The organism is Streptomyces sp. NPDC001828 (assembly GCF_042892175.1).
In the GTDB taxonomy this organism is placed as follows: Bacteria; Actinomycetota; Actinomycetes; order Streptomycetales; family Streptomycetaceae; genus Streptomyces.
In genome coordinates this window covers 687,693-743,461 of the sequence record NZ_JBIATV010000002.1, presented here as the reverse complement: position 1 = coordinate 743,461, position 55,769 = coordinate 687,693, and the positions used below count along the sequence as shown (strand labels likewise).

General features: G+C 73.1%; 49 protein-coding genes, 1 other RNA gene, 1 pseudogene and 1 riboswitch (2 of these 52 cut by a window edge). Of the genes and pseudogenes, 25 read left to right on the top strand and 26 right to left on the bottom strand.

Translation table 11 applies throughout. The features are described 5' to 3' along the window. The 4 genes from ACFYZA_RS10330 to rnpB all read right to left on the bottom strand — a co-directional run. A protein-coding gene (locus tag ACFYZA_RS10330) for a sensor histidine kinase (protein WP_388489095.1) crosses the window boundary here: on the bottom strand, positions 1-1,229 show its 5' portion. It extends 31 nt beyond the left edge of the window; 1,229 of the gene's 1,260 nt are visible here — the first part of the coding sequence; the start codon lies at positions 1,227-1,229; its stop codon lies beyond the left edge, outside the window. After that, positions 1,226-1,954 (bottom strand): hypothetical protein, encoded by a 729-nt coding sequence (locus tag ACFYZA_RS10325; RefSeq protein ID WP_382597942.1) that lies wholly within the window; start codon positions 1,952-1,954, stop codon positions 1,226-1,228. Before ACFYZA_RS10325 ends, ACFYZA_RS10330 begins: the two co-directional genes overlap by 4 nt. Then, positions 1,947-2,117: a hypothetical protein gene (locus ACFYZA_RS10320; protein ID WP_388489092.1), complete on the bottom strand. Its 171-nt coding sequence runs from the start codon at positions 2,115-2,117 to the stop codon at positions 1,947-1,949. Before ACFYZA_RS10320 ends, ACFYZA_RS10325 begins: the two co-directional genes overlap by 8 nt. Positions 2,118-2,533: 416 nt before the next feature. After that, positions 2,534-2,931: RNase P RNA component class A (gene rnpB / locus ACFYZA_RS10315), an RNA gene on the bottom strand. A 108-nt stretch (positions 2,932-3,039) separates the two neighbouring features. Here rnpB and ACFYZA_RS10310 point away from each other — a divergent pair. Both ACFYZA_RS10310 and ACFYZA_RS10305 read left to right on the top strand, forming a co-directional pair. Continuing rightward, a complete protein-coding gene (locus ACFYZA_RS10310) occupies positions 3,040-3,807 on the top strand; it encodes a MerR family transcriptional regulator (protein ID WP_388489090.1) in 768 nt (255 codons plus the stop codon). Continuing rightward, entirely contained in the window at positions 3,804-4,445 is a 642-nt protein-coding gene (locus ACFYZA_RS10305) for a hypothetical protein (RefSeq protein WP_388489087.1), read from the top strand. Before ACFYZA_RS10310 ends, ACFYZA_RS10305 begins: the two co-directional genes overlap by 4 nt. On the opposite strand, the gene ACFYZA_RS10300 is transcribed toward ACFYZA_RS10305, so the two are convergent. Further along, positions 4,432-5,874, bottom strand: a complete 1,443-nt coding sequence (locus ACFYZA_RS10300) for an RNB domain-containing ribonuclease (protein WP_388489085.1) — start codon at positions 5,872-5,874, stop codon at positions 4,432-4,434. The genes ACFYZA_RS10305 and ACFYZA_RS10300 overlap by 14 nt on opposite strands. A gap of 385 nt (positions 5,875-6,259) precedes the next feature. Here ACFYZA_RS10300 and yaaA point away from each other — a divergent pair, with 385 nt between their 5' ends. Together yaaA and eda are read left to right on the top strand one after the other, a co-directional pair. After that, positions 6,260-7,060, top strand: a complete 801-nt coding sequence (gene yaaA, locus ACFYZA_RS10295; RefSeq protein WP_388489082.1) for a peroxide stress protein YaaA — start codon at positions 6,260-6,262, stop codon at positions 7,058-7,060. A 71-nt stretch (positions 7,061-7,131) separates the two neighbouring features. Continuing rightward, complete coding sequence (gene eda, locus ACFYZA_RS10290; RefSeq protein ID WP_388489079.1) at positions 7,132-7,782, top strand: bifunctional 4-hydroxy-2-oxoglutarate aldolase/2-dehydro-3-deoxy-phosphogluconate aldolase; 651 nt, start codon at positions 7,132-7,134, stop codon at positions 7,780-7,782. A 151-nt stretch (positions 7,783-7,933) separates the two neighbouring features. On the opposite strand, the gene ACFYZA_RS10285 is transcribed toward eda, so the two are convergent. The 4 genes from ACFYZA_RS10285 to ACFYZA_RS10270 all read right to left on the bottom strand — a co-directional run bounded on the left by ACFYZA_RS10285 (position 7,934) and on the right by ACFYZA_RS10270 (position 12,017). Then, entirely contained in the window at positions 7,934-9,250 is a 1,317-nt protein-coding gene (locus tag ACFYZA_RS10285) for a bifunctional RNase H/acid phosphatase (protein WP_388489076.1), read from the bottom strand. 9 nt (positions 9,251-9,259) lie between these two features. Continuing rightward, a complete protein-coding gene (locus ACFYZA_RS10280; RefSeq protein WP_388489426.1) occupies positions 9,260-10,003 on the bottom strand; it encodes a zinc ribbon domain-containing protein in 744 nt (247 codons plus the stop codon). Beyond that, positions 10,000-10,848, bottom strand: a complete 849-nt coding sequence (locus tag ACFYZA_RS10275) for a Nif3-like dinuclear metal center hexameric protein (protein ID WP_382597957.1) — start codon at positions 10,846-10,848, stop codon at positions 10,000-10,002. Before ACFYZA_RS10275 ends, ACFYZA_RS10280 begins: the two co-directional genes overlap by 4 nt. 116 nt (positions 10,849-10,964) lie before the next feature. After that, positions 10,965-12,017, bottom strand: coding sequence for an ABC transporter substrate-binding protein (locus tag ACFYZA_RS10270; protein WP_388489072.1), 1,053 nt, complete (start codon positions 12,015-12,017; stop codon positions 10,965-10,967). Between the two features lie 226 nt (positions 12,018-12,243). Here ACFYZA_RS10270 and ACFYZA_RS10265 point away from each other — a divergent pair, with 226 nt between their 5' ends. After that, entirely contained in the window at positions 12,244-13,377 is a 1,134-nt protein-coding gene (locus ACFYZA_RS10265; RefSeq protein ID WP_388489069.1) for a hypothetical protein, read from the top strand. 55 nt (positions 13,378-13,432) lie between these two features. Then, on the top strand, positions 13,433-13,579 hold the full coding sequence (locus ACFYZA_RS10260; RefSeq protein WP_382597963.1) for a hypothetical protein: 147 nt from the start codon (positions 13,433-13,435) through the stop codon (positions 13,577-13,579). Between the two features lie 66 nt (positions 13,580-13,645). Here ACFYZA_RS10260 and ACFYZA_RS10255 read toward each other — a convergent pair whose 3' ends face one another. From ACFYZA_RS10255 to ACFYZA_RS10245, 3 genes are all read right to left on the bottom strand, one after another. After that, the gene (locus tag ACFYZA_RS10255; protein WP_388489066.1) at positions 13,646-14,590 is read right to left on the bottom strand and encodes a 3-oxoacyl-ACP reductase; all 945 of its coding nucleotides are present in this window, start codon (positions 14,588-14,590) and stop codon (positions 13,646-13,648) included. 35 nt (positions 14,591-14,625) lie between these two features. Then, positions 14,626-15,702, bottom strand: coding sequence for a Zn-dependent alcohol dehydrogenase (locus ACFYZA_RS10250; protein ID WP_382591400.1), 1,077 nt, complete (start codon positions 15,700-15,702; stop codon positions 14,626-14,628). 98 nt (positions 15,703-15,800) lie between these two features. Continuing rightward, positions 15,801-16,655, bottom strand: a complete 855-nt coding sequence (locus tag ACFYZA_RS10245; protein ID WP_382591403.1) for a MaoC/PaaZ C-terminal domain-containing protein — start codon at positions 16,653-16,655, stop codon at positions 15,801-15,803. Positions 16,656-16,969: 314 nt separating this feature from the next. On the opposite strand from ACFYZA_RS10245, the gene ACFYZA_RS10240 reads away from it, so the two are divergent. The 4 genes from ACFYZA_RS10240 to ACFYZA_RS10225 are packed head-to-tail and all read left to right on the top strand — an operon-like array spanning position 16,970 to position 20,550. Further along, a complete protein-coding gene (locus tag ACFYZA_RS10240; protein ID WP_388489062.1) occupies positions 16,970-17,905 on the top strand; it encodes an ATP-binding cassette domain-containing protein in 936 nt (311 codons plus the stop codon). Then, positions 17,902-18,627: an ABC transporter permease gene (locus tag ACFYZA_RS10235; protein ID WP_382591410.1), complete on the top strand. Its 726-nt coding sequence runs from the start codon at positions 17,902-17,904 to the stop codon at positions 18,625-18,627. The genes ACFYZA_RS10240 and ACFYZA_RS10235 overlap by 4 nt, the downstream gene beginning before the upstream one ends. Positions 18,628-18,680: 53 nt before the next feature. Continuing rightward, positions 18,681-19,883, top strand: coding sequence for a histidine kinase (locus tag ACFYZA_RS10230; protein ID WP_388489059.1), 1,203 nt, complete (start codon positions 18,681-18,683; stop codon positions 19,881-19,883). 34 nt (positions 19,884-19,917) lie between these two features. Further along, a complete protein-coding gene (locus ACFYZA_RS10225) occupies positions 19,918-20,550 on the top strand; it encodes a response regulator (protein WP_382591686.1) in 633 nt (210 codons plus the stop codon). A gap of 16 nt (positions 20,551-20,566) precedes the next feature. On the opposite strand, the gene ACFYZA_RS10220 is transcribed toward ACFYZA_RS10225, so the two are convergent. The 3 genes from ACFYZA_RS10220 to ACFYZA_RS10210 all read right to left on the bottom strand — a co-directional run bounded on the left by ACFYZA_RS10220 (position 20,567) and on the right by ACFYZA_RS10210 (position 25,724). Then, positions 20,567-22,006, bottom strand: a complete 1,440-nt coding sequence (locus ACFYZA_RS10220; protein WP_388489056.1) for an MFS transporter — start codon at positions 22,004-22,006, stop codon at positions 20,567-20,569. A 344-nt stretch (positions 22,007-22,350) separates the two neighbouring features. After that, positions 22,351-23,538, bottom strand: a complete 1,188-nt coding sequence (locus ACFYZA_RS10215; RefSeq protein ID WP_382591689.1) for a beta-ketoacyl synthase N-terminal-like domain-containing protein — start codon at positions 23,536-23,538, stop codon at positions 22,351-22,353. A 26-nt stretch (positions 23,539-23,564) separates the two neighbouring features. Beyond that, positions 23,565-25,724: an acyl-CoA dehydrogenase gene (locus ACFYZA_RS10210; protein WP_388489054.1), complete on the bottom strand. Its 2,160-nt coding sequence runs from the start codon at positions 25,722-25,724 to the stop codon at positions 23,565-23,567. Positions 25,725-25,962: 238 nt separating this feature from the next. Here ACFYZA_RS10210 and ACFYZA_RS10205 point away from each other — a divergent pair, with 238 nt between their 5' ends. From ACFYZA_RS10205 to ACFYZA_RS10190, 4 genes are all read left to right on the top strand, one after another. Then, positions 25,963-26,556: a class I SAM-dependent methyltransferase gene (locus tag ACFYZA_RS10205; RefSeq protein WP_382591692.1), complete on the top strand. Its 594-nt coding sequence runs from the start codon at positions 25,963-25,965 to the stop codon at positions 26,554-26,556. A gap of 56 nt (positions 26,557-26,612) precedes the next feature. Then, positions 26,613-27,569: an N-acetylmuramoyl-L-alanine amidase gene (locus ACFYZA_RS10200; RefSeq protein ID WP_388489051.1), complete on the top strand. Its 957-nt coding sequence runs from the start codon at positions 26,613-26,615 to the stop codon at positions 27,567-27,569. A gap of 144 nt (positions 27,570-27,713) precedes the next feature. Beyond that, positions 27,714-28,586 (top strand): hypothetical protein, encoded by an 873-nt coding sequence (locus ACFYZA_RS10195; protein ID WP_388489048.1) that lies wholly within the window; start codon positions 27,714-27,716, stop codon positions 28,584-28,586. A gap of 101 nt (positions 28,587-28,687) precedes the next feature. Beyond that, positions 28,688-29,698, top strand: a complete 1,011-nt coding sequence (locus tag ACFYZA_RS10190) for an LLM class F420-dependent oxidoreductase (RefSeq protein ID WP_388489045.1) — start codon at positions 28,688-28,690, stop codon at positions 29,696-29,698. A gap of 7 nt (positions 29,699-29,705) precedes the next feature. Here the strand turns inward: ACFYZA_RS10190 and ACFYZA_RS10185 are convergent, their stop codons facing one another. The 4 genes from ACFYZA_RS10185 to ACFYZA_RS10170 all read right to left on the bottom strand — a co-directional run bounded on the left by ACFYZA_RS10185 (position 29,706) and on the right by ACFYZA_RS10170 (position 33,642). Continuing rightward, positions 29,706-30,275 carry a hypothetical protein gene (locus tag ACFYZA_RS10185; RefSeq protein ID WP_382591430.1) on the bottom strand — a complete coding sequence of 190 codons (570 nt, stop codon included), beginning with the start codon at positions 30,273-30,275 and terminating at the stop codon, positions 29,706-29,708. Between the two features lie 154 nt (positions 30,276-30,429). Next, entirely contained in the window at positions 30,430-31,506 is a 1,077-nt protein-coding gene (locus ACFYZA_RS10180; RefSeq protein ID WP_382591434.1) for a prenyltransferase, read from the bottom strand. Beyond that, positions 31,503-32,246 carry a class I SAM-dependent methyltransferase gene (locus ACFYZA_RS10175; protein ID WP_382591437.1) on the bottom strand — a complete coding sequence of 248 codons (744 nt, stop codon included), beginning with the start codon at positions 32,244-32,246 and terminating at the stop codon, positions 31,503-31,505. Before ACFYZA_RS10175 ends, ACFYZA_RS10180 begins: the two co-directional genes overlap by 4 nt. Before the next feature lie 73 nt (positions 32,247-32,319). Then, on the bottom strand, positions 32,320-33,642 hold the full coding sequence (locus ACFYZA_RS10170; protein WP_382591440.1) for a glycosyltransferase family 4 protein: 1,323 nt from the start codon (positions 33,640-33,642) through the stop codon (positions 32,320-32,322). Between the two features lie 235 nt (positions 33,643-33,877). Here ACFYZA_RS10170 and ACFYZA_RS10165 point away from each other — a divergent pair, with 235 nt between their 5' ends. Continuing rightward, entirely contained in the window at positions 33,878-34,504 is a 627-nt protein-coding gene (locus ACFYZA_RS10165) for a TetR family transcriptional regulator (protein WP_382591443.1), read from the top strand. A 543-nt stretch (positions 34,505-35,047) separates the two neighbouring features. Beyond that, the gene (locus ACFYZA_RS10160; protein WP_382591446.1) at positions 35,048-35,656 is read left to right on the top strand and encodes a LuxR C-terminal-related transcriptional regulator; all 609 of its coding nucleotides are present in this window, start codon (positions 35,048-35,050) and stop codon (positions 35,654-35,656) included. Positions 35,657-35,875: 219 nt separating this feature from the next. Here ACFYZA_RS10160 and ACFYZA_RS10155 read toward each other — a convergent pair. From ACFYZA_RS10155 to ACFYZA_RS10130, 6 genes and pseudogenes are all read right to left on the bottom strand, one after another. Beyond that, a pseudogene (locus ACFYZA_RS10155) lies at positions 35,876-36,586 on the bottom strand (ATP-binding cassette domain-containing protein); the annotation flags it as partial. A 671-nt stretch (positions 36,587-37,257) separates the two neighbouring features. After that, positions 37,258-38,907 (bottom strand): ABC transporter transmembrane domain-containing protein, encoded by a 1,650-nt coding sequence (locus ACFYZA_RS10150; RefSeq protein ID WP_388489040.1) that lies wholly within the window; start codon positions 38,905-38,907, stop codon positions 37,258-37,260. A 107-nt stretch (positions 38,908-39,014) separates the two neighbouring features. Then, complete coding sequence (locus ACFYZA_RS10145) at positions 39,015-39,161, bottom strand: SapB/AmfS family lanthipeptide (protein WP_382591452.1); 147 nt, start codon at positions 39,159-39,161, stop codon at positions 39,015-39,017. Positions 39,162-39,214: 53 nt separating this feature from the next. Further along, positions 39,215-41,770, bottom strand: coding sequence for a class III lanthionine synthetase LanKC (gene lanKC, locus ACFYZA_RS10140; RefSeq protein WP_388489037.1), 2,556 nt, complete (start codon positions 41,768-41,770; stop codon positions 39,215-39,217). 202 nt (positions 41,771-41,972) lie between these two features. After that, complete coding sequence (locus ACFYZA_RS10135) at positions 41,973-42,206, bottom strand: ferredoxin (protein WP_382591457.1); 234 nt, start codon at positions 42,204-42,206, stop codon at positions 41,973-41,975. Continuing rightward, positions 42,206-43,666, bottom strand: a complete 1,461-nt coding sequence (locus ACFYZA_RS10130) for an aldehyde dehydrogenase (protein WP_382591460.1) — start codon at positions 43,664-43,666, stop codon at positions 42,206-42,208. The genes ACFYZA_RS10135 and ACFYZA_RS10130 overlap by 1 nt, the downstream gene beginning before the upstream one ends. 308 nt (positions 43,667-43,974) lie before the next feature. On the opposite strand from ACFYZA_RS10130, the gene ACFYZA_RS10125 reads away from it, so the two are divergent. The 7 genes from ACFYZA_RS10125 (at position 43,975) to ACFYZA_RS10095 (ending at position 52,100) form a co-directional block, all read left to right on the top strand. Then, positions 43,975-45,117: an MBL fold metallo-hydrolase gene (locus ACFYZA_RS10125; protein ID WP_388489033.1), complete on the top strand. Its 1,143-nt coding sequence runs from the start codon at positions 43,975-43,977 to the stop codon at positions 45,115-45,117. 376 nt (positions 45,118-45,493) lie between these two features. After that, positions 45,494-45,565: riboswitch (cobalamin riboswitch) on the top strand. Positions 45,566-45,696: 131 nt separating this feature from the next. Further along, on the top strand, positions 45,697-46,941 hold the full coding sequence (locus tag ACFYZA_RS10120) for a prenyltransferase/squalene oxidase repeat-containing protein (RefSeq protein WP_388489030.1): 1,245 nt from the start codon (positions 45,697-45,699) through the stop codon (positions 46,939-46,941). Next, positions 46,941-47,585, top strand: a complete 645-nt coding sequence (locus tag ACFYZA_RS10115) for an SCO2322 family protein (protein ID WP_382591468.1) — start codon at positions 46,941-46,943, stop codon at positions 47,583-47,585. The genes ACFYZA_RS10120 and ACFYZA_RS10115 overlap by 1 nt, the downstream gene beginning before the upstream one ends. A 7-nt stretch (positions 47,586-47,592) precedes the next feature. After that, positions 47,593-48,840 (top strand): energy-coupling factor transporter transmembrane component T, encoded by a 1,248-nt coding sequence (locus ACFYZA_RS10110; RefSeq protein WP_382591471.1) that lies wholly within the window; start codon positions 47,593-47,595, stop codon positions 48,838-48,840. Then, positions 48,837-50,555 (top strand): ABC transporter ATP-binding protein, encoded by a 1,719-nt coding sequence (locus tag ACFYZA_RS10105; RefSeq protein ID WP_388489027.1) that lies wholly within the window; start codon positions 48,837-48,839, stop codon positions 50,553-50,555. Before ACFYZA_RS10110 ends, ACFYZA_RS10105 begins: the two co-directional genes overlap by 4 nt. Further along, a complete protein-coding gene (locus ACFYZA_RS10100) occupies positions 50,552-51,370 on the top strand; it encodes an ECF transporter S component (RefSeq protein WP_382591477.1) in 819 nt (272 codons plus the stop codon). Before ACFYZA_RS10105 ends, ACFYZA_RS10100 begins: the two co-directional genes overlap by 4 nt. A gap of 307 nt (positions 51,371-51,677) precedes the next feature. Continuing rightward, positions 51,678-52,100 carry a lytic transglycosylase domain-containing protein gene (locus ACFYZA_RS10095; RefSeq protein WP_382591480.1) on the top strand — a complete coding sequence of 141 codons (423 nt, stop codon included), beginning with the start codon at positions 51,678-51,680 and terminating at the stop codon, positions 52,098-52,100. A gap of 331 nt (positions 52,101-52,431) precedes the next feature. Here the strand turns inward: ACFYZA_RS10095 and ACFYZA_RS10090 are convergent, their stop codons facing one another. Continuing rightward, complete coding sequence (locus ACFYZA_RS10090; protein WP_382591483.1) at positions 52,432-53,601, bottom strand: steroid 3-ketoacyl-CoA thiolase; 1,170 nt, start codon at positions 53,599-53,601, stop codon at positions 52,432-52,434. 237 nt (positions 53,602-53,838) lie between these two features. On the opposite strand from ACFYZA_RS10090, the gene ACFYZA_RS10085 reads away from it, so the two are divergent. Continuing rightward, the gene (locus tag ACFYZA_RS10085) at positions 53,839-55,086 is read left to right on the top strand and encodes a cytochrome P450 (RefSeq protein ID WP_388489023.1); all 1,248 of its coding nucleotides are present in this window, start codon (positions 53,839-53,841) and stop codon (positions 55,084-55,086) included. A gap of 262 nt (positions 55,087-55,348) precedes the next feature. Continuing rightward, a protein-coding gene (locus tag ACFYZA_RS10080; protein ID WP_388489021.1) for a pyridoxamine 5'-phosphate oxidase family protein crosses the window boundary here: on the top strand, positions 55,349-55,769 show its 5' portion. Its footprint extends 308 nt past the window's final position; the window shows 421 of its 729 coding nt (coding positions 1-421); it begins with the start codon at positions 55,349-55,351; its stop codon lies off the right edge, out of view.

The window sequence follows — 55,769 nt, the reverse complement described above, 5'->3', positions numbered from 1 at the left end:
GCTCCCCCGGCCGGGGCGTTGGCGAAGCTCAGGCCGATGCCGAGCACCTCCGCCTGGCCCGCGACGATCGTGAGGCCGAGCCCGTGGCCCTTGCCGCGGCCCGGGTCGCCGGTGCGAAAGCGCTGGGGTCCGCGGTCGATGAGCTCGGCGGGGTAGCCGGGGCCTTGGTCGCGGATCTCGACGACGGGCCCGTCCACGGTGAGGCGCACCGGCGGAGCGCCGTGCCGGTGCGCGTTGACGACGAGATTGGCGATGATCCGGTCCAGTCGGCGCCGGTCGGTGCGCACGGCCGCGTCCCGGACGACGCGCACCTCGCAGTCGAGGCCGGTGGCCCGCACCGCGCGTTCGGCGAGCGGCCCCAGCTCGTGCTCGGCGAAGTCGGGTCGCTCGGCGCCCGCGTCCAGGCGGGAGATCTCCAGGAGGTCCTCGGTGAGGGTGTGCAGCGCCCTGAGCCGGTCGTTGATCATCTCCTTGGGGCGCCCGTCGGGCAGCAGCCCGGCCGCGGCCAGCATCCCGGTGAGCGGCGTACGCAGTTCATGGGCGACGTCGGCGGTGAACCGCTTCTCGGACTCCAGGCGGCGTTGCAGGGACGCGGCCATCGAGTCCAGGGCGACGGCGACCGCGGTCACCGCGTCGTGTTCGGCGGCCTTGCCGCCGGAGGGGATGCCGGTGCGCACATCGAGGTCGCCGTCGGTGATCTTGCGCGCGACGGTCGCCGTCCGGCGCAGCCTCCTGCTGATCCGCCCGGCGAAATAGCTTCCGGCCAGTGTCACACTGCCCGCCGCGAGCAGCGCCGAGCCGAGGATCGCGGTGTCCATCTGGCGCAGGTGGTCCCGGGTGCTCGCGTACGGGACGGACACGGCGAGCACCCGCCCGCCGGCCGGGGCCGCCGCCCACATGACCGCCTTGCCGCCCTGCTGGCCGACCATCAGACCGCGCCCGCCGCCGAGCGCCAACTGCCTGAGCGGGGAGGGGAGTTCGGCCGGGTCCACGAGGGCGCCGTGCCCGTCGGTGGTCTCGGTTCCGTACGCGTACTCCTTGAGCGCGGCGTCCAGGTTCTGCCGCGCCTCCTTGCGGACCTCGTCCACCCGCTGCCGGGTCAGCACGTTGTGCACGAGCACGCCGAGGATGGCGGCCACCGCGCAGGCCACCCCCGCGACGGTGAGCATGATCTTCCAGCGCAGCCCGTACGTCCAGCCCGGCCGCACCCGCTCGGCCCAGGACGTCACGAGGGGCCTCCGGGCGTCGGCGACGGCGTGACGCAGGGGACGCCGGTGGTCTGCTTGAGGGCGCGGCAGGTGTCGAGCTTGAGCTCGGTGAGGGCCATCATCGTGCCGTCCCAGCCGTAGTGCGAGACGTACACGAACCGGTCGTTGGAGGTGGGTTCGCGGATCGCGAGGTGCCCGGCCGCGAGTTCGACGCCCTCGAGGACGGCCCGCCGCGAGAACACCCGCGTCACCCGGCCGTCCACCGCGTGGTAGACCCGCATCTCACTGGCCCGCCCGTCGATGTCGACGGCGGTGATCAGTTCGGCACGCCCGTCCCCGGTCAGGTCCCGCAGGACCGGCTCGCGCACCCCGCAGTCCACGGCCCGCGCACAGTTCGCGACGCGCTCGGCGGCCCGGCGGTCCACCAGGCGGCCGGTGCCCTGGTCCTCGCGCCCGGTGGCGGCGAGGTCGGCCTTGACCACGGCGAGCGGGTCGGCGTCGCGCAGGTCCCCCGAGGCCACCCGCGCGACCCCGGGCACGACGAAGGGCCGGCCCCTTTGCTGCTCGGGGCCGGGCGGGTCGGGAACGGACCGCGGCCACAGCGGTTCCGGCGGAGAGACGCTCGCCGCCGCCCCGTCACGGTGCAGCCCCTCCGTGTCCGCACAGCCCGCCAGTACGGCGACGAGCACGACGGCCGGAAGGAACCACCGGGCGGAGCGGCGTCGGGCGTCGGCCCGCTCAGCCAAGTTGTCCGAGCATGCCGGTGACGGAGTTGAGCGCGGTGTGCAGCGAGGGGGCGACCGCCGTATCGGCGAGATAGAAGCCGAACCCGGCGCAGATGAGCGCGTGGGACAGCTTGGTGCCGCCTTTGCGGAGGAGGAAGAAGGCGCCGGCTGCGAGCGCCAGCATCACTGGAAAGTGCAGGGAAGGCACGGCGTTTCACCTCGTGTCCCCGAGTCGACGTGTGCGGCACCCCCGCCCCCTCGTCGGAGTGCGGGCTTCCGGTACCGGGAATCACGCTACGGCGACGGCGGAGGTTGCGCCACACGGAGGATGAGCGGGCGATTACGAGGGGTTATCGGGGCTGGTGAGGGCGGCGGTATGCGCGAGGCCACGGCCGCCGTCTGCCCCCCCCCTCGACCTCATGGGGTCGCCGCTCACCCCCGCCACAATGGCCCCCGGCCGCCGCTCGCCCCCTCGACGACAGCGGCCACAGGCGTCCGCGCTCGCCCCCTCGACGACAACGGCCGCAGGCGCCACTCGGCCCCCCGGACCACAACGGCCCCGCCCGGGGAAACCCTGGGCGGGGCCGTGCGAGCGGAGGGCAGACGAGCCGGGCTGTACGCCGGGTTCTGTACCCCGGGACCTCGCGGTCGTCGGGGCGACGGCCATCCATCTAGGACCGGCGTTGCCACCGGCCTCGTGCGGTCTACCCGCGGACTCGGGCAGGCTGCCCTCGAACGTCCGCGCAGGAGCACCGGGGTGCTCCCTCTTGACCTTGCTCCGGGTGGGGTTTACCTAGCCGCCTGAGTCACCTCAGGCGCTGGTGGTCTCTTACACCACCGTTTCACCCTTACCCGGGACCGAAGTCCCGGGCGGTCTGTTTTCTGTGGCACTGTCCCGCGGGTCACCCCGGGTGGCCGTTAGCCACCACCCTGCCTTGTGGAGCCCGGACGTTCCTCGGGAAGATCGAAGATCTTCACGCGGCCGCCCGCCCGGCTCGTCTGCCGTGCCGACCATGCTACCCGGCACCGGGCACCGCCCCGGCCGCGGACCGGGGCGGCCGGGCACGCTTGACCCTGCCGCAGCGTCAACGTTTCTAATGGAGGGCATGCGGATCTCGGAGATCGCCGCGCTGGTGGGGGTGACCACGCGGGCCGTGCGGCACTACCACCACCTCGGCCTGCTGCCCGAGCCGGCCCGGCTCGCCAACGGCTACCGGCAGTACTCGGTGCGGGACGCCGTCGCGCTCGCCCGCATCCGGCGGCTGACCGAGCTGGGCCTCGGCCTCGACGAGGTGCGGGACGTCATCGCCGACGACGCGGGCCATGAACTGGCCGATGTGCTGGCCGAGTTGGACGCCGACCTCGCGCGCCAGGAGGCGGAGATCCGCGCCCGGCGCACCCGCCTGGCCACGCTGCTCGACCGGGCCCGAGCCGGACGCCTGACCTCCGACGACGAGCTCTCCCCCGAACTGGCCGACTTCTTCGCCGAGTTGGGCCCCGAGCACGACGACTCCCCCATGGCCGCCAAGGACCGCGAGCTGCTCGCCCTCCTGGAGACCGCCGCGGCCCCCGAGGACCGGGACCGGCTGCTGGCCGCGGTGCGCGCGGCGGCCTCGGCGCCCGGGGCCGCCGAGCGGGCGCGGCGGGTGTACGCGCTGCTCGACGAGCTGGCCGACGCCGACCCGTCGGACCCCCGGGTGGAGGAGGCGGCCCGGGCGCTCGCCGAATGCCTGCCGCCCGAACTCGTGAAAGAGCCCGCCGCCGCCGACCAGGGCTTCCTCAAGGCCTTCCTCGCCGACTTCGCGCCCGCCCAGGCCGAGGCGGTCCGGCGGGCGATGCGCGGGACGGCGACGACGGAGGGAGAACCCCGATGACGGGGACGACACCCGGAGTGTTGCGGCGGCTGGTCGCGCACGAGGGACGGGTGCTGCACAGCTTCGGCCTGTGGATCGGTCGCCGGCGCCACCAAGTGGGGCCGCGCGACCGGGCGTTCGGGTACGCGAGCCCGCAGGCGGCGACGGTGTACGGGCTTGCGTTCGTCTGCGTCGTCGAGACGGTGGGGGTGTCCTTCCTGGTACGGCAGTGGCCGGCGGTGCACGCGGTGCTGCTCGTCCTGGACCTCTACACGGTGGTCCTGGTGCTCGGCATGCAGGCCGCGGCCGTGACCCGGCCGCATGTCCTGACCCCGGACGCCCTGCGGCTGCGCGCGGGCGCCCGGGTCGACCTGGTCGTCCCGCTCACCCATATAGACCGTATCCGCAGGGAGTTGAGGTTCCAGGGTGCGGGTGGCGAGGTGCCGGACGGCCTCCTGGAGCTCACCGTCGGCTCCCAGACCTCCCTCACCGTGGAGCTGAGCGAGCCCGTCACGCATGTGGAACTCCTGGGCCGACAAAGGAAGTTGACGTCCGTGCGCTTCCACGCGGACGAGTCGGGGGAGCTGGCGAAGGCGCTGACCGCGGCCGTCGCCCGGGCTCGGCCGCCGCACGGGGACGACGCGTTCACGCCGGGGTGAAGAGGACCTTCGCGGTACCGGGGTCGGCCTGGGTGAGGCGGACGCGCAGGCGCTCGCCGAGCGGGAGGCTGCCGCCGCCCTCGATGCGGGCGATGACGGCGGGGTCGGTCAAGTGGACGGTGCCGACGGTCGGTTGCTGGTCCTTCACATCGACGACCGTCGCGTCAAACAGCTCGCCCACCCGGTCCTTGAGCAGCGCGGCCTCCACGATGTCCACGCACTCGCGCTCCGCGGTGTTGGCCCGGCTCGTGCCCCGCGCCATCTCCTTGGGCAGCTCGTCGAGCGCGGCCGCGACCCAGTCCGGCGGGTCCTGCCCGGCGACCGCGGCCAGGCACAGCTCACCGGCGTACCGGTCCACCAGGCGGCGCAGCGGGGCGGTGCAGTGCGTGTACGGGGCGGCCACCGCGGCGTGCACGGCGAGCTCGGGCGCGCCGCCGCCGGTGAACACGGTGTACCCGGCGCCGCGCAGCAGCGAGGTGCACTCCTGGAGGAACGCGGCGTGGTTGGGCTCGCGCGGGTCGAGGGAGCGGACGACCGCCGCGTAAGGGACGTGGTGGGGCCAGTCGATGCCCAGCGCCCGCGCCGAACGGCGCAGCCGGGCGACCGCGCCGTCCGGGGCGCTGGGCAGGGTGCGCAGGATCCCGGTCCCGTACGCCAGCATCAGCTGGGCGCCGGCGATGCCGGTGAGCAGGGAGATCTGGGCGTTCCAGCCGTCGGCGGGCAGCGGGACGCGATAGGTGAGGCCGTAGCGGTGGTCGCGCTCGACGATCTCCTGCTCGGGGACGTTGAGCGAGATGCCGCCGCGGGCGACCTCCTGCTGTTCGCGCAGGGTGCCGATGTCGCGCAGGAGCGCGAGGGACTCGGGCGCGGTGCCGGTGTCGATCTGCTTCTGGACGCCCTCGTAGTCGAGTTTGGCGCGGCTGCGCACCAGCGCGCGGCGCACGTCGGTGCTGGTGGTCGCGCCGTCCGCGTCCAGGTCGATCCGCCACAGCAGCGCGGGCCGGTCCCCGCCGGGCAGCAGGCTCGCGGCGCCCTCGGAGAGCAGGGTGGGGTGCAGCGGGGTCTTCTCGTCCGGGAAGTAGAGCGTGGTCACCCGGCGGTGCGCCTCGGCGTCCAGGGCGCCGCCCGGCGTGACGAACGCGGCGACGTCGGCGATCGCGTAGTACACCCGGTACCCGCCGCCCGCCCTGCGCTCCAGACACATGGCCTGGTCGAGGTCGGTCGAGGTGGGCGGGTCGATGGTGAACAGCTCGATGCCGGTCGCGTCGTGGGCCGGAAGCCGTGGCGCGGCGGCGGCCCGCCGCGCCTCGGCGAGGACGTCGGCCGGAAAGTCCGCGGCCACGTCGAGCGAGGCGCGCAGCGCGCTGAACGCGCCGCAGAGGGGAGCGTCGGCGGCGGCGCCCTGGACGCGGAGGTGACGGCTGGGCATGTGTCCGAGCGTAGGGCTGGGCGGCGAGTGCGGCACGTCGTGCCCTCCGGCGGAGCTCAAGGAGCGGGCGGGGAAGCAAAATCAGCCCCTCCGGCGCTTGAGGAGCGGGGTCCGGGGCGGGGAAGCAAAACCAGCCCCTCCGGCGTTTGAGGAGCGGGGTCCGGGGCGGAGCCCCGTGCGACCCCGGGTACGCGCCCGGTGCGGGGGAAGCAAAACCAGCCCCTCCGGCGTTTGAGGAGCGGGGTCCGGGGCGGAGCCCCGTGCGACCCCGGGTACGCGCCCGGTGCGGGCAGGCTCGGGCCTGGTCCAGCACAGCGCAGCGCCCCCGTACCCTGGCGCGAGGGGCCGCACCCCCTCCCCCGTACGTACATGAAGGAGAATCGCCGTGCTGGTGCTGTTGCCGCCCTCGGAAGGCAAGGCCGCTTCGGGGCGCGGGGTGCCCCTGAAGGCGGAGTCGCTGTCCCTGCCGGGGCTCGCCGAGGCCCGTGCGGCCGTCCTGGACGAGCTCGTCGAGCTGTGCGCCGGGGACGAGGAGAAGGCCCGCGAGGTGCTCGGGCTCAGCGAGGGCCTGCGTGGCGAGGTCGCCAAGAACGTCGAGCTGCGCACCGCGGGCACCCGCCCGGCCGGGGAGATCTACACCGGTGTCCTGTACGACGCCCTCGACCTCTCCTCCCTGGACGCCGCCGCCAAGCGCCGGGCCGCGAAGTCGCTGCTCGTCTTCTCGGGGCTCTGGGGCGCGGTGCACACCGGCGACCGGATCCCCTCCTACCGCTGCTCGATGGGCGTGAAGCTGCCGGGCCTCGGCGCGCTCGGGGCGTACTGGCGCGGCGTGATGGACCCGGTCCTGACGGAGGCCGCGGGCACCGGGCTCGTCCTGGACCTGCGCTCCTCCGCGTACGCCGCCGCCTGGAAGCCGAAGGGCGCCGTCGCGGGCCGTACGGCCACGGTGCGGGTGCTGCACTCCCAGCTCGTCGACGGCGTCGAGAAGCGCTCGGTCGTCAGCCACTTCAACAAGGCGACCAAGGGCCGGATCGTCCGCGACCTGCTCACCGCCGGCGCCGACCCCGCCGGCCCGGCCGAACTCGTCGAGACCCTGCGCGGCCTCGGATACGTCGTCGAGGCCGAGGCCCCCGCCAAGCCGGGCCGCGCCTGGTCCCTGGACGTGGTCGTGACGCAAATCCACTAGTCCACCCGACGCCCGTTGCAACATGCGCAACGGGCGTTGCACGCATCGCAGGGCACCGGCAGGATGGGCGCATGACGTCCCCCGCCGTGCCCTCCGCCGCCCCCGTCTCCGTCCTGGATCTCGCGCCCGTCGTCCCCGTCGTGGTGATCGACGACGCCGCCGACGCCGTACCGCTCGCACGGGCGCTGGTGGCGGGCGGGCTCCCGGCGATCGAGGTGACCCTGCGCACCCCGGCGGCCCTGGACGCGATCCGGGCCATCGCCGCCGAGGTGCCGGACGCGGTGGTCGGGGCGGGCACGGTGATATCGCCCGGCGGGGTCGCGGACGCGGCGGCCGCCGGGGCCCGCTTCCTGGTGAGCCCCGGCTGGACGCCAGGACTGCTGGACGCGATGAAGGGCTCGGGGCTGCCGTTCCTGCCCGGCGTCTCGACGACGTCCGAGGTCGTGGCGCTGCTGGAACAGGGCGTGCGCGAGATGAAGTTCTTCCCGGCGGAGGCGGCCGGCGGCACGGCGTACCTGAAGTCCCTCGCGGGCCCCCTCCCCCAGGCCCGCTTCTGCCCCACCGGCGGCATCTCCCTCACCTCGGCCCCCACATACCTGGCCCTGCCCAACGTGGCCTGCGTGGGCGGCACATGGATGCTCCCCCCGGACGCCCTGGCGACGGCCGACTGGCCCCGCGTGGAAACCCTGGCCCGCGAGGCAGCAGCACTCCAGCGCTCTTGAGGGGAGCGCGCCTGCGACACCCCGCGGCTCCACCGAGCATGCGCGATCAGCCACCGCAGCCACGAGCCCGAAAGCGGGTGAAGGGGCGCGGGGAACTGCGCGAGCAACCACACACGACCCGCACCCGAAGGCGCCCCACCCCCGCCAAGCCCTACCGCAGGTGCCCCGTATCGTTCAGCCCCCGCACCGACGCATTGCCATCCGCGTAGTACGCGACCGCCGAGATCGAGGCCGCCGAGAGTTCCATGCGGAACAGGGACTCCGGGGGTGCCCCCAGGGCCAGCCTGACCAGCGTCTTGATCGGGGTCACATGGGTCACCGCGAGGACCGTGCGCCGGGGGTACGCGGCGATCAGCCGGTCACGGGCGGCCGAGACCCGCCGGGCCACCGTCGCGAAGCTCTCGCCGCCGCCCGTGGGGGCGGCCTTGGCGGAGCCGAGCCAGGCGTCGAGGTCGTCCGGGTAACGCTCGCGGACCTCGGCGAAGGTGAGCCCCTCCCACGCCCCGAAGTCCGTTTCGCGCAGGCCCTCTTCGATGTGGACGTCGAGCCCGAGGCGGGCCGCGACCGCCGCCGCGGTCTCGCGGCAGCGCCGCAGCGGCGAGGAGACGATCGCCTCGATCGTGCCGCGCTCGGCGAAGGCCGCGGCGGCCCGCTCGGCCTGGCCGCGCCCGACGGCCGAGAGCTCGGGGTCGGTGCCGCCACTGCCGGAGAACCGCTTCGAGGGCGTGAGCGCCGTCTCGCCGTGCCGCAGCAGGACGAACGTGGCGGGCGCCCCCAGATCGGCGGACGTCCCCCAGCCGACGGTCGGCGCCGCCTCAACGGGCTTGCCCGGCAGGGCAGTTGAGCCAGACACCCCGGCGGCGACAGGAACCCCCGCCGAAGCCACCGCGCCCGGGAGCGCGCTCGCACCCGCACCGGAACCCGCGCCCGCGAGCGCCGCCCGCGCCCGCGCCGCACCGGCCGCCGCGTCCCCGACCACCCGGGCCGCGCTCGCGTCGGCGGCGGACGCGAAGTCGGCAGTGGAGCGCGACGGCGACCACCGCTCACCCCGCTTGCCCGCGTCCATCGCCTCGTTGGCGAGCCGGTCGGCGTGCTTGTTCCGCTCGCGCGGGATCCACTCGTACGACACCTGCGAGGGCGGCAGCACCCGCGCCGCCTCGGCGGCGAGCGGCCGCATGTCGGGGTGCTTGATCTTCCAGCGGCCCGACATCTGCTCGACGACCAGCTTGGAGTCCATGCGGACCCGCACGTTCGCCGCCGGGTCGAGTTCCCGCGCGGCGCGCAGGCCCGCGATCAGACCCTTGTACTCGGCGACGTTGTTCGTGGCGACGCCGATGAACTCGGCGGCCTCCGCGAGCGTCTCGCCGGTCGCCGGGTCGAGGACGACCGCGCCGTACCCGGCGGGACCCGGGTTGCCCCGGGAGCCGCCGTCGGCCTCGACGACGAACTGCCGGCCCGCAACAGGCACGGAAGGCACTTACAGACCCGATTCCGAGGTGCGCACCAGGATGCGGCGGCAGTTCTCGCAGCGGAGCACCGCGTCCGGAGCGGCCGCCTTGACCTCGTTGACCTCGGTGATGTTGAGCTCCAGACGGCAGCCCTCGCAGCGGTGCTGGTAGAGGCGGGCGGCGCCGACGCCACCCTGCTGCTCGCGGAGCTTGTCGTACAGCTTGAGGAGGTCGGCCGGGACGGAACCGGCGACGATCTCGCGCTCCTTGGTCACGGAGGCGGCCTCGGAGTCGAGCTCGGCGAGCGCGGCGTCGCGGCGGGCGGTCGCGTCGTCGGCCTTGGCCTGGACGGAGGAGACCCGCTCGGTGAGCTCGGCGTTGCGCTCCTGGGCGGCCTCGCGGCGCTCCATCACTTCGAGGACGACGTCCTCCAGGTCGCCCTGGCGCTTGGCGAGCGAGGCGATCTCGCGCTGGAGGCTCTCCAGGTCCTTGGGCGAGGAGACGGCACCGGAGTCGAGGCGCTGCTGGTCGCGGGTGGCGCGCTGGCGCACCTGGTCCACGTCCTGCTCGGCCTTGGTCTGCTCGCGGGCGGTGTCGCTCTCCTCGGTCTGCGAGGCGACGAGCAGGTCACGCAGCTGCGTGAGGTCCTTGGTCAGCGATTCGATCTCGGCGTGCTCGGGCAGCGACTTCCGCTTGTGGGCGAGCTGCGACAGGCGTACGTCCAGCGCCTGTACGTCGAGGAGGCGGATCTGGTCGGCGGGCGCGGCGTTCAGTTGGGGGCTCCATCAATAGAAGGGGAGGTGTGGTGGGCGGACCACGGATCCGTGACCGTCTTCGAGACGTGGACCCGCAGGTCCCAGCCGTGACGGTCGGAAATCTCGTCGAGCTGGGCGGCGGCCTGCTCGCACCAGGGCCACTCGGTGGCCCAGTGCGCGGCGTCGACCAGGCCGAGCGGTCCGTGCTGTACGACCTCGGACACCGGATGGTGGCGCAGGTCGGCGGTGAGGAAGGCGTCGGCTCCCGAGGCGCGTACGGCGTCGAAGAGGCTGTCGCCGGAGCCGCCGCTGACCGCGACCGTACGCACCGGCGCCTCCGGGTCGCCGGCCACGCGGATGCCCTGCGCGGTGGCGGGCAGCGCGGCGGCGGCCCGGGCGGCGAACTCCCGGAGCGTGGTCGGGTGGTCCAGCTCGCAGACGCGGCCGAGGCCCCGGCGGCCCGAGGGGTCGCTGGGGTCGGGCACGAGGGGCCGTACGACGCGCAGGTCGAGGGCGCCGGCGAGGGCGTCGCTCACGCCCGGGTCCGCGGTGTCGGCGTTGGTGTGCGCGACGTGCAGGGCGATGTCGTGCTTGATCAGGGTGTGCACCACGCGGCCCTTGAAGTGGCCGGCGGCGACCGTGGTGGTGCCGCGCAGATAGAGCGGGTGGTGGGTGACGATGAGGTCGGCGCCCAGTTTCAGCGCCTCGTCGGCGATCTCCTGGACGGGGTCGACCGCGAACAGGACCCGGCGCACCTCGGCGTCGGGGTCGCCGCAGACGGTGCCGACGGCGTCCCACCCCTCGGCCCGCTCGGGCGGCCAGAGGGCGTCGAGCGCGGCGATGACTTCAGACAGACGGGGCACGGAGACAGGTTACCCGCGCTCCGCACCCCACCGGTCGGCCGCCGGGGTGCGAGGGGCCGGGGCCGTGGCCCGGGCCCGCCGGACACCCCCTCGGCCGCACTCGGCGAGGGACGCGGCTACTTCTTGACGAGGAAGCCGCGCAGGTCGTCCAGGACGGAGTCGGCGGCGGTGACGCCGAGCCCGAGGTACCAGGTCTCGTCCTTGACGTCCTTGGCGTGCCCGGCCTTGACGGCCTTCAGGTTCTTCCACAGCGGGTTCGACTCGGCGCTGTCCCGCTTGGACTTCTTCGGGTCGCCGTAGACGCCGGTGAAGATCCAGTCGGCGTCGGCCTGGTCGATGGTCTCCGGGCCGACCTCGGTGGCGAGATCGACGGCCTGCTGGTTCTTGGGGCGCGGGATGCCGGCGTCGTCGAGGATCGTGCCGATGAAGGAGGCCTTCGCGTACAGGCGGACCTTGCCCGGCATGTAGCGGAGCATCGTGACGGTCGGCTTGTCCGGGCCGAGGTCGGCGCCGAGCCGCTCGGCCTTGGTCTCGTACGCGGCGAGCTTGGCCTTCGCGTCCGCGGCCTTGTCCAGGGCGGCGGCGTTCAGGAGGTAGTTCTGCTTCCAGGGGAAGCCGGGGCGGATCGAGAAGACCGTCGGCGCGATCTTGGAGAGTTCCTTGTACTTGTCGGCCGCGCGCAGCTGGCTGCCGAGGATGAGGTCGGGCTTGAGCGCGGCGATGGCCTCCAGGTTGAGGCTGTTGATCGTGCCGACGTTCTTCGGGTCGCCCGCGCCCTTCCTCAGGTAGCTGGGGATGCCCTCGTCGCCCTCGGTCGGCGCGTAGCCGACGGGCTGGACGCCCAGCGAGACGACGTTGTCGAACTCGCCGACGTCGAGGACGACGACGCGCTTGGGCCGCGCCTCGATCCGGGTGCTGCCCATGGCGTGGTCGATCGTGCGCGGGAACGTGCCGGGCGCCGCGTCGGTGCCCATCTTGGCCGTCTTGTCGGCTGCGGCGGCGAAGTCCTTGCCGCCCTGCGCGACCGACTTCTTGCCGCCCGGGTCCGCCTTGCCGGACGCCGACGCGGACGCCTTGTCCCCGCCGTCGCCGCTTCCGCAGGCCGCGAGCGAGAGGCCGGCGGCCACGGCGAGGGCTACGGCGGCGGTGCCGCGGCGGCGTAGGGACATCTCAGGCTCCTGTACGACGGGGGATCGGGCACCACCTGGGCGACCGCAAGGATCCGGCCAATGTGGCTTAGGTTCGCCTAACCTTACATAAATCGTTCCTGCACATCCGCCGCCCCCCACACAGGCGAATCGTCCGGCCGCCACCCTTTGGTGTGAAGCGAGTGGTCTCGTGTTGTCCGTCCGGAAGTGCGAAAACTAGCTTCGGTGGCCGGAGGTGAGCCATCAGATGACGGCTTTGGCCATCGAGACCGCTGCCGAGGGCGGCGCGGTCGGAAGTACGGGATTCGCGATCACCGCCAACGGCGCGTACGCCGCGCGGCTGGTGCGCGACGAGGGCGGCACCGCGGCCTGGTTCCCCGAGCGCTGGACGCTCGACGGCCCCGAGCCGTACGCGGTGCCGCTCCCCGGCAACCAGCCGGAGGAGCCCGACGCCGGGGTGCTGCCCATGGCGGACGGCCGGGTGCTCATCCACCGCAGGGTCGCCGACCGGCACTCCTTCGCCCTGCTCTACCCGACCGGACCGGCCACCGGCGAGCTGCCGCTCGGCGCGGTCGACGCCGGGGCGGACGAGCTGACGCTGCTCCCGCCGTCCCCGGACGGCAGCTGCGCCTACGCCCTCGCGGTGGGCCCCGACTCCACCGCGCTGTGGCTGGTGGCGGGCGGGGCGTTCGGCCCCGAGCTGGTGGCCCGGCTCAAGGGGCGCTGCTCGGGCGGGGTGTGGCTGGACCGCACCGGCCGGATGCTGGCCCTCGACCGTGAGCTGGACGGCCGCACCAAGGCGGTCGCCGTCGACCTGGAGCGCGCCGGCGAGGTCACCGAGCTGCTCCAGATCACCGAGGACAGCGACGACCGGCTGCTGCTCGCGGACGCCGACAGCGGGCTGCTCCTGATCCGCTCGGACGCCCCGGGCCACGACCGGCTCGGCTGGGGCGTGCTCGGCTCCGCGCTCCCGGTGCGCTTTCCGGAGTGCCTGCGCCTGGCGGACGCGGCGGTGACGCCGTTCGCCATACAGCCCGGCCAGGTCCTGATGCCGGAGTCGTGCGCGGTGGCGCTGCGCATCGACGGGGCGGGCGGCAGCTGGCTCGGCATCTGGCGCCCGGCGGGCCGCCATCTGCATCAACTGGCCGCGCCGCACGGGTGGTTGGCGGGGTCCGGACTGTGGACGCCGCAGGGGGTGCTGAGGCTTCCGTACGTCACGGAGGCGAGCCCTTGCGCGGTGCTGGACGTGCCCGCGCCGCCGGACCCGGCCCGGGCTCCGGCCGCGCCGCCGCCCGAGCCGGCGCGGCCCGCCGCGGCCAAGCCCGTACCGCTCGGGCAGGCGCCTTTGACCGGCCGTCGACAGCCGTCGGGCGATCGTTAGAATCGGCGCGCTGTACGACGCACAAGCAAAGACGACTACGGGGTGACCACAGCTCATGTCCAACCAGACCGACACCCGTCCGCAGGAGACGGGGTCCGACAGCGCGGGTAAGCACCGGGGCGGGGCGGCCTCCACCGAGGACTCGGCGACGCCGGCCCACGGGCGCCACCGGCGCGAGGAGAACGCGGGCCGGAACGCCTGAACCGCCGTACAGGAGAAGGCCCCCGGGGTGGTGCACCCCGGGGGCCTTCTCCTTCCCCTCCGCCGGTCAGCCCCGCTTGAGCCCGAGCACCTCCGCCGCGGCGAAGGTCTCGTTCGCGGGCCTGTCCGCGTAGTAGGGGGAGATCAGCTCGTCCAGCTCCTGGTACGAGAAGACCTCCTTCGCGGTGTCGAACTTGGCGGCCACCCGGGGCCGTTCGACGATCGCCACCATCCCGCCGTGCACCACCAGGAGCTGCCCGTTGACCTTGGCCGCGGCGGGCGAGGCCAGATAGCCCACCAGCGGCGAGACGTGCTCGGGCGCCAGCGGGTCGAGTTGGCCCTCCCCCGGCTCCTGGAAGCCCTGGAACACGTCCTCGGTCATACGGGTACGGGCGCGCGGGCAGATCGCGTTGGCCGTGACCCCGTACTTGCCGAGCGCGAGCGCGGTCGAGGTGGTGAGGCCTACGATGCCGCCCTTGGCCGCCGCGTAGTTGGGCTGGCCGGCCGACCCGGCGAGGAAGGCCTCCGATGAGGTGTTGACGATCCGGCCGTAGACCGGGCCGCCCGCCGCCTTGGAGCGCTCGCGCCAGTGGGCGGCCGCGAAGTGGGTGGTGTTGAAGTGCCCCTTGAGGTGCACATGGATCACCGAGTCCCACTCGGACTCGCTCATCGAGAAGATCATCCGGTCCCGCAGGATGCCCGCGTTGTTGACCAGGATGTCGAGTCTGCCGTACGCGTCGATCGCCAACTGGACCAGTTCACGGGCCTGTTGGTGGTCGGCCACGTCCCCGGTGTGGGCGGTCGCCCGCCCGCCCGCTGCCCGGATCTCGGCGGCGACCTCCTCGGCGGGGCCCTTCGACGCCTGGCCCGAGCCGTCGCGGCCCGGCTGCCCGAAGTCGTTGACGACGACGGCCGCGCCGAGCCGGGCGAGTTCGAGCGCCTCGGCCCGGCCGAGCCCGCGGCCGGCCCCGGTCACGATCGCGGACAGGCCTTCAAGTGGCAGTGCTGCCATGCCGGTTGGATCCTCTCGCAGTCGGGTGGATCGGGTCAGATCGTGATGCAGGTGCGCAGGGCCTCGCCGCTGCGCATCTGGTCGAGCGCGTCGTTGATCCCGGCGAGCTGCACCCGGTGGGTGATGAGGCCCTCCAGGTCGATGCGGCCCGCCCGCCACAGCGCGATGGCCCGCTCGTAGGAGCGCAGTACGTCGCCGCCGCCGTACATGGAGGGCAGGATGCGCTTCTCGTCGAAGAACAGCTCGAACATGTTGACCTGGAAGAAGTCGTCCATGGCGCCCGCGCCGACCACGCACAGGGTGCCGCCGCGCCGGGTGTTCTCGTACGCGGTGCGCGCGGTCGCGGAGCGGCCGACCACCTCGAAGACGTAGTCGAAGCCCTCGCCCGCGGTGATCCGCTGCTTGGCGTCGGCGAACTCCTCGGGCGAGACCGCCTCGGTGGCTCCGAACCTGAGCGCCGCCTCGCGCCGGGACGCGACCGGGTCGACGGCGACGATCTGGGCGGCGCCCTGCACCCGGGCGCCCTGGACGGTGGAGATGCCGACGCCGCCGCAGCCGATGACGGCGACCGACGAACCCGCCTCCACCTTCGCGGTGTTGATGGCCGCGCCGAGCCCGGTGGTCACCCCGCAGCCGATCAGGGCCGCGATCTCGTACGGCACGTCGTCGGGGATCGGGACCGCGCAGCCGGCCGCCACGACGACCTCCTCGGCGAAGGTCCCGGTGCCGGCGAAGCCGAACACGTCGCCGCCGGAGCGGCGGAAGTTGGGGGTGCCGGCGTTCATGAACCCGGCCAGGCAGAGCTGGGTCTGGCCGCGCTTGCAGGACGGACACGCCCCGCACGCGGGCAGCCAGCACATCAGGACCCGGTCGCCCTGTTCGAGGCCGGTCACGCCGTCGCCGACGTCGATGACCTCGCCCGCGCCCTCGTGTCCCGGCACGAACGGCGCGGGCTGGGGCAGCACCCCGCTCATCGCCGAGAGGTCGGAGTGGCACAGACCGGTGGCGCGGACCCGGAGCTTGACCTTCCCGGGGCCGAAGCCGGTCGCCTCCATGTCGTCGACCACGTCGAGCTTGTCCTGGCCTATCTCGTGCAGTACGGCTGCGCGCATGGTGCGGCTCCCCTCGATCCCCTCAAGTACCGGGACAAGTCGTGATTCAGTCGTGGTTCAAGCGCCGAACAAGAAAGCCAAGTGCCGGGAGATAAGGCTCAGTTGTGCTCCACGATCGTGTCGGACAGGACCGGCGCGTCGTCCCGCTCGACGGCCGCCACCGACACCTGGACGCGGCCGGGGCCCGACCACATCCGGATCCGCAGGGTCTCGCCCGGGAAGACGACCCCGGTGAAGCGGGTCGCGTACGAGCGGACGCGGGTGACATCGCCGTCGAGGAGCGTGTCCACGACGGCCTTCAGGGTCATCCCGTAGGTGCAGAGCCCGTGCAGGATCGGCCGGTCGAAGCCGGCCAGCTTGGCGAATTCGGGGTCGGCGTGCAGCGGGTTCCAGTCCCCCGACAGGCGGTAGAGCAGCGCCTGTTCCTCGCGGACCGGGCGCTCGACGACCTGGTCCGGGGCCCGGTCGGGCTGCTCGACGCGGGCCGAAGGACCCCGGTCGCCGCCGAAGCCGCCCTCGCCGCGTACGAAGATCTGCGCGTCGCTGGTCCACAGCGGCCCGTCCGCGTCGGCGGCCTCGGTGCGCAGCACGAGGATGGCGGCCTTGCCCTTGTCGTAGACGGCGGCGACCCTGGAGGTCGAGGTGGCCCGGCCGCCCGCCGGGACGGGCCGGTGCACGGTGATGGCCTGGCCGCCGTGCAGCACCGCGGCGAGGTCCACGTCGATGCCCGGCGCGGAGAGCCCGCCGACCACGCCCATGCCGGCGCCCGCGACGGTCGCGAAGGAGGGCAGCACGTGCAGCCGGGACTCCAGGGTGTAGCGCAGCTCGTCCGGGTCGGTGGCGGGCGTGCCGGCGCCCAGACCCAGGTGGTAGAGCTGTACGTCCTTGTGGTCCCAGGTGATCTCGGTGGACCGGGGCTCGGCGGCGATCGCCTTCGCGGCATCAATGGGCATGTGGATGCTGCTCCTTGAGCGTTGTGCGGGCACGGGGGAAAGACCTCGGTGCGGCCGTCCGCACCGTCGGCCGCACCGAGGTCGTACTGGACCGGACCGAGGACCCGTCCGTCGTTCTAGAACGCGTTCTAGGCCGATGGCCCCTAGGTATAGCGCACGCCCCGGCAGTTGTGAAGGCTACTGACGTTGCGTCAGATCTCCTGAAGGAGGCCGCTCCCCGCCACTTTCGGCGGGGGTGCCCAGGACATTTGTCCTGCCCAGGTCCGTACAACCGCATCTGGGGCGGGGCCCGCGCGCTCCGTAGCGTTTCGGACATGACGCAGATGACGACACGGAGCGCCACCGCGGTCCGCTTCAGCGGGGTGGTCAAGTCCTACGGGGCCGTACGGGCGGTGAACGGGGCCGAACTGACCGTCGGGCGCGGCGAGACCGTGGCGCTGCTCGGCCGCAACGGGGCCGGCAAGTCCACCACCATCGGCCTGCTGCTCGGCCTGAACGAGCCCGACGCGGGCGAGGTGCGGGTCTTCGGGCGGACCCCGGAGCGCGCGGTACGGGAAGGCCTCATCGGGGCGATGCTCCAGGACGGGCAGCCGGTCCCCCGGGTGACCGTGCGGGAGCTGGTCTTCTTCATCGCCAGCATGTATCCGAAGCCGATGCCGGTGGCCGAGGCGCTCGGCCTCGCCGGGCTCACCGAGTTCGGCGACCGCCGGGTCGACAAGCTCTCCGGCGGCCAGATCCAGCGGGTGCGGTTCGCGATGGCGCTGGCCGGCAACCCCGAACTGCTGCTGCTCGACGAGCCGACGGCCGCGCTCGACGTGGAGGCGCGCCGCGCGTTCTGGGAGTCGATGCGCACCTACGCGGGCCGGGGCAACACGGTGATGTTCTCCACCCACTACCTCGAAGAGGCCGACGACAACGCGGACCGCATCGTCGTCATCGACCGGGGGCGCATCGTCGCCGACGGGCCGGGCGAGTCCATCAAGCGGGCGGCCGGCGGCAGCCTGGTCTCCTTCGACCTCGCCGGGACGGCGACCGAGGGGCTCTCGCTGCTGCCCGGTGTCGTCGGTGTGGAGGTCCACGGCGACCGGGCGCGGCTGCGCACCGACGACTCGGACGCCACCGTCGTCGCGCTCGCCGCGATGGGCGCCGTCCGCCGCCTGGAAGTGGCCCCCGCCAGCCTGGAGGACGCCTTCCTCTCCCTCACCTCTCACGAGGCCCTCACCGCACGCGAAAGCGAGACCGTCCGATGATCGAGTACATCAAGCTGGAGATGCGGCGCACGCTCCGTGACGCCTCCTTCGTCACCTTCGGCATCGGGATGCCGGTCCTGATGTATCTGCTCTTCACCAACATCGGCGGCGGGCAGAGCGGCGACGCCGAGTGGAAGGTGTCCTCGATGGTCGGCATGGCCGCCTACGGCGCGCTGGGTTCGGCGCTCGGCACCGGCACCGGGGTCGCCTCCGACAAGGCGATCGGCTGGCTGCGCCAGATGCGGATCGCCCCGCTGGCGCCGACCCGGGTGGTGACCGGGCGCGCGATCAGCGGCTCGGTGACCGTACTGCCCGGCATCCTCGCGGTGCTGCTCTCCGGGGCGCTGATCAACGGCGTGCGCCTGGACGCCTGGCAGTGGGTCGTCCTCACGCTGCTGCTGTGGATCGGGGCGCTGCCCTTCACGATGCTGGGCCTGGGCAACGGCTACCGGCTCTCGGCGCAGGCCACCGGTGTGGTCAACGTGGCCTGCCTGATGGGGCTCGCGATCCTGGGCGGCCTGTGGTTCCCGGTCTCCGCCTTCCCCGGCTGGCTGCGGAAGATCGCCGAATACACTCCCACCCACCGCTTCGCCGACCTCGGCTGGGCCACCTCGCAGGGCCACGCCCCGGGCCCGGCCACCATCGCGCTGATGGGAGCCTGGCTGGTGGCCTTCGGCGGCTATGCCGTGGTCTCCTACCGTCGGTCCGCGCGGACCGCGTGAGCGCCGGGCCGGGACCGGGCGCGCGCATGAGCCTTCAGTACGGGGAGAACCAGATGCCATCACTGCTGCCGAAGCTGCCCTCGCGGGGCGAGGAGGCCACCGATCTCCCCGGCCCGCCCGCGAACGGCTACACCTTTCTGCCGTGGCTGCTCATGGGCACGGGGGCCGCCGTCGAGGTGGCCAAGGGCAAGGTGTCCCACCCCCTGCTCGGCGGCCTCGGCATCGTCGCCTTCGCCGTCCTGTACGCCCTGGTCGCCTTCCGCGCCCTGGACAAGCACCGGCGCCCGGAGCGCACGACCCTGGTGCTCCTCGGCGCGCTCACCGCCGTCACCTACGCCCTCGGACTGGGCTACGGCGGGGTCTGGCTGCTGTTCTTCCCGCTGCTCTCGCTGACCTGCGGAGCGGCCCTGCGGGACCGGCGCCTCGGTTACGTGATCATCATCCTCGCGGGTTCGGTGGGCGTGATCTCGGGGATCAAGACGGGCGACCCCTGGGCCAACATGACCATCGCCTACGGGACGTTCCTGTCCGGCATGGTCATCGCAGCCCTGCTCTCGCTGTCCGAGACGGTCCGCGAACTGCGCGACACCCGGCAGGAGTTGGCCCGTACGGCGGTCGAGAAGGAGCGCCTGCGCTTCTCCCGCGACCTGCACGACCTGCTCGGCCACACGCTGTCCGTGATCGTGGTGAAGTCGGAGGCGGCCCGCCGGATCGCGCCGCGCGACCTGGACGCGGCGCTCGGCCAGGTCGCCGACATCGAGTCGGTCGGCCGCCAGGCCCTGACCGAGATCCGCGAGGCGGTGACCGGCTACCGCGAGGGCAGCCTCGCCACCGAACTCGACCGGGCCCGCTCGGCCCTGAGCGCCGCCGAAGTCGACCCGGTGGTACGCCAGTCGGGGCCGCCGCTGCCCGCGCAGACCGAGGCGCTGCTCGGCTGGGTGGTCCGCGAGGCGGTCACCAACGTCGTGCGCCACAGCGCCGCGAGCCGCTGCGAGATCGTGGTCGACGGCACCGCGGAACGGGTCACCCTGACCGTCACGGACAACGGCAGGGGCGCGCCCGCCGCGCCCGCCCCCACCCCCCGGACCGGTGGCAACGGCCTCAAGGGCCTGACCGAACGCCTCGCCGCGGCGGGCGGCTCCCTGAGCGCGGGCCCCGCACCCCGCGCCGGCTTCCAGGTGAGCGCCGAACTCCCGGTGGACCCCGAGGACACGGCCCTCGACGCCGAACTCACCACCGCCCCCGGCGGCCACTGACCCCGGGGCCGCATACCCTTTGCCCGTGGACGAGATGCCCCAGGATCACCGACCTGCCAAATCCGTACGAGTGCTGCTCGCCGAGGACCAGGGCATGATGCGCGGCGCGCTCGCGCTGCTGCTCGGCCTCGAGGAGGACATGGAGGTCGTCGCGCAGGTGTCGGCGGGCGACAGGATCGTCCCCGAGGCGCTCGTCTCGCGGCCGGACGTGGCCCTGCTCGACATCGAACTGCCGGGCCGCAGCGGCCTCGACGCGGCGGCGGACCTGCGCACGGAGGTCCCGGACTGCCGGGTCCTGATCCTCACCACCTTCGGCCGGCCCGGCTATCTGCGCCGCGCGATGGAGGCGGGGGCCGCCGGATTCCTGGTCAAGGACGGGCCGGTGGAGGACCTCGCGGAGGCGATCCGCCGGGTGCTGCGCGGCGAGACGGTCATCGACCCGGCGCTCGCGGCGGCCGCCCTCAGCGCGGGACCGAGCCCCCTGACCGCCCGCGAACGCGATGTCCTGAACGCGTCCGTGGACGGCGCGACCGTCTCCGACATCGCGGGCAGGCTGCACCTGTCGGAGTCGACGGTCCGCAACTACCTCTCGTCCGCGATCGGCAAGACGGGCACCCGCAACCGCATGGAGGCGGTGCGCTCGGCCCGTCAGCAGGGCTGGCTGTAGGGCCGGCCGCAGCAGGTCAGGCGCGCCGGGCGGGGCCCGTCGCCCGGGGCAGCCACACCAGCGCGAGCGGCACGCTGGCGAGCAGGACGAACCCGCCGATGCGGAAGGCCAGCGCGTATCCGGCGGTGAGGTTCTCGGCGCTCTGCACCGCACCGGTGCGGGAGGCCGCGACCGTGGACAGCACGGCGAGGCCCAGCGCCCCGCCCATCGTGCGGGACGTGTTGATCAGGCCCGACACGAGCCCCGCCTCGCCCGCCGCGGCCCCCGAAGTGGCCAGCGCGGCAAGGGGAGTCGTGGCGAGTCCCGCGCCGGTCATCATGAGGATGCCGGGCACCAGGACCGCCATCCAGTACGGGTCGTCCGCCCGCATCGTGGACTGCCAGCCGAACCCGGCGGCGGTCACGAGCACGCCGAGCACGGCCAGGTTCCGCGCCCCGGTCCTCGGCATGAGGCGCGGCGCCAGCTTCGAGCCGATGACGACGCTGAGCGAGCTGGGGATGAGCGCGAGGCCGGCGCCCAGCGGGGTGTAGCCGAGCACGTTCTGCGCGTACAGGGTCATGAAGAACCAGGTGCTGAACATCGCGGAGCCGCACACGAACATCACGGCGTTCGCGGCGGAGACGGCCCGCAGCCGGAACAGCCGCAGTGGCATGAGCGGCGCGGCGGTGCGCGCCTCCACGACGAGGAACAGGAGCAGCAGCACGATCCCGCCGACGAGCGGGACCAGCGTCCCGGCCGCGCCCCAGCCACCCTGCTCCGTCCGCACGATGCCGTACGCGAGGGTCGCGAGCCCCGCCGTGACGAGGACGGCGCCGGGCAGGTCGAGGCGGTGGCGCAGGCCGGCCCGGGACTCGGTGATCCAGAGCGCCGCGCCGACCAGGACGAGCGCGCCCACGGGCACGTTGATCAGCAGCACCCAGCGCCACGACAGGACGTCGGTGAGCACCCCGCCCACGAGCCCGCCCGCGGCCCCGCCGCCCGCGCCGACCGCGGCCCAGGTGCCGATCGCCCGGGTGCGGGCGGCGCCCTCCGGGACGGCGGCGGTCAGGATGGTGAGGGTGGCCGGGGCGAGGACCGCCGCCCCGAGCCCCTGCGCGGCGCGGGCGAGCAGCAGCTGCCAGCCCTCCTGGGCGAGGCCGCCGCCGAGGCTGGCCGCGGTGAACAGACCGAGCCCCACGAGGAACATCCGCTTGCGTCCGTAGAGGTCGCCGGCGCGGCCGCCGAGCAGCATGAACCCGGCGAAGGCGATGGCGTACGCGTTGACCACCCACTGCAGTCCGCCCGCGCTCATGCCGAGGCCGGTGCGCATGGAGGGCAGGGCCACGTTGACGACGGAGACGTCGAGCACGACGAGGAACTGGCCCGCGCAGGCCGCGAGTACGACGGGCCAGGTGCGGGGGTTTCGGGTGGGGGTGGATATATGGGTGTCTGCGGACGCGTGAGCCATGCGGGTCATGGTCGCATGGGGTGGGCGCCCGTTACAGCCCCTTCCGGCTGAGGGGCCCAGGGGCTGCGCCCCTGACCCCGGTTGAGCCCCCACCCCGCCCCTTCCCTGAACCCTCCGGGGGATGAAAGGACCCTGGGGGCTCCGCCCCCAGACCCCCGTACGCGCCTGAACGGCGCTCGTCCTCAAACTCCCCCAAGGCCTCAAGGGCCAGGGGGGACCCCCATGACAGGCTGAAGATGCCGCTGCACCCTGTGCTGTCAGGGGCGCGGGGAACTGCGCGACCAGCCATCCACGGTCCGCACCCGGTGCACTCTCCCCCGGAGGGTCTCGGGAAGGGGCGGGGTGGGGAAGACTCAGCGGCGCAGCACGGTGACGACAGCCGCGCCGCCCAACCCGATGTTGTGCGCGAGCCCCACCCGCGCTCCCGGTACCTGGCGCGCCCCCGCGACCCCCCGCAGCTGCCACACCAGCTCCGCCGCCTGCGCGAGCCCCGTCGCGCCCAGCGGATGCCCCTTCGAGATCAGCCCCCCGGAGGGGTTGACCACCCACCGGCCGCCGTAGGTCGTCGCGCCGGATTCGATCAGCTTCCCCGACTCCCCTACCCCGCACATCCCCAACGCCTCGTACGTGAGCAGCTCGTTGATCGAGAAGCAGTCGTGCAGCTCGATCACATCGACGTCCTCGATGCCCAGGCCCGCCCGCTCGAACGCCAGGCGGCCGGCCGACCGGGACATCGGCGCCCCCACCGCGTCGATGCAGCTGCCCGACGCGAAGGACTCCTCCGTGTCCGTCGTCATCGCCTGGCCGGCGATCTCGACCGCGCGGTCGGCAAGCCCGTGCCGCTCCACGAACCGCTCCGAGACGACGACCGCCGCCGCCGCCCCGTCCGAGGTCGGCGAGCACTGGAGCTTGGTCAGCGGCCGGTGGATGGTCCTCGCCGCGAGGACCTCCTCCACCGAAAAGGCCTCCTGGAACTGGGCGTTGGGGTTGTTCACCGAGTGCCGGTGGTTCTTGGCGCCGACCGCGGCGAGCTGGGCCGCGGTCGTCCCGTACCGCTCCATGTGCTCGCGCGCCGCGTTGCCGAAGATCTGCGCGGTGGGCGGCGTCATCTCGAAGCCGTGGCCGGCGGCCATGATCCCGTAGTGGCGGGCGACCGGGGACGTCGCGAAGTCGCCGCCGTCGGAGCCCCCGCCGAGCGCGCCCCGCTTCATCTTCTCGAAGCCCAGCGCGAGCACGCAGTCGCTGACCCCGCCCTCCACGAACTGCCGGGCCAGCATCAGCGCGCTGGCCCCGGTCGCGCAGTTGTTGTTGACGTTGTAGACGGGTACGCCCGTCAACCCCAGCTCGTAGACGGCCCGTTGACCGGCGGTCGACGCCTGGAAGCAGTAGCCGACGGGGACCTGCTCGACCTCCCCGTACGAGACACCCGCGTCCGCGAGCGCCGCGCCGCCCGCCTCCTTCGCCATGTCCCAGTACTGCCAGTCCCGGGATTCCGGCTTCTCGAACTTCGTCATGCCGACACCGACGACGTAACTCTTCATCGCACTCTTCACGACAACGGGACCCTTCAGTCTCGGGGCAGGCCGAGGATGCGCTCGGCCACGACATTGAGCTGGACCTGGGTGGTGCCGCCCGCGATGGTCAGGCAGCGCGACATGAGGAAGCCGTGCACGGCCCGCTCGCCCGCGCCCTCGGCCACCGCGCCCTCGGGGCCCAGGAGTTCGAGGGTGAGCTCGGCGACCCTCTGCTGGTGCGGGGTCTGGACGAGCTTGCGGACGCTAGCCCCCGCGCCCGGTTCCAGGCCGGACACCTGACGCATGGTGGTGCGCAGACCGAGGCAGGCCAGCGCGTGCGCCTCGGCGGCGAGCGCGCCGATCCGCGCCCGGTACGCCCCGTCGAGCTGATCGGCGCGGGCGATCAGCGCTTCGAGGCCGGTGTCGAAGGCCACCTGGTCGGCCATGTGGACGCGTTCGTTGCCCAGGGTGGTGCGGGCGACCCGCCAGCCGCCGTTCACCTCGCCGACCACGGCGTCGGCGGGCAGCAGCGCCCCGTCGAAGTACACCTCGTTGAAGAGGGAGTCGCCGGTGATCTCCTTCAGCGGGCGGATGTCGATGCCCTCGGTCCGCTTCATGTCGACGAGGAAGTAGGTGAGCCCCTGGTGCTTGGGGGCCGCCGGGTCGGTGCGGGCCAGCAGGATGCCGTAGTCCGCCCACTGCGCGGCGCTCGTCCACACCTTCTGCCCGGTGACGCGCCAGCCCTCCTCGGTGCGCTCGGCCCGGGTGCGCAGCGAGGCGAGGTCGGAGCCCGCGCCGGGTTCCGAGAACAGCTGGCACCACAGCAGCTCGCCGCGCAGGGTGGGCGCGAGGAAGCGGTCCTGCTGGGGCCCGCTGCCGTGGGCGAGGAGCGAGGGCACCACCCAGGTGGCTATCCCCAGGCCGGCCACCTTGACCCCGGCCCGCCTCAACTCGTCCTGGATGACGAGCTGTTGGACCGGTCCCGCGCCCAGGCCGAAAGGAGCCGGCAGGTGCGGGGCCGCGTAACCGGTCGGGGCGAGGGACCGGCGGGCCGCGCCCGGGTCCAGGCCCCGGGCGGTGTCGATCACCGCGCGGGCGGGGGCCCGGAAGGTCTCGGCCTCGGGCGGCAGCTCCATCCGCAGCTCGCGCCGGGCGCCGTCACCGGCGAGGCGTACCGCCCGCAGCCGGTGGGTGTCGCCGGCGCCCAGGAGCTGGCGGGCGACGACGGCCCGGCGCAGATACAGGTGGGCGTCGTGTTCCCAGGTGAAGCCGATGCCGCCGAGGATCTGGATGCAGTCCTTGGCGCCGGAGCAGGCCGCGTCCACGGCGGTGGCGGCGGCGAGGGACGCGGCCAGGCCCCGCACCTCGGCGGGCTCGCCCATGGCCCGGGCCGCGTCCCAGACCAGCGCGCGGGCCTGCTCCAGGCGTACGAGCATGTCCGCGCACAGGTGCTTGACCGCCTGGAACCGGCCGATGGGCCGGCCGAACTGCTCGCGCACCTTGGCGTGTTCGGTCGCGATCTCCAGGGTGCGGGCCGCCGTGCCGCAGGACTCGGCGGCGAAGAGGACGGCTGCGAGATCGCGGACCAGGGTCGGTTCCAGGTCCAGGACCCGGTCCACGGGGACCAGGACGCCCTCGGCCCGCACCTCGGCGGTGGGCCGGGTCGGGTCGGTGCCGTGGTGGGTGCGGACGCGCAGCGCCCCGGCGTCCACCGCGAGCCACAGCGTGCGGTGGTGCGCCTCGGCCGCGAGGATCACCAACTCGGCCTGCCCGGCGCCCAGTACGGGCGGCGCGGTGCCGTCGAGGAGCCAGCCGCCCGCGCCCTCGACGGCGTGGAGCGTGCCCGCGCCGAGCGCCACGGCCGCCGCCTGGCGCCCCTCGGCGATGTCCGCGACGAGGGCGTCCTGCCGCCCGTCGCGGCGCAGCAGCTCGGCCGCGAGCACCGAGGGCAGATAGGGGCCCGGCAGCAGTCCGCGCCCCGCCTCCTCCAGGACGACGGCGAGCTCCACGAGGCCGCCCCCGCCGAACGCCTCGCCGAGGTGGATGCCGAGTAGCCCCTGTTCGGCGAGGCCGTCCCAGAACTGCGGGCGGGCCTGTGCGGCCCCGGGCGCGTCCAGGAGCCCGCGCACCTTCTCGACCGGCACGGCCCGTGCGAGCCAGCCGCGCGCCGCCTCGGCCAGTTCCCGCTGTTCCTGCGTGATCGCGATGCCCATGGACGCCCTCACCCGTCGCCGGTCCGGAAGAACGGCGCAAGACTAGAACACGTTTCAATCTGACGGAAGGTCAGATGACCGTGAGCTTGCGGGACCGGCCCACCACCCCGCCCACCTGGGGCGCCCCCGACGGCGTACGGCACCATGGACCGCCCACACACCTACGACCCAAAGGAGCAGGGCCGTGGCCACTCCCAAGCCCCAGATCCTGGCCGCCTTCGAGGCGGCCAAGGGCTTCATGCCGGTACGCGAAGGGCTCGCCCTGTACGAGGCGGCCGCCGCGGCCGGGGCGCTCGGGCTGCCGCTCCTGGAGGTCGGCACGTACTGCGGGCGCTCCACGGTCCTGCTCGCCGAGGCCGCCCGCGAGAGCGGCACCGTCGCGGTCACCGTCGACCACCACCGCGGCAGCGAGGAGCAGCAGCCGGGCTGGGACTTCCACGACCCGACGGTGGTCGACCCGGAGGTGGGCCGGATGGACACGCTGCCCACCTTCCGGCGGACCCTGCACGCGGCGGGCCTGGAGGACCACGTGATCGCGGTGGTCGGGCACTCCCCGCAGGTGGCGCGGGTGTGGGGCGGCCGGCTCGGCTTCGTCTTCATCGACGGCGGGCACACCGACGAGCACGCGAACGCCGACTACGAGGGCTGGGCGCCCAAGCTCGCCGAGGGCGGCACGCTCGTCATCCACGACGTCTTCCCGGACCCGCTGGACGAGTTCACCGGCCAGGCCCCGTACCGCGTGTATCTGCGGGCCCTGGAGTCCGGCGCGTTCACCGAGGTCTCGGCGACCGACTCCCTGCGCGTCCTGCGCCGCACGTCCGCCGCGCTGTGACACGTCGCGGCGCCGGGTGCCGGGGCCCGGGAGAAGCGCGCGGCTAGCATCGGCTCGTGTCGTACGACAGCGAGTCATCGAATCAGGACAGCCGGTCGCGCCGCGTGCGCGGCCGGGCCCTCGTCGCCCTCGCCGCGCTGGCGCCGACCGCCCTCGCGGGCTGGCTCGTCTGGCAGGCGATGAGCGGGACCGGCGGCCATGACGACAAGCCGCCACAGGTCCTGCCCCTGCCCAGCCCCACCCAGCAGTCCGCGCGCCCCGGGACCGGCGGCCCGACCGCGACGGGCGCCACCGGCGCCCCCTCCCCCTCGGCCCCGGCGGGCGGCGGAACCGGTACCGGAACGCTGGCCGGAAAGACCGTCGTCATCGACCCGGGTCACAATCCGAATAATTTCCGGCATACAAAAGAGATCAATGAGCCGGTGGACATCGGAACGAACGAGAAGGAATGCGACACCACCGGCACCGAGACCAACGACGGTTATACGGAAGCCGAGTTCACCCTCGATGTGTCGCACCGGATCAGGGCGATCCTCGAAAAGCAGGGCGCGAAGGTGGTCTTCACGCACGACGGCGACCGGACATTCGGCCCGTGCGTGGACGAGCGGGCCCGGATCGGGAATCGGGCGAAGGCGGATGCCGTCGTATCGGTGCACGCGGACGGCGCGGCCCAGGGTCAGCGCGGCTTCCACGTCATCCTGCCCGCCAAGGTGAAGGGCGGCGGCGCCGACACCGCCCCGATCGTGGGGCCTTCGCGTGAACTCGGTGTGCGGATCGCGGGGAAGTTCGTCCTGGACACGGGCATGAACGCCTCCAACTACGTGGGCGACGGCACCGCCCTCGACACCCGCAGCGACCTCGGCGGCCTCAACCTGTCGACCGTCCCCAAGGTGTTCATCGAGTGCGGGAACATGCGCGATTCCCGGGATTCGGCGCTCCTCAAGAGTGCGGACTGGCACCAGAAGGCGGCTCAGGGCATCGCCGACGGCATTACGGCCTTCCTGGGCGGGTAGGCTCCCGACCCGCCGTACGGCCCACAGTTCCAGACGATAGATTCATCCGCACAGGGGGAACCACCTAGAGCTTCACGCCGTGTGCACGTACACCGGCGGCAGCGATGACCGCCCCGACGAGACGACACAAAAGAGGACTTTTACGTGAACATCCGCTCCCTCACACGAGGCGACGGCGTGGTGATCGGTGCAGCGGTGGTGCTGTTCATCGCCTCGTTCCTGAATCTCACGTCCGCTCCGAGCTGCTCGGGCCAGTTCTGCCCCCCGAACCAGGACGCTCCGAACGCCTGGGACTCGCTCTCGCTCCTGATGAGCATGTTCCTGGCCGGCATCATCGGTGCGGTGCTCGTCGTCGTCGGCCGTTCGCTGCCGGAGCCGAAGAAGGTCGCGGGTCTCGACCTCACGCAGTTCGGTGTGGCGTTCACGATCTTCGCCGCGTGGACCGCGTTCTGGACGATCATCGACGCCCACAACTCCGGCGCCGGCATGATCCTCGGCCTGATCGCCGCCCTGGTCCTGGCCGCGGCCGCCGTGGCCTCGCCGCTCGTCGCCGCGCTGAAGGCACCGCTCATGGGCGCCCCGAGCCCGGCCGTCGCCCCGCAGGGCTACGGCTACCCGGGCGCGCCCCAGCCGGCCAGTGGCTACGGCTACCCCGGCGCCGCCCAGCAGCCCTACGGCGCACAGCCCGGCGACCCGAGCCTCGGCGGCCACCCGCACGCCCAGGCACCCGCCCAGGCCCAGCCGTTCGGCGCGCAGGCTCCGGCCGCCGCCGAGCCGCACACGGACGGCCAGGCGCAGCCCGCCGCCGCTCCGGCCGGCGACTTCGCCCCGTTCTGGTTCGCGGTCCCCGTCGCCCGCCCGCTGTACGCGGAGGACGGCTCGCCCACCCCGATCGCCGAACTGGCCCCCGGCACCTGGTACTTGGCCGTGGACCAGCGCGGTCCCGGCCTGGTCGCCCAGACGCAGGACGGCCGCCGCGGTGTCCTCCAGGACACCACCGGCATCCAGCGCGGCTGATCACCCCGTAGCGCTCCGACGGCCCCCCGCCCCTTCCGGGCGGGGGGCCGTTGCCCTACAGTCCCCTGACGGATCGTCAGATCGCTGGGAGGGGACGGCACATGCGCCTGGGACTCGCACTCGGCTACTGGGGGCGCGGACCGAACCCCGCCCACCTCGAACTCGCCCGCGCGGCCGAGGAGTTCGGCTACCACTCGGTGTGGACCGCGGAGGCCTGGGGCTCGGACGCCTTCACCCCGCTGACCTGGATCGCCGCGCACACCTCGCGCATCCGGCTCGGCACCGCCGTCGCGCAGATGGCGGCGCGCACCCCCACCGCCACCGCCATGCACGCCCTCACCCTCGACCACCTCTCGGGCGGCCGGATGATGCTGGGCCTCGGGCTCTCGGGACCGCAGGTGGTGGAGGGCTGGTACGGCAGGCCGTTCCCGTCGAGCCCGCTCACCGCGACCCGCGAGTACGTCGAGGTGATCCGCCAAGTGCTGCGCCGCGAAGGCCCGGTGGAGCTCGACGGACGCTTCCACTCGCATCCCTACACGGGCGCGGACGGCACGGGCCTCGGCAAGCCCCTCAAGGCCATCACCCATCCCCTGCGCCCCGACATCCCCGTACTCCTGGGCGCCGAGGGCCCCAAGAACATCGCCCAGACCACCCGCATCGCGGACGGCTGGCTCCCGCTGTACTGGTCGCCGACCCGCACGGCCGTCTACGAGGCCTCGCTCGCGGGGCTGCGCGAGGGCTTCCTGGTGGCCCCCATGGTGCGGGCCCACGTCTGCGACGACATAGCCGAGGGGCTGCTCCCGGTGAAGGCGATGCTGGGCTTCTACATCGGCGGCATGGGCCACGCGGCCCGCAACTTCCACGCCGACCTGATGGCGCGCATGGGCTACGGGGACGCCGCCCGCCGCATCCAGGAGCTGTTCCTCGCGGGCCGCCGGGAGGAGGCGGTGCTCGCCGTGCCGGACGCGTTCGCCGACGAGATCTCCCTGGTGGGCCCGCGTCAACGCATCGCGGAACGGCTGGAGTTGTGGCGCAAGGGCCCGGTGACGGACCTGTTGGTCACCTCACCGGACCCCTTGACGCTGCGCACGATGGCGGAGCTCAACTCCTAGCGCCGCATCAGCCGCCGGCGAGCTGACCGGCGGAGGGCACCTGGTCCTTGACCGGTGCGCCTGCCTTCTGGCCCGCGTCCTTGACGCCGTTGATCATGTTCTCGAACATGCCGACGTCGCTGTCGTTCGCGTCGCCCTTGCGCAGCTTGCCGCCCAGGTTCTTGAGCGAGTCGATGCCCGAGGTGAGGGGCGCCACGGCCTTGGAGAGCAGCGGGTCGCCCTTGGCGTTCTCCGTCGCCGCCTTCAGGCGGTTGTACGTGAACGCACCGGCCAGACCGGCCTTGACGAGGGCGAACGTACGGCCCTTCGCGCCCTTCTTGAACTTGCCCGCCTTGTACGGCTTGATGATCCACTGGTAGGCGGCGCCCGCCGCGAGTCCGGCGTTGGCGACGAAGCGCGTCTTGGCGAGCTTCTGCCGCTCCGCCGACGCGCTCGGCGAGGGGGTGCTCTCGGCCGCCGTGAGGGCGGCGCTCTGGGTGGAGCTGGTCGCTCCTCCGCAGGCGGTCGTCGGCACCAGGACGGCGCAGGACAGGACGACCGCCACGATTATGCGGCGGATGGGGAACGTACTGGGCACGATGACCTCCGGGGGATGTTTCGGCCTCCCCGGCAGCCTCACCCGCCCCACCCCACTGCGCCACCCGGGCGACTCCGTACGGGTCGCCCCGGCCGTGGCCGCGCGTCCGCGTACGGGTTCGGGGCCGGCCGCGCGGACGTGGGCGTACGGGGCGCTACCCGCAGCAGTAGGGCGCGAGGCCCCTGGGGAGGCGCTCGCCGCCGAACACCGCACCGGTCGCCTCGTCGCCGCCGAGGGCCGCCACCGCGAGCAGCAGCGAGCCCGCCGTCCACGTGGTCAGCTCCTCGGGCCACACCGCGCGGTTGCCCTCGAAGACGTAGCCCGTCCAATACATGCCCGTCGCGGGGTCGCGCAGGTGCTGGATCGACTGGAGGACCTCAAGGGCCCGGTCGGACTCGCCGGTCGCCCACAGCGCGAGGGCCAGCTCGCAGCTCTCGCCGCCGGTGACCCACGGGTTGGGCAGCACACAGCGCACCCCGAGGCCGGGCACCACGAAGTCGTCCCACATCGCGTCGATGCGGGCCTTGGCCTCCGCGTCGGTGAGGGCGCCGCCCAGGACCGGGTAGTACCAGTCCATCGAGTAGCGGGACTTGTCGAGGAAGCGCTCGGGGTGGTGCTGGATGGCGTGCGCGAGCGCGCCCGCCGCCAACTCCCAGTCGGGCTGCGGCTCTTCGCGCTGTTCGGCGATGGCGAGCGCGCAGCGTAGGGCGTGGTGGACCGAGGAGCTGCCGGTGAGCAGCGCGTCGGTGACGGCGGTGCCGTCCTCCTCGCGCTTCCAGCCGATCTGCCCGCCGCTCTGCTGGAGCGCGAGGACCCACTCGACGGCCGCGAAGACCTTGGGCCACATGCGGTCGAGGAAGGTGTCGTCGCCGGTGGCGAGGTAGTGGTGCCACACCCCGACCGCCATGTAGGCGACGAAGTTGGACTCGCGGCAGCGGTCGGTGACCCGGTCGTGCTCGCCGTCGTGGTAGGCGGCGTACCAGGAGCCGTCGTCGTTCTGGTGCCGGGCCAGCCAGTCGTAGGCGCGCTCGGCGGCGGCGTGCTCGCCCGCCGCGTCGAGCGCCATCGCGGCCTCGGTGTGGTCCCAGGGGTCCAGGTGGTGGCCGCGGAACCAGGGGATGGCGCCGTCGGGCCGCTGCGCGGCGAGCAGCGCCGCGACCGTCTGCCCGGCCTGGCCCGCGGTGAGCACCCCGGGCAGGACGAGGTGTTCGGTGCGCTCCGGAGAGGTCATTTGGCGGCGCTCACGGGCAGGTGCGGCTTGGTCGCGTACGCCACGAAGCTCTTGCCGACGACCGGGTTGAGCGCCCGCTCGGCGAGCCGGGTGACCGTGCTGATGCCGGGCGTCTTCATGATGTCCCAGACCAGGAGCTGGTGGTACGCCTTCACCGGCAGCGCCTTGTCGTTGTCGACGCCGAAGGCGCACTTGAGCCACCAGTAGGGCGAGTGCAGCGCGTGCGCGTGGTGGGTGCCGTACGGCTTGAGGCCGGCCTGCCGCATCTTGCCGATGAGCTCGTCCGCCTTGTAGATGCGGATGTGGCCGCCCTCGACCTCGTGGTACGCGTCGGACAGCGCCCAGCACACCTTCTCGGGCCCGTAGCGCGGCACGGTCACCGCGATGCGGCCGCCGGGCCGCAGGACGCGGACCATCTCGGCGAGCACGCCCTTGTCGTCGGGGATGTGCTCCATGACCTCGGAGATGATCACGACGTCGAAGGACTCGTCGGGGAAGGGGAGGTTGAGCGCGTCACCCTCCATCGCGGTGGCGGTGGCCCCCTCGGGCGCCTCGCCCGCCTCCTTCATGGCGGCGAACCACTTGGCGACCTCGCGGATCTCCTCGGCGTTCTGGTCGAGCGCCACGACCTGGGCGCCGCGCCGGTAGCACTCGAAGGCGTGCCGGCCCGCGCCGCAGCCCAGGTCGAGCACGCGGTCGCCCGGGGCGAGCGGGAAGCGGGAGAAGTCGACGGTCAGCACGGGGTCTGCCCTTTCCGATGGAGATCACCTGTGGCCGCGGTACGGCCGGTCGTCGTGGGCGCGGGGCGCCCGGTCACCTGGCGGGCTTCCGGGCCGAACGGCCCTGCGCCTCGATCGCCTCGCGGTAGAGCTCGGCGGTGCCCCGGGCGGCGCGGGCCCAGGTGAAGCGTTCCAGGACCCGCTCGCGGCCGGCCGCGCCGAGCCTGGCCCGCAGGTCCGGGTCCCCGAGGAGGCGGGCGAGCCCGGCCGCCAGCGCCCCCGCGTCGCCGGGCGGCACCGCGAGGCAGGTCTCGCCGTCGGCGCCGGCGACCTCGGGGATCGCCCCGCCGGTCGTGGCGAGCAGCGGGGTGCCGGTCGCCATGGCCTCGGCGGCGGGCAGCGAGAAGCCCTCGTACAGCGAGGGCACACAGCTGATCTGCGCGGAGCGTACGAGGTCGACGAGTTCGGCGTCGGTGATGCCCTTGACGAACTGGACGGCGTCGCCGAGCCCGTACTTCTCGATGGCGTGGGCCACCGGGCCGTCCTCGGCGCGCTTGCCGACGACGACGAGGTGGGCCCCCGGGTGCTCGGTGCGCAGCTTGGCGAGGGCCTCGACGAGGAAGACCAGGCCCTTGAGGGGCACGTCCGCGCTGGAGGTGGTCACGATCCGGCCGGGCACCTCGGCGACGGCCGGGTCCGGCGACCACAGGGTGGTGTCGGCGCCGATGTGCACCACCTTGATGCGGTCCTCGCGCACCCCGAGGTGGTCGACGATCTCGCCCTTGGAGGTGCCGGAGACGGTGAGCACCGACGGCAGCCGGCGGGCGACCCGCTTCTGCATCCGCGTGAAGCCGTACCAGCGGCGCACCGAGGCGCGGCGCTTCCAGTCGGGTGCCGCGTCCAGTTCGAGCCTGCGGTCGACGGTGATGGGGTGGTGGATCGTGGTGACCAGGGGCGCGCCGACATCGCCGAGCAGGCCGTAGCCGAGCGTCTGGTTGTCGTGGACGACGTCGAACTCGCCACGCCGGGCGGCCAGATGGCGCCGGGCGCGCAGTGAGAAGGTGAGCGGCTCGGGGAAGCCGCCGGTGCGCATGGCGGCGACCTCCAGGCGGTCGATCCAGTCCCGGTACTCGTCCTTGGCGGGCGTGCGGAAGGGATCGGGCGAGCGGTAGAGGTCGAGGCTCGCGAGCTCGGTCAGGGGTACGCCCTCGTCGAGCACGGGGTACGGCTGCGCGCCGATGACCTCCACGCGGTGCCCGAGCCGGGCGAGTTCGCGCGAGAGGTGGCGCACGTAGACGCCCTGGCCGCCGCAGAACGGGTTCCCCTTGTAGGTGAGGAGCGCGATCCGTAGCGGGCGCTCGGCCGCACGGTCGGCGCCCCCGGCGCGGGGGCTTGCCTCTATGGCCTCAGCGGTCACACGCGGCCCCCTTCATCACTGCGTTTCGCCGGAGCGTAACCGCTCGCGCTAATCTAGAACAAGTTCCAGACTTGGTCCTTCTTGAGCGTACTTCGATCACTCAAGGAGCATCGAATCTACCGGCAGGTAGCGCGACTGTAAGAGCCGGATCAGGTGATTCGCGCCACGGCGGGGCCCCTGCCATGCTGGGCCGCCGAACACCGTGGCAGAGAACCGGACAAACGGAACGGGACACATGACAGCGGAAGCCAAGGCGGCCACCCCGGCCACCCCTCCCCTGACGGAACGCCAGGAGGCCCGGCGCCGTCGCATCCTGCACGCGAGCGCCCAGCTGGCCAGCCGCGGCGGCTTCGACGCGGTGCAGATGCGCGAGGTGGCCGAGGCCGCGGGGGTAGCGCTCGGCACCCTGTACCGCTACTTCCCTTCCAAGATCCATCTCCTGGTCGCCACGATGCAGGACCAGCTCCAGCACCTGCACGGCACCCTGCGCAAGCATCCGCCGTCCGGCGCGGGGTCGGCCGAGCGGGTGGCCGAAACCCTCATGCGGGCCTTCCGCGCGCTCCAGCGCGAGCCGCACCTGGCGGACGCGATGGTGCGCGCCCTCACCTTCGCGGACCGCTCGGTGAGCCCCGAGGTCGACACGGTCTCGCGGCAGACCACGGCGATCATCCTGGACGCGATGGGGCTCGAACACCCCACCCCCGAGCAGCTCTCGGCGGTCCGGGTCATCGAGCACACCTGGCACTCGGCCCTGATCACCTGGCTCTCGGGCCGGGCGTCCATCGCGCAGGTCAAGATCGACATCGAAACGGTCTGCAAACTGATCGACCTGACAACCCCGGCGAAGCCCCACCGCCCGTAGCCCCGCCGGGCCTACAACCCCCTGTTGGCCAACCCCGCCAGGGGCTCACCCCCCTGCCCGCAAGCCCCGCCGGAGCCCGCAACCGCTGCCGGGCCAACCCCGCCAGGGGCGCGGGGAACTGCGCGGCCGGCCACGCACGGTCCGCAGCCGAAAAGTCGCCCACCCCACGCACTGGGCACCCCAGTAGTCCCTCACCTGCGGACCGGTGGGGCCCGTTCGCGCAGTTCCCCGCGCCCCCAGGGGGCGACAGCGAGCCCGGGTCGCGCCCTCAGGGAAACTCAGCCCAAGGGTGCACCCCCAGGGAGCTGGGGCGGAGGCGGCCCCAAGGGCGCGGCGCCCCCGGGGCCAGGGGGGACTGAGGGGCGACCGGCACTCGCCGCATGCGCCCGGTGGCGCGTGCCGCGCCCCCCGTGCGCGGGTACGCGCCCCCGGTGCCCCCCATCGATCTGTTCGGCCGGACCATGTCAGGGGTAACCGGCGCCCAGAATCGTTGCGCGCCCAACCAAGGCGCCGGTAGCGGTGGGGCCAGAAGGAGCTGTAAACGTGATCCGGTTACTTCTCGTGCACGACTCGTGCCTGTTGAGGTCGGCCCTGGCCGACCGTCTCGCACGCGAACCCGACCTCGAGGTTCACCACGCACCATGGCGCGGCGCCCCGGCGCTGGCGCGATTACTGAGCCCGGACGTCTGCGCGGCCGACCTGGACTGTTCGGAGTCCTATGGAATCGCACCGCTCGGCGAACTGGCCGGCTGCCGTCCCGGCACCGGCAAGAGCCGACTCCTGGTGCTGGCCGACGCCCATCGTCCGGGACCGCTGAAGCGGGCGGCCGACGCCAATGCCCGGGGCTATGTGGACAAGGGGGGCACGCCGGAGCACTTGATATTCGCCATCAGACAGGTGGCCGAGGGGAAACGGTTCGTCGACGACTCGCTCGGCTTCAGTTTCCTCAGGGCCGCCGAAATGCCCCTCACCCGCCGCGAGTTGAGCGTTCTCTCACTCGCCGCCGAAGGAGCCTCGGTCTCCGACATCGCGCACCGGCTCCATCTTTCCAACGGCACCGTACGCAATTACATGGCCGCCATCACCCGCAAGACCGGGGCCCGCAACCGGGTCGACGCGATAAGGATCTCCCAGGGGGAGGGATGGGTGTGAGGGACCGGAACCGGCTCCGGTGAGGTCCCGGTAGAACGCGGAGCGGGCCAGGAGTTCCTCGTGGGTGCCCAGTTCGGCGTGCGCCCCGTCCATCAGGAGCACCCGGTCCGCGCGCCGGGCGGAGCCGGTGCGATGGGCGACCACGACGAGGGTGCGCCCGGTGAACGCCCGCTCCGCGCGCGCCTCGGCGGCCGGGTCCAGATGACAGGTCGCCTCGTCGAGCAGGACGAGCGGCGCGGGCGCGGCATGGGCCCGCGCGAGCGCGAGGAGCTGGCGCTCGGCGTTGGAGAGCCCGGCGGGTTCGAGTACGGCGTCAAGCCCGCCGAGGCGCGCGAGGAGCGCACCCGCGCCTACCGCCTCCGCCGACGCCAACAGCACGTCATCCGAGGGAAGTCGAGGGCAGAAGTAGCCGAGGTTCTCCCGCAGGGTGGCGGTGAAGACGTACGCCTCCTGCGGTACGAGGACCCGCTCACAGCCCGTCGCCACCGCCCCGGCGTCCGGTCGCAGCACCCCGGCGATCAGCGCGAGCAGGGTGGACTTGCCGATGCCGCTGGGCCCGGCGACGGCGAGCCGCTCACCGGCCGGCACCGCGAGGTCGAGCCGGTCGAGGACGGGGGCCGCGCCGGGCCCGTACGCGAAGACGACGCCGCTGAGCCGCACCGGCCACGCCCCGTTGCCGGGGACCGGCTTCGCCGGACGCGCCGGCTCCCCCGCCGTCAGCCTGCGCAGGACGACGGTGAGGCGGGCGCCCGAGGTGCCGAGGCCCTGCACCAGGGCCTGGAGGGCGGGCAGCAGCGACTGGGTGAGGTAGGCGAGCGCACCGGCCAGGCCGCCCGCGGTGACCCCGTGCCGCAGCAGCCAGGGCGCGGCGACCAGGAGCAGCACCAGGGGCAGCCGGCCGCCGATGCCCACGGCGAAGGTCCGGGCCATGCCCCAGTACGCCAGTGAGCGCGCCGCGCGGTACTCCTCGTCGATACGGGCCCCGGCGCTCGCGGCGGCGCGCTCCTGGGCCCCCGACGCCGCGATGTCCCTCAACCCGCTCGCGGTCAGGCCGAGTTCGGCGGCCAGCCGTTCGTCGGCGGCGAGGAAGCGCTCCTGGCGGCGGGCGAGCGGGCCGAGCGTCACGGCGAAGAGCGCGAGGCCCGCGAGGAGGGGGCCGCCGACCACCGCGAGCAGGACCGGGGCGAGGGCGAAGAGGCCGAAGAGGGCGCCGGCGGCGGTGAAGACGAAGGTCCGGGCGACCAGGACGAGCCCCGCGAGGGTGTCGCGGGCCAGTTCCACCTGCTGGGTGAGGCGGGACAGGGCGGCGTCGTCCGCCTCGCGCAGCCCGCGCGTCACCACCGCCCGCACGAGTTCGTCCCGTACGGGCTCGACGAAGGCGGCGACGGCCCCGTACACCCGGCGGGTGCCCAGGGCGCCGGCGAAGACGGCGGCCGCGGCGGCCGCGAGCCAGCCGATGCCGGTGGCGGCGCGGCCCGCGAGGAAGCCGTCGTCCAGGGCGCGGGCGAGGGCGAAGCCGAGCAGGAACGTCTGGGCCGATTCGAGCAGCGACCATCCGGCCAGGCGCAGGAGCACCCGCCTGCGCCGCCTCAGCAGAGCCATCAGCACGAGGCGTCGACCTCCCCGAACACCGCGCGGTAGTCGGGGTGTTGACGGAGTTCGCGGTGGGGGGCGAAGGCGCGCAGGCGGCCGTCCTCCAGCCACACCACGAGGTCCGCGCGGGCCGCCGTCGAGGCCCGCAGGGCGATGATGAGGTGGGTGCCGCTGCCGTGCAGCAGGGCCTGGGAGACCTTGAGTTCGGTGGCCGAGTCGAGGCTGGAGGTGGCGTCGTCGAGGATCAGCAGGCGGCCGGGGTGGGCGAACGCCCGTGCCAGGCCCAGGCGTTGGGCCTCCCCGCCGGAGAGCGGGGCGCTCGCGCAGGGAGTGGCGTAGCCGTCCGGCATCGTGGCGATGAAGGCGTCGGCGCAGGCGTCCCGGGCGGCGGCCCGCACCGCCGCGCCCCCGGGGTCCTCGGCCCCGTACGCGATCGTGCCGCCCACCGTCGCGCCGAGCAGGACGGGCCGGGCGAAGGCGTAGCCGACCGCGCGCCGCAGCTCGTGCCGGGCGAGCGAGGGCAGCGGCACCCCGTCGAGGGCCACCGTGCCGGACTCCGGGTCGGCCAGGCGCCCCGCGACGGCCGCGAGGGCGGACTTGCCGCTGCCGGAGCGTCCGACCACGGCGACGACGGCTCCGCCCGGCACCGTCAGGTCCAGGCCGCGCAGCGGGCCGTGGGTGACTCTCCGCAGGGTCAACTCGCCTTCTCCTGGCGCCAGTTCACGACTTCCGTAGGTCGTGACCGGGGCGGCCAGGACGTCCTGGAGGCGGGCCACCGCGGTGCGCCCGCGGGTCAGGGTGTTGACCATGCCGACCAGGGCGCCGGTACCGGTGGCGAGCGCCGCGTAGCGCCAGGCGGCGAGCAGGCCGCCGACGCTGAGGTCGCCGTGGGCGACGCGCAGACCGGCGACCGCGAGGACCGCGAGCTGGAGCAGCGGCAGGAGGATCGCGGCCTGGGCGGTGGAGCGGCCGAGGACCTCCCACATGCGGTGGCCCTGGCGGGAGAGTTCGGGCAGCGGCGCCAGGATGCGCTCGGCGTCGCGTTCGGGGTGTCCGGCGGCGGCGATCGTGCGGGCGCCGCGCACCGCTTCGAGCATCCGGCCCGCGATCTCGCCCTGGGTGTGCAGATATCCGGCGCTGCTGGCGCCGGAGCCACGTACGAACACCTTCAGGAGCACGGCGAACAGCGGCATCCCGGCCAGCACCACAAGGGCGGTCCACCAGTCGGTGAGGGCGAGCGCGACCAGGCCGCCGACCGGTGTGACGACGGCCGCGAGGATGCCCGCGACCGAGACGGGCACGGTCGCCCCCTGGACCGCGTTCCCGGTGAGCCGGGCCACCAACTCGCCCTCGGAGCAGGCCTGTCGGGTGCCCGCGTCCAGGACGTGGCCGAGGACCCGGCGCCGGATCCAGGCGGCGCTGCGGGCGGTGGCGGTGGCCGTGACGGCGGATTCGAGAGCGCCGATGAGGACGGCGAGGACGGTGAGTGCGACGCACAGGGCGACCCAGGGCCCGGCCTGGGTCTGCCGTCCGGCGAGGAGCAGGTCGAGGGCGCGGCCGAGGGCGGCGGGCAGGGCGAGGGCGGCACCGGCCGAGGCGCAGCTGAGCAGAAGGATCAGGGTGCCGGGGCCGGCGCTCTGCCGGACGGTCTCACGCAACAGCAAAGCGGCCTCCCGCGTGCGGCGGCCCCGGCCGGCGAGCGGTGCCGGGCGGGGCCGCGTCGTTCACTGCGTCACCGGAACTGCGCGGTGATGACAGGCGGTGATTACAGGCAGAGCGTCAGGCTGGCGACGCTGTCACAGAGCAGGAGGCTCAGCGAGCTTCCGCCGCCACCGTGACCGCCGTGGCCGCCGCCGTCGCCCTCGTCGATGTCGAGCTCAACTTCGAGGTTCTGCAGGTCCAGAAGGGACATTGCTTTCTCCTTTGTCGGCGATGTGCGAGCCGTCCGTGGGGGACGGGGTTTGTTCAGCCCCGGATGGGGCCGTCTGTGGGGCCGCCCGGTGGGGCGGCGGGGGCGGGCGCCAGGAAGGGCAGTCCGACGGGCCGGTCGGCGAGGGCCGCGCCGAGCGCCAGGAGGCAGCCCGCCGTGCCGGTCGCGAGGTCCATGGACAGGCGCATCATCTGGTCGCCGGGGAAGGCGAGTTGGCCTTCGTAGGGCAGTGCGTACCAGCCGAGGTGGCGGACCTGCTCGTCCGTCCAGGCGCGCGGCGCCCCGGTCCTCGCCAGGTGGAGCACCATTCCGGCGCGCCCGTTGAAGAGGCCGGACTGCGCGTAGTACCGGGAGCGCGCGGCGGGCAGGATCTTGTCCCGCGCCTCGCGGAACGCCTCGTCGGGCCGGTGCGCGAGGTAGTCGTCGAGGACGGCGGCGATGCCGACGCTGCCCCCGCCGAGGTAGGGGAGGGTGCGCGTGGTGTCGTTGACGACGAGGGTGCCGGCCGGGTTGGTGAGGCAGCGGCCGAGGTCGCGGCGCAGTTCCTCGGCGGCCCGGTCGAGCAGCGCGGGGTCGCCGGTGGACTCGTAGAGGCGGATGAAGAACAGCGCGGGCCCGGTGGCGCCGTGCAGCAGCCCGGCCCTGCGGCCCTCGCCGGTGCGCGTCGCCAGCAGCTGGGCCGCTTCCAACGCCTGTTCCTTGTAGCCGAGTCGGTCGAGCACGAGGCCGAGTCCCGCTATGCCGCCGTGCAGTTCGGGGGCGAGGCGCTGCCAGTTCTCGGTCAGGACGGTGTCGATCAGCGCGTGGGCGCGGTCGGTGTGGCCGAGCCGGTCGAGTACGTACGCGACTCCGGCGAGCCCGTCGTAGAGGCCGAGCGGGGTGCCGTTCGGCGGCGGGTCGGTGTGGGCGAGCAGCCACTGTTCGCCCTCGGGACATCGCTCGGCGCCGGTCTCTGCGAGCGCGTGGAGCACTCCGGCGGCGCCGTGCGCGAGGCCGAGGCCGCCACCCTCGGTGAACTGGGCTATGTCGCCGGGGAAGAGGCGGTCGTCGCGGTCGGGGGTGGCCGAGGCGAGGATGGCGCGGACCATGGAGTCCCGGCTCGCGGGCCAGTCGCCCGGCTCCACCGGCAGGCACCCGCCGTCTCGTACGCCCTCGCCCTCGATCACCCGGACCGCCTCGTCGAGGTAGCCGGCGGGCAGGCTGGGGAACTGGGACGTGGCGATCTCGGCGAGGTGCGCGGCCTTGGCGCGGTCGATCACGAGCAGGCTCGTCATCGGCACGAACAGCGCGATCCGCAGGCAGGCCAGCGCGTAGCGGTCCACGTCGAAGCCCTTGCGGTCAAGGGGCGCGATGAAGCCGGGGTGGGCCATGGACTGGCCGATGTGGTCGTCGACGGGCAGCGCGGCCTCGAAGTCCAGGAGGTGTACGCCCTGTTCGTCGGGGTCGACCATGATGTTGAACAGGTGCAGGTCGTTGAAGACGACGCCCCGCTCGTGGACGGCGGCCACCGCGTCCTCGGTCGCCTTCAGGATGCGCAGCGCCCACCGGGTGTACTCGGCGACCGCCTCGGGGTCGGGTTCGACGCCGATGAGCGGATGGCGGTGGGCGAAGAAGGAGTTGAGGCTGCGCCCTTCGAGGAAGTCCATCACCAGGAAGCGGTGCTCGCCGAGGGTGAACCAGTCGCGTACGCCCGGCGCGACGCCGGTCCCCGCGACCTGTTCCAGGGCGGCCCTCTCGCGTTCCAGGCGGGCCACGGCGTCGGCGCCGTCGGCGGCGAGCCCGGCGTACGGCCTGGCCTCCTTGAGGACGACCTTCTCCCCGGTACGGGTGTCGGTCCCGGCGTAGACGCCGCCGCCGTTGGAGAAGTGCAGGGCGCGTTCGATGCGATAGGGCAGGTCACCGGTGCCGGTCGCGTTGCGGGCCGCGAGGTGCGGCGCGAGGAACTCCGGCAGGGGCACCCAGTCGGGCAGGTGGAAGACGGGGTCGCGGCGGTCGGGCACGAGGACGCCGTCCGCGTTCTCGATCGCGGTGACCAGCGTGCCGTTCTCGTCGACGCAGTGCCGCTTGGTGAAGCCGCCGTAGCGGACGTAGAGCGGTCCCTCGCCCCAGCGCAGATCGCTCAGGACGTACGGTCCCGGCTCCCCCGCGAGCAGGTCGCCCAACTCCGTGAGTATCAGGTGGAATTCGGCCTCGTCGGCCGGGTAGACCGTGACGAACTTCCCGCTGGAGCCGCGGCCCGCGTACTTGGAGTTGCGCAGGTGCAGCGGCCGGCGTCCGGGCACGAACTTGAACGGGATGGCGCGCGGGACGCAGTAGTCCCACACGTGCTCGGCGACCTTCTCGGCGTTGTCCAGACAGGCGGAGACGTGGATCTTCCAGCCCTGCTGGGGCCGCACCCTGCGCCCGGGTATGCCCTCCGGGCTGAAGTGCAGCCAGTCACCGGCGAGCTGGGACGTCCAGCCCTCGGGTGCGGGGCGCTCCGCGATCTCGAAGAGCGGCACCCGGGCACCGGTGCGCGAGGAGGACAAGCGGTCCGGGGTCTCGTAGAAATTCCTGTCCGCCAGACAGAAGACCTCGTACCGCTTGTCCATCGTGCCTCCCCCTCGACCACTCGACGTCATGACCTCGAGTGGTGCTCCCCCTCGACGGCGTGGCCCTGACTTTTCCACCCGCCGACGGGCCGGGACAGTCACGCGTGTCATCAGGTCACCGTGCGCTACGCATGGATCAACCTGTGTTCGCAGGGTTCGAACAGACGCGAGCCATAAGGGAGTTGGAGCCCGCGCGGTGGAGCTATTCCTCGGGCGGGAACACGGGCTCCCGGGAGTCGAGCAGGGTGATCAGGATGGCCTCGACCGGGCAGCCCTCGGCAGCGGCCAGGATCTGCTCGTTGGCGTCGGTGTCGGGGGTGCGGGAGTGGGACTGACGTGCGGAGTCGAGCTCGAACCCGGCCGGGGCGTGGTTGACACACATGCCGGATCCGATGCACACGCTCCGGTCCACCTCGACGTGCCAGCGATCGCCCATCACTCGCCTCCGTGTCCTGCGGGCAGGTGGATCATCTTGTGCTCCAGGTACTCGCCGAAGCCCTCGGGCCCGAACTCCCGCCCCAGACCGGACGACTTGTAGCCGCCGAACGGACCCAGCATGTCCAGGCTGAAGGTGTTGACGTTGAAGGTGCCGGTGCGCACCCGGCGCCCGAAGTCGATGCCGTGCTCGACGTCCCCGGTCCACACACTGCCGCTGAGCCCGTACTCGGAGTCGTTGGCGATCCTGAGCGCCTCGGCCTCGTCCCCGTACGGCAGCAGACAGATGACCGGCCCGAAGATCTCCTCGCGCGCGATGCGCATCGTGTTGTCGACGCCGCCGAAGAGGGTCGGCTCGACGTACCAGCCCCGGTCGAGCCCGGCCGGACGCCCGCCCCCGGTGAGGATCTTGGCGCCTTCCTCCTGCCCGATCCGGATGTAGTCGAGCGAGCGCTGCTGCTGCCGCTTGGCGACCAGCGGGCCGACCTGGGTGGCGGCGTCCAGCGGATCCCCGACGACGAGGGCGCCCGCGGCGGCCGCGAACGCCTCGGCGATCTCCTCGTAGCGGCTGCGCGGGGCCAGGATGCGGGTCTGCGCCACGCACGCCTGGCCGTTGTTCATCCAGGCGGCCGGCACGACGCCCGCGACGGTGGCCGCGAGGTCGGCGTCCGGCAGGATCACCGCAGCCGACTTGCCGCCGAGTTCCAGGGTGACGCGGGTGAGGTTGCGCGCGGCGACCTCCATCACGCGCTTGCCGGCCGCGACGGACCCGGTGAAGGACACCTTGTCGATGCCGGGGTGCCCGACGAGGTACTCGCTGACCTCGCGGTCGGCGGGCAGGATGGAGAGCACGCCCTCCGGCAGGCCCGCCTCGGCGGCGATCTCGCCGAGGATGTAGGAGTCGAGCGGCGACTCGGGGGACGGCTTGAGGATCACGGAGCAGCCGGTGAGCAGGGCGGGCCCGAGCTTGGCGGCGGCCACGAACTGCGGGACGTTCCACGGGACCACGGCCGCCACCACACCGACCGGCTCGCGCCGCACGAGGAGCGGGCCGAGCGCGCCGGACCGCCGTTCCTCGTAAGGGAATTGGCGTGCGACGGTGATCGCCGAGTCCCACACCATCATCGCGCCGAGCGCCTGGGCGAGCACGCTCCAGGAGTACGGGGAGCCGTTCTGCGAGCTGATGGACCGGGCGATCTCCTCGTGCCGCGCGAGGATCGCGTCCTTGATCCGGGACACCACCTCGATGCGCTCGTCGGGCGTGGCCCGCGCCCAGGGTCCCGTGTCGAAGGCCCGGCGCGCGGCGGCCACGGCCCGGTCCACATCCGCCCGGGAGGCGTGCGGCACGCGGCCGATGACCTGCTCGGTATGGGGCGAGATCACCTCGATGACGTCGGAGCCGAGCGGGTCGGTCAACTCCCCGCCGATGAAAAGCTGTCCGTGTTCCACGAGCTCGGTCATGCCTGGTGCCTCCTGCGGCGCGGGCTTCGCTGTGGCCTGTACGTGCGGTAGTTGCCGATGGCCTGACGTTGTTTCAGAACTGATACCAGTTCTAGTTGTAGGAGTCCACGGCTGGAGCGGGCCTCGGGGTGCCGTCCTGCGCGCTGTTGATCGCGGTGGAGTTGGCTGTCCCGAGCGCTCACTGCAACCAGTTCTAGTTATAGTGACCGGGAAGGTCTGCCGCGTCGCGACCCAAGTGAGCGCCGGAGCAGGCGAGTTACGTAGCCGGCGAGTTACGGCCCAGAGAGACCCAGAGAGACGAGGACTCCATGTCGCAGGAGCCGGCGCGGGAGCGGGCACAGGAGCGGGCGCGGGAGCGGGGACAGGAGCGGGCGCGGGGACAGGGGCCGACGCCGGAGGCGGCCGCGCCTCAGGTGACCGACCACGGGGGCGGAGTCCACTCCATCAAGGTGCCGATCCCGGACAACCCGCTCGGGCACACGCTGGTCCACCTCGTCGACACCGACCGGGGCCCGGTGCTCGTCGACACCGGGTGGGACGACCCGGACTCCTGGGACACCCTGGCGGCCGGCCTGCGGGCCCTCGGTACGGACGTCTCCGCCGTGCACGGGGTGGTCATCACCCACCACCACCCCGACCACCACGGCCTCTCCGGCCAGGTCAGGGAGGCGTCCGGCGCGTGGATCGCGATGCACGCGGCGGACACCGCCGTGGTGCGCCGCACGCGCGAGGCCCGACCGGGCGTCTGGCTGGACTACCTGTGCGCCAAGCTCGCCGCGGTCGGCGCGCCCGACGAGCATCTCGCCCCGCTGCGGGAGGCCCGTACGTCCGGGCGCATGCGGACCCTGCCGGGGCTGCGGGCCGCCCTGCCGGACCGCGAGATCGTGCCGGGCGACCTGCTGCCGCTGGCCGGGCGCCGGCTCCGCGCGATCTGGACCCCGGGCCACACCCCGGGCCACGTCTGCCTCCACCTGGAGGAGGAGCACCCCCGCGGGCTGCCCGGCAACGGGCGCCTGTTCAGCGGCGACCACCTGCTGCCCGGGATCACTCCGCACATCGGCCTGTACGAGGACCCCGACGACGCGGTGGAGACCGACCCCCTCGGCGACTACCTCGACTCCCTCGAACGAGTCGGGCGCCTCTCGGTGGCCGAGGTGCTGCCCGCGCACCAGCACGCGTTCACCACGGCGGGGGCGCGGGTGCGGGAGCTCCTGTCCCACCACGAGGACCGGCTCACGGGCCTGCTGTCCCTGCTGTCCGTCCCCCTCACGCCGTGGGAGCTGGCGGAGCGGATGGAGTGGAACCGGCCGTGGGACCGGATCCCGTACGGGTCGCGCACGATCGCGGTGTCGGAGGCGGAGGCGCATGTGCGGCGGCTCGAGAAGCTGGGGAGGGTCGAGCGGGTGCCGGGGGGTGGGGTGGTCCGGTTCCGGTCGGTCGAGCCCGGCTGAGGCACCCGGGGCTCCGCCCCGGACCCCGGTTCTTTGCCCCTCCCCGCCCCTTCCCTCAACCCTCCGGGGGTTGAAGTACCCCTGGGTGCTCCGCCCCCAGACCCCCGTTCGCGCCTGAACGGCGCTCGTCCTCAAACGCCGGACGGGCTGGGTATGCCTGTGCGGGCCGGCACCGAGGCATTCGGGGCCACCTACAGGGGCGCGGGGAACTGCGCGACCAGCCGTGCACGACCCGCAGCCGAACTCGCACCCGACGTCTCCTCACCCCCGGAGGGTTGCGGGAAGGGGCGGGGTGGGGGCGATCCCGGGGTCTGGGGCGGAGCCCCAGGGGCCTTCACTCGCCGGGTAGGGTGGGCGGGTCGTCATGCCCGTACGGGGGAAAGCCGGTGCGAACCCGGCGCTGACCCGCAGCCGTGAAGCCACCCCGGGGTGGCAAGCCGGAACACCCCGTCACCGCATGACCGGCTCACCCGTCACCCGCACACCGCAGGTGACCCGCACCGTCGAGGTATACGGAGCCCGAGCCGGGTGCCAGCGCGCGCCCGTGCCCGCGCCCCCGCAGGAGAGGCACCGCCCGCCATGACCGCACGCCGCTGCGCCGCAGCGCTCGCCGCCGCCACCGCCGTCCTGGGCGGTGCCGCCCCGGCCGCATTCGCCGACGGCGCGCCGTCCCCCGCGGCGGTCCCGCCGGGCCTGTACGGCACGAAGGACCCCCAGTACGACGGCGTCTTCCGGCAGTCCCTCGCCTTCCTCGCCCAGGAGAAGGCGGGCGTGAAGCCCGCCGCCCAGGCCGTCACCTGGCTCACCGGCCAGCAGTGCGAGAGCGGCGCGTTCACCGCGTTCCGCGCGGATGCCGCCAAGCCGTGCGACCCCAAGGCGATGCTGGACACCAACGCCACCTCCGCCGCCGTCCAGGCCCTGGTCTCCCTCGGCGGCCACGACGACGTCGTGAAGAAGGGGATCGGCTGGCTGAAGTCCGTACAGAACGACGACGGCGGCTGGGCCTACAACCCCGGCTCGAAGAGCGACGCCAACTCCACCGCCATCGTCATCGGCGCGCTCGCCGCCGCCGGTGAGAAGCCGGCCGAGGTCAAGTCGGCCAAGGGCGGCAAGTCCCCGTTCGACGGTCTGCTCACCTTCGCGCTGCCCTGCGACGACCCTTCCCCCAGCGGCGGCGGCGCCTTCGCCTACCAGGGCGACCTGAAGACCGGGAAGCTGTACGCCAACGCGGACGCCACCGCCGCCGCCGTGACCGGCTCGCTCGGCAAGGGCCTCACCGCCACCGCGGGCCCCGCCGACGCCAAGGGCACCGCCTGCGAGAAGGCCACCACGCCCGAGCAGGCCGCGCACAACGGCGCCGCCTACCTCGCCAAGACGCTGGCGCCGACCGGGTTCCTGAAGTCCGCGATGCCGGGCGCCGCCGATCAGCCCGACTTCGGCAACACCGCGGACGCGGTCGTCGCCCTCGCCGCCGCCGGCATGCCGCAGCAGGCGAAGGCCTCCGCCGGCTGGCTCGCCAAGAACGCCACCGCCTGGGCCAAGGAGAACGGCCCCGCCGCTTACGCCCAGCTCGTCTTCGCCGCCGACGCGACCGGCGCCGACCCGACGGACTTCGGCGGCGTGAACCTGGTCAAGTCCCTGAACGCGACGGGCCCGGCCCCGGAGTCGGTGGCCTCGCCGGCCCCCTCGTCCGAGAAGTCCGACAAGAAGTCGGACGAGAAGAACGACGGCATCTCCGTCTGGTGGATCGTCGGCGTCGGCCTGGTCGCCGGCATCGGTGTCGGCTTCCTGATCAGCGGCCGCAAGAAGAACCAGCAGCTGTGATGCGGACGCGACTCGCCTCGTTCGCCGTGCCGCTCCTCGCCGTGCTGGTCCTCGCCACCGGCGCCGGTCCCGCGCAGGCGGCGGGCTACCGGTACTGGTCGTTCTGGGACCTGACGGGCGTCGCCTGGACGTACGCCACCCAGGGCCCGGCGTCCGCGCACCCCGGCGACGGCTCGGTGGAGGGCTTCCGCTTCGCGGTGAGCGCGGACTCCCAGGACGCGACCCAGCCGCGCACGGCACCGTCCTTCGAGGCGGTGTGCGGTACGACGCCGACCAAGGACCACACGAAGCGGGTCGCGCTCGTCATCGACTTCGGTACGCCCCAGGACGCGAACGCGGGCGAAACCCCGCCCGCCCCGCGCACCGCCTGCGCCCAGGTGGCCCCGGACGCCACCACCGCCGACGCCTTGGCCGCCGTGGCCAAGCCTCTCCGTTACAACAGCGCGGCACTGCTGTGCGCGATCGGCGGCTATCCGCACACGGGCTGCGGCGAGCAGGTCGACGGCCCGGCCGCGAGCTCGAAGCCCGCGGCGAAGGACACCCCGGGCTCCGGCCCTTCGGTCGGCCTCCTGGCCGGAGTGGCCGCGGTCCTCGCCCTGGGCGCGGCAGCGATCTGGCAGTCCCGCCGCCGCCGGGGAAACTGACAGGGCGATGCCACCCCGGAACGAAGACGCCCCGCGACCACGGGCGGTGGGCGCCCCGGGCGGGGAGCCGCGCACGGGTGGTGCGGGCGGCAAGCGCGACGCGGCCGACGGCCGGGTGCACCCCCACCGGCCCGAGGCCACACCCCGCGCTCCCCGCCGGAGGCTCGCCCCGCCCTCCGCGAGCCGGAGCAACGCCGTGCACCCCGGCGCCTGGTGGCTCTGGGCGCTGGGCCTCGCCACGGCCGCGTCGCGCACCAACAACCCCCTCCTGCTCGGCCTTCTCGTCGGTGTCGCCGGATACGTCGTGGCCGCCCGCAAGACCGACGCCCCCTGGGCCCGCTCCTACACCGCGTTCATCAAGATCGGCCTGTTCGTCGTCGGCATCCGCCTCGCCTTCAACCTGGTCCTCGGCTCGCCGATCCCCGGCAGCCACACCCTGTTCACGCTGCCCGAACTCCCCCTGCCCGACTGGGCGAAGGGCATCCGCGTCGGCGGCCGGGTCACCGCCGAGGGCATGCTCTTCGCCCTGTACGACGGCGCCCGTCTGGCCACCCTGCTGATCTGCGTGGGCGCGGCGAACGCGCTCGCCAACCCCGCCCGCCTCCTCAAGTCACTGCCCGGCGCCCTGTACGAGGCCGGCGTCGCCGTGGTCGTCGCGATGACCTTCGCACCGAACATGGTCGCCGACGTCGTACGGCTGCGCACCGCGCGACGGCTGCGCGGCCGCCCCACCGGGGGCATCAGGGCGATCGCCCAGATCGGCCTGCCGGTACTCGAAGGCGCCCTGGAGCGCTCGGTCGCGGTGGCCGCCTCGATGGACGCCCGTGGCTACGGCCGCACCGCCCAAGTACCGGCCCCGGTACGGCACTTGACCACCGCCCTCACCCTCGGCGGACTGCTCGGGGTGTGCGCGGGGACGTACGGGCTGCTCGCCTCCGAAGGCGCCGGTTACGGCATCCCCGTCCTCGCGGCCGGACTGCTCGCCTCCCTCGCCGGGCTCCGCCTCGGCGGCCGCCGCCAGATCCGCACCCGCTACCGGCCCGACCGCTGGGGCGCCCGGTCCTGGCTCGTGGCCGGTTCCGGCGCGGCGGTCGCGGCGCTGATGCTCTGGGCGGGTACGTACGCCCCCGACGCCCTGACCCTCGGGGTCGTCCCCCTGACCGCGCCGGCCCTGCCGCTGTGGCCCGCGCTCTCGCTGCTCGCCGGTCTGCTTCCGGCGTTCGTCGCACCCGTACCGCCGAAGGAGCCCCAGTGATCCGGTTCGAGAACGTCTCGGTCACTTACGACTCCGCCCCCGAGCCGACCGTACGGAACGTCGAACTGACCGTCCCCGAGGGCGAGTTGGTGCTGCTCGTCGGCCCGTCCGGGGTCGGCAAGTCGACGCTGCTCGGCACGGTGTCCGGGCTCGTCCCGCACTTCACCGGCGGCACCCTGCGCGGCCGCGTCACCGTGGGCGGCCGCGACACCCGCACGCACAAGCCGCGCGAACTCGCCGACCTGGTCGGCACGGTGGGCCAGGACCCCCTCGCGCACTTCGTCACCGACACCGTCGAGGACGAACTCGCCTACGGAATGGAGTCGTTGGGGCTCGCGCCCGCCGTGATGCGCCGCCGGGTCGAGGAGACCCTGGACCTGCTGGGCCTCGCGGAGCTGCGCGACCGCCCGATCGCCGGCCTCTCCGGCGGGCAGCAGCAGCGGGTCGCGATCGGCTCGGTGCTCACCCCGCATCCCAAGGTGCTGGTCCTGGACGAGCCGACGTCGGCGCTCGACCCGGCCGCGGCGGAGGACGTCCTGTCGGTCCTCCAGCGCCTCGTCCACGACCTGGGCACGACGGTCCTGCTGGCCGAGCACCGCCTGGAGCGGGTGGTCCAGTACGCGGACCAGGTGATCCTCCTGGCCGCCCCCGGCGAACCCCCGGTGCTGGGCACGCCCGCGGACATCATGCGCGTCTCCCCCGTCCATCCCCCGGTGGTCGCCCTCGGCCACCTGGCGAACTGGACCCCCCTCCCCCTCTCGGTACGGGACGCCCGCCGCATGGCGGGCCCCCTGCGCGAGCAGCTGTCGGCCCGCACGCCCCTGACGCCTCGGGCGGCCCGCACGGGCGGCGCGGGTGAGACGGACGGCCCGGCGCACGCCCACCGGCCCGTGGCCGCGAAGCGCACCCTCACCTCCCTCTTCCGCCGCCCCCCGGGCACCCCCGAGACCCGCGCCGCGACGGCGACGGCGGCCACCGCGACCGGCCTCGGCGTGCGACGCGGCCGCGTCGAGGCGCTGCGCCGGGTGGACCTCACGGTCACCCCGGGCGAGACCATCGCCCTGATGGGCCGCAACGGCGCCGGCAAGTCCACCCTCCTCGCCACCCTGGTCGGCATGATCGAGCCCACCTCGGGTTCGGTGACCGTGGGCGGCCGCACCCCCCACCGCACCCCGCCGCGCGAACTGATCCGCGAGGTCGGCCTCGTACCGCAGGAGCCGCGCGATCTGCTGTACGCGGACACCGTCGGCGCGGAGTGCGCCGCAGCGGACCAGGACGCCGGGGCCACCCCCGGAAGCTGCCGCGAGCTGGTCTCCACGCTGCTCCCGGGCGTACGCGACGACACCCACCCCCGCGACCTGTCCGAGGGGCAGCGCCTCGCCCTGGCGCTGGCCATCGTCCTGACCGGCCGCCCTCCCCTGCTCCTCCTGGACGAGCCGACCCGCGGCCTGGACTACGCGGCGAAGGCCCGCCTGGTCACCGTGCTGCGGACGCTCGCCGCCGAGGGGCACGCCATCGTGCTCGCCACCCACGACGTGGAGCTGGCGGCCGAACTCGCGCACCGGGTGGTGATCCTCGCGGGCGGCGAGGTGGTCGCGGACGGCCCGACCGCCGAGGTCGTCGTCTCCTCGCCCGCCTTCGCCCCCCAGATCGCCAAGGTCCTCGCCCCCCAGCACTGGCTCACCGTCGCGCAGGTACGCGAGGCCCTGTCATGAGCCATGACGCCACGAGGGCGGCCCGCGCCGTCCGCCTGGGCCCACGGGCCGTGGTCGCGCTGCTGCTGATCACGCTCATCGGCGTCGCGGCCTTCGGGTGGCCGCTGCTCGCCGACGCGGACTCGGGCCTCGCCCACGCCCAGGACGCGCCCTGGCTCTTCGCCGCGCTGCTCCCGCTCCTGGTGGGTGTGGTGGTCGCCACGATCGCCGACGACGGCATGGACGCCAAGGCCGTGGCGATGCTCGGCGTGCTGGCCGCGGTGGGGGCCGCGCTGCGCCCGCTGGGCGCCGGCACGGCGGGCCTGGAGCCGATGTTCTTCCTCATGGTGTTGAGCGGCCGTGTGCTCGGACCCGGCTTCGGCTTCGTGCTCGGCTCGGTGACGATGTTCGCCTCCGCCCTGCTGACCGGCGGGGTCGGACCGTGGATGCCGTTCCAGATGCTCGCGATGGGCTGGTTCACGATGGGCGCGGGCCTGCTGCCCGGCCCGCACCGCCTGCGCGGCCGGGCCGAGGTGGCCCTGCTCGCGCTGTACGGCGCGCTGGCCTCGTTCGCGTACGGCACGGTCATGAACCTGCAGGGCTGGACCTTCATCGGCGGCATGTCCTCGGGCATCTCCTTCCATCCGGGCGCCGCGCTGCCCGACAACCTGGTCCGCTTCCTCGCGTACTGCGCGGCCACCTCGCTGGGCTGGGACCTGGGCCGGGCGGCGCTCACGGTGGTGCTGACCCTGACGCTCGGCGCGACCGTGCTCAAGGCGCTGCGGCGGGCGACGAGGCGCGCCGCCTTCGAGGCCCAGGTCACATTCGAGGGCTGAAAAGGGTCCCTCCGGGGTGAGGCGGCCCACAGGACCTTCGTCCTCTACGAGGTGGAATAGGGGCCCGGAACCATGATCCAGAGGCCCTCCCGCGACCGGGCTGACCTGGACTTATCTGCCCCTTACACGCCCGAGGACGTTTCACCCCCCATGCGACTCCCACTAGTAAATGGGGTGATTGCGGACCCCCCGGCGACCGGGCTACAACTGTTCCAGTCGCCGGAACCGCACGGTCCACACACGGGCCACACACATCGGGTTCCCTCGCCGAGGAGGTCTTCGAACCTCCGGCGGAGTGCGACACCCCATGTCCCCGAAGTTAGGTTCCGTGTTGTCTTTCGCCGCTCGCATCTCCGCTCGTAAGAAGTCCATCGCCGCCGCCGGCGCCACGCTGCTGGCCGCCTCCGGCATCGCCATGGCCGCCGTCCCGGCTCACGCCGCACCGACGAGCGCCAAGACGATCGCGCAGCAGATGATGCCGTCCGACCAGTTCCAGTGCTTCAGCAAGATCGTGACTCACGAGTCCGGCTGGAACCCGTCCGCAACCAACTCCTCCTCCGGCGCCTACGGCCTGGTCCAGGCCCTGCCCGGCTCGAAGATGGCCTCCGCCGGCGCCGACTGGAAGTCCAACCCGGCCACCCAGATCAAGTGGGGCCTGAACTACATGAACGACCGCTACGGCAGCCCGTGTGGCGCCTGGAACTTCTGGCAGCAGAACAGCTGGTACTGAGCCGTACCGGCAACGGGCCGCACGATCCGCGGCACCGACGCCTCGAAGGCCCCGGTGCCCGACCACTCCCTGGTCGGGCACCGGGGCCTTCTTCGCGCGCGGCCTTCCCCCCCGGGGGGGGGCTCGTGCCCGTTCACCTGCGGACCGTGCGTGGCCGGTCGCGCAGTTCCCCGCGCCCCTGGCAGTACTGTGCTGGCCCGCATCGGGCATCCTCAGCCTGTCCGGCGTTTGAGGACGAGCGCCGTTCAGGCGCGAACGGGGGTCTGGGGGCGGAGCCCCCAGGGTCTCTTCAACCCCCGGAGGGTCTCGGGGAGGGGCGGGGCGGGGAGAGCTACAGGCGCTGCAGGATCGTGGCCGTGGCCAACGCCCCACCCGCACACATCGTGACCAGCGCGAACTCCTTGTCCCGCCGCTCCAGCTCGTGCAACGCCGTCGCGATCAGACGGGCCCCGGTCGCCCCCACGGGATGCCCGAGCGCGATCGCACCCCCGTTCACGTTCACCTTCTCCAGGTCCTGCTCGAAGACCTGCGCCCAGCTCAGCACCACCGAGGCGAACGCCTCGTTGATCTCGACGAGGTCGATGTCCCGCAGGGACATCCCGGCCTTCCCGAGCACCGCCCGCGTCGCGTCGATCGGCCCGTCGAGGTGGAAGTGCGGATCGGATCCGACCAGCGCCTGCGCCACGATCCGCGCCCGGGGCTTGAGCTTCAGGGCGCGGGCCATCCGCTTGGAGGCCCACATGATGGCCGCCGAACCGTCCGAAATCTGCGAGGAGTTGCCCGCCGTGTGCACCGCCGTCGGCATGACCGGCTTGAGCCGCCCGAGCGCCTCCATGGAGGTGTCGCGCAGCCCCTCGTCCCGGTCGACGAGCCGCCACATGCCCTGCCCGGCGGCCTGCTCCTCCTCCGTGGTGGGCACCTGCACGGCGAACGTCTCCCGTTTGAAGCGCTCCTCGCTCCAGGCGGTGGCGGCCCGCTCCTGCGACAGGAGGCCGAGGGAGTCGACGCGCTCCCGGGTCAGGCCCCGGTTGCGGGCGATCCGCTCGGCCGCCTCGAACTGGTTCGGCAGGTCCACATTCCACTCGTCGGGCCACGGCTTGCCCGGGCCGTGCTTGGAGCCGGAGCCGAGCGGCACCCGGGACATCGCCTCGACCCCGCAGCTGATGCCCACGTCGATGACCCCGGCCGCGATCATGTTCGCGACCATGTGGCTGGCCTGCTGCGACGATCCGCACTGGCAGTCGACGGTGGTCGCGGCGGTCTCGTACGGCAGCCCCACCGCGAGCCAGGCGTTGCGTGCCGGGTTCATGGACTGTTCGCCGGCGTGCGTGACCGTACCGCCGACGATCTGCTCGACGCAGTCGGCGTGGATGCCGGTACGGCCGAGGAGTTCGCGGTAGGTCTCGCCGAGCAGATAGGCGGGGTGCAGATTGGCGAGCGCCCCTCCGCGCTTGCCGATGGGCGTGCGTACGGCTTCGACGATGACGGGTTCCGCGGCCATGAGCTCGTCCTCTCCTGACACAGCCGCTGGGTGTCCCGGCACCGCACGGCCACGAACTGATACGCGTTCTAGTTCTGAGTGCAGTCTTATGAGAGCTACCCCGGGTACGCAAGGGTTGTGCACGCCTCGCGTGGGGAGTTCAGTGGGCAACAGATGCTGCCGCGAGCCTTGCTTGTTGTAGAACCCGTTACTACCTTTCGGACAACTTCTGATGGACCGTCAGACATGGAGTGGCCAATGCGTTGCCCCCACCTGCCCGACGGGTTCGACTTCACCGACCCCGACCTGCTCCAATCCCGCGTGCCGCACCCGGAGTTCGCCGAGCTGCGGGGCACCGCCCCGGTGTGGTGGTGCGCCCAGCCGACCGGCATCTCCGGCTTCCAGGACGACGGCTACTGGGCGGTGACGCGGCACGCGGACGTCAAGTACGTGTCCACACACCCGGAGTTGTTCTCCTCCAACACCAACACCGCGGTGATCCGCTTCAACGAGTCGATCAGCCGCGAGCAGATCGACGTACAGAAGCTGATCATGCTGAACATGGACCCGCCCGAGCACACCCGGGTCCGCCAGATCGTCCAGCGCGGCTTCACCCCGCGCGCGATCCGCTCCCTGGAGGGCGCCCTGCGCGACCGTGCCCGCTCCATCGTGGACGCGGCACTGTCGGAAGCCAACAAGAACAACGGCGCCTTCGACTTCGTCACCAACATCGCCGTCGAACTCCCCCTCCAGGCCATCGCCGAACTGATCGGCGTCCCCCAGGAGGACCGGACCAAGATCTTCGACTGGTCCAACAAGATGGCGGCGTACGACGACCCGGAGTACGCGATCACCGAGGAGATCGGCGCCGAGGCCGCGATGGAGCTGGTGTCGTACGCGATGAACCTCGCGGCGGCGCGCAAGGAGTGCCCGGCCAAGGACATCGTGTCGCAGCTGGTGGCGGCGGAGGGCGAGGGCAATCTGCTCTCGGACGAATTCGGCTTCTTCGTCATCCTGCTCGCCGTGGCCGGGAACGAGACGACCCGCAACGCGATCAGCCACGGCATGCACGCCTTCCTGACCCACCCCGACCAGTGGGAACTCTACAAACGCGAGCGCCCCGCCACCGCCGCCGAGGAGATCGTGCGCTGGGCGACCCCGGTCGTGGCCTTCCAGCGCACGGCGACCCAGGACACCGAACTGGGCGGCCAGAAGATCAAGGCGGGCGACCGCGTCGGCATCTTCTACTCCTCGGCCAACAACGACCCCGAGGTCTTCGAGCAGCCGGACCGGTTCGACATCACCCGCGACCCCAACCCCCACCTCGGCTTCGGCGGCGGCGGCCCGCACTTCTGCCTCGGCAAGTCGCTGGCCGTGCTCGAAATCAACCTGATCTTCAACGCGATCGCCGACGTCCTGCCCGACCTCCGTCTGGCGGGCGATCCCCGCCGCCTGCGCTCGGCCTGGCTGAACGGCATCAAGGGCCTCCAGGTGACACACGGCTGACCCACCGGAACCGGGAGGCAGGGGCCATCCCCCTACGCCCCACCCCTGTCTCCTCCCCGGCGCTCGTTGCCCCTCGCCCCACGGCTGACGGGACGGATACGGGCCCGCTCCGGGACGCGACCCGGCGGAGGACCACCTCCAGGCCGTACTCGGCCTCGCCCCCTGATCCCGTCCGCCCCCAGGGACCGACAGCCCTTGATACCCACCCCTTTCTGCTGAAACAGTTGCCCCACCCATCTCTCGCGACTGAATCGGTAGGAAAATGGACGCACAGCGACCGGATCAGCACGCCCGGCGGATATCGACGGAGCTGGACGTCACCGAGCGGACCCGGCACCGGCGGCTGCGCGAGCAGGGCAGTACGCGGGTCGCCGATCTCGACGCGATCCTGCGGGGCACGTTCGTGTGCCATCTCGGGGTGGTCGTCGACGGCACCCCGATGGTGGTGCCGACCGTGTACGGCGTGGACTTCGCGACGCGGACGCTGTTCGTGCACGGTTCGGTCGCCAGCCGCAGCATCGTGCGGGCGCCGGAGGCGGAGGTCTGTGTGACCGTCACGCACATCGACGGGCTCGTCCTCGCCCGGTCCGTCTTCGAGCACGGCGTCAACTACCGCAGTGCGATGGTCTACGCGGTGCCCCGGCTCATCACCGACGGGGACGAGCTCCTGCACGGGCTCAGGG

Excerpts from the sequence above, each read along its gene's own strand:
- ACFYZA_RS10215 (WP_382591689.1), bottom strand. The coding sequence starts at position 23,538 with ATGAAGAGTTACGTCGTCGGTGTCGGCATGACGAAGTTCGAGAAGCCG.
- ACFYZA_RS10100 (WP_382591477.1), top strand. The coding sequence starts at position 50,552 with ATGAGCCATGACGCCACGAGGGCGGCCCGCGCCGTCCGCCTGGGCCCA.
- ACFYZA_RS10225 (WP_382591686.1), top strand. The coding sequence starts at position 19,918 with ATGCCCCAGGATCACCGACCTGCCAAATCCGTACGAGTGCTGCTCGCC.
- ACFYZA_RS10135 (WP_382591457.1), bottom strand. The coding sequence starts at position 42,206 with ATGGGCGATCGCTGGCACGTCGAGGTGGACCGGAGCGTGTGCATCGGA.
- ACFYZA_RS10240 (WP_388489062.1), top strand. The coding sequence starts at position 16,970 with ATGACGCAGATGACGACACGGAGCGCCACCGCGGTCCGCTTCAGCGGG.
- ACFYZA_RS10320 (WP_388489092.1), bottom strand. The coding sequence starts at position 2,117 with ATGCTGGCGCTCGCAGCCGGCGCCTTCTTCCTCCTCCGCAAAGGCGGC.
- ACFYZA_RS10085 (WP_388489023.1), top strand. The coding sequence starts at position 53,839 with ATGCGTTGCCCCCACCTGCCCGACGGGTTCGACTTCACCGACCCCGAC.
- ACFYZA_RS10270 (WP_388489072.1), bottom strand. The coding sequence starts at position 12,017 with ATGTCCCTACGCCGCCGCGGCACCGCCGCCGTAGCCCTCGCCGTGGCC.
- ACFYZA_RS10250 (WP_382591400.1), bottom strand. The coding sequence starts at position 15,702 with ATGCGCGCAGCCGTACTGCACGAGATAGGCCAGGACAAGCTCGACGTG.
- ACFYZA_RS10120 (WP_388489030.1), top strand. The coding sequence starts at position 45,697 with ATGACCGCACGCCGCTGCGCCGCAGCGCTCGCCGCCGCCACCGCCGTC.
- eda (WP_388489079.1), top strand. The coding sequence starts at position 7,132 with ATGACGTCCCCCGCCGTGCCCTCCGCCGCCCCCGTCTCCGTCCTGGAT.
- ACFYZA_RS10255 (WP_388489066.1), bottom strand. The coding sequence starts at position 14,590 with ATGGCAGCACTGCCACTTGAAGGCCTGTCCGCGATCGTGACCGGGGCC.
- ACFYZA_RS10245 (WP_382591403.1), bottom strand. The coding sequence starts at position 16,655 with ATGCCCATTGATGCCGCGAAGGCGATCGCCGCCGAGCCCCGGTCCACC.
- ACFYZA_RS10310 (WP_388489090.1), top strand. The coding sequence starts at position 3,040 with ATGCGGATCTCGGAGATCGCCGCGCTGGTGGGGGTGACCACGCGGGCC.
- ACFYZA_RS10130 (WP_382591460.1), bottom strand. The coding sequence starts at position 43,666 with ATGACCGAGCTCGTGGAACACGGACAGCTTTTCATCGGCGGGGAGTTG.
- ACFYZA_RS10165 (WP_382591443.1), top strand. The coding sequence starts at position 33,878 with ATGACAGCGGAAGCCAAGGCGGCCACCCCGGCCACCCCTCCCCTGACG.
- ACFYZA_RS10210 (WP_388489054.1), bottom strand. The coding sequence starts at position 25,724 with ATGGGCATCGCGATCACGCAGGAACAGCGGGAACTGGCCGAGGCGGCG.
- ACFYZA_RS10220 (WP_388489056.1), bottom strand. The coding sequence starts at position 22,006 with ATGACCCGCATGGCTCACGCGTCCGCAGACACCCATATATCCACCCCC.
- ACFYZA_RS10125 (WP_388489033.1), top strand. The coding sequence starts at position 43,975 with ATGTCGCAGGAGCCGGCGCGGGAGCGGGCACAGGAGCGGGCGCGGGAG.
- ACFYZA_RS10305 (WP_388489087.1), top strand. The coding sequence starts at position 3,804 with ATGACGGGGACGACACCCGGAGTGTTGCGGCGGCTGGTCGCGCACGAG.
- ACFYZA_RS10230 (WP_388489059.1), top strand. The coding sequence starts at position 18,681 with ATGCCATCACTGCTGCCGAAGCTGCCCTCGCGGGGCGAGGAGGCCACC.
- ACFYZA_RS10110 (WP_382591471.1), top strand. The coding sequence starts at position 47,593 with ATGCCACCCCGGAACGAAGACGCCCCGCGACCACGGGCGGTGGGCGCC.
- lanKC (WP_388489037.1), bottom strand. The coding sequence starts at position 41,770 with ATGGACAAGCGGTACGAGGTCTTCTGTCTGGCGGACAGGAATTTCTAC.
- ACFYZA_RS10115 (WP_382591468.1), top strand. The coding sequence starts at position 46,941 with ATGCGGACGCGACTCGCCTCGTTCGCCGTGCCGCTCCTCGCCGTGCTG.
- ACFYZA_RS10095 (WP_382591480.1), top strand. The coding sequence starts at position 51,678 with ATGTCCCCGAAGTTAGGTTCCGTGTTGTCTTTCGCCGCTCGCATCTCC.
- ACFYZA_RS10265 (WP_388489069.1), top strand. The coding sequence starts at position 12,244 with ATGACGGCTTTGGCCATCGAGACCGCTGCCGAGGGCGGCGCGGTCGGA.
- ACFYZA_RS10145 (WP_382591452.1), bottom strand. The coding sequence starts at position 39,161 with ATGTCCCTTCTGGACCTGCAGAACCTCGAAGTTGAGCTCGACATCGAC.
- ACFYZA_RS10190 (WP_388489045.1), top strand. The coding sequence starts at position 28,688 with ATGCGCCTGGGACTCGCACTCGGCTACTGGGGGCGCGGACCGAACCCC.
- ACFYZA_RS10090 (WP_382591483.1), bottom strand. The coding sequence starts at position 53,601 with ATGGCCGCGGAACCCGTCATCGTCGAAGCCGTACGCACGCCCATCGGC.
- ACFYZA_RS10235 (WP_382591410.1), top strand. The coding sequence starts at position 17,902 with ATGATCGAGTACATCAAGCTGGAGATGCGGCGCACGCTCCGTGACGCC.
- ACFYZA_RS10205 (WP_382591692.1), top strand. The coding sequence starts at position 25,963 with ATGCCGGTACGCGAAGGGCTCGCCCTGTACGAGGCGGCCGCCGCGGCC.
- ACFYZA_RS10180 (WP_382591434.1), bottom strand. The coding sequence starts at position 31,506 with ATGACCTCTCCGGAGCGCACCGAACACCTCGTCCTGCCCGGGGTGCTC.
- ACFYZA_RS10260 (WP_382597963.1), top strand. The coding sequence starts at position 13,433 with ATGTCCAACCAGACCGACACCCGTCCGCAGGAGACGGGGTCCGACAGC.
- ACFYZA_RS10300 (WP_388489085.1), bottom strand. The coding sequence starts at position 5,874 with ATGCCCAGCCGTCACCTCCGCGTCCAGGGCGCCGCCGCCGACGCTCCC.